Origin of the sequence: Erythrobacter sp. EC-HK427 (assembly GCF_902498745.1) — a bacterium.
In the GTDB taxonomy this organism is placed as follows: domain Bacteria; phylum Pseudomonadota; class Alphaproteobacteria; order Sphingomonadales; family Sphingomonadaceae; genus Alteraurantiacibacter.
Genome location: NZ_LR701479.1, coordinates 566,111 through 623,781, shown reverse-complemented (window position 1 = coordinate 623,781; position 57,671 = coordinate 566,111). Strand labels below are relative to the sequence as shown.

Sequence of the window (57,671 nt, the reverse complement as noted above, 5' to 3'; positions counted from 1 at the left end):
CCACGCGCGGGCGGATGGCGCGCGACGCGCTGAGGGTCAGCTGCTGGAAGCTGGGATCGAGACAAAGTGTGGGCTCGTCACAGCGCAAGATCCTGACATCCTGTCCTTGCGTGCCATCGAGCAGCGCGGTGACCAGGGTCGAGGACGCATCGCCCGCGAAGGGAACGAGGCTGCCCGGATCATTATCGCTGGGCGGGACATAGATCACGGTGCCGATCAGGGTCATGGCATATTCGGCAAGGTCGCGGTCAAATGTTCCGCCGGGATTGAAAAACGCGCTCTCCTTCAGGACGTGCCAGGTGTAGTTGCGCGGCAGCCCGGGATTGATGTCCTCGAAGTCCTCGCCGCCGGCCGCAGTAGTGCTTTCGCGCTGTCCGCGGGTGCCGCACCCGTGTTTGGCCGCAGCATAGTCGGTGAAGATCCCCGTCGCGTTCCCGATGGCTTCGCAGATCGCCTTGTCGGCGAGATCGCCCTGCGGCCAGATGCCGCCAACAAGTCCTTGCGCCATCTCGCAGGAGTTGATCGACAGCTCGTTCATGAGCTGCGCTTTCTGCGAGAACTCCTGCATGATCTTGTTGCATTCGGGACAGATCGTGTCGATCGCGAGGCTGAAGGCAAACCCCACTGCGTTGTTGGCAACCGCCTTCAGCAGTGCCACCATTTCGCTGGCATTGATGAACGAAAAAGATCCGGCAAAAATGTCGATACCGCCACAGCCTGCCCGCGCTCGCGGGAGCTGCAGATTGGCGATGCTGGTGGTCTTCTGCGGAAAACGGGTCCAGACATTGCCCATGCTGTAATAGCCCGCCGCCTGGCCTTCGAAGGCGGTTGGTCCGGTGACATTGGCTGCTGCGCCCATGTCGTCCATGAAGCGGTCCATGCTGTCCCCCACATCCTGCGCCGATGCGGCAATCGGCGTTCCGGTCATGGCGAGCGCGCCCAATGCGAGTGCAAGTGTTCCAATCCTAGTAGTCATCGCCGGCTTCCTTGGTGGTGAGGAGATAGATGCGGTCTTGCAGCTCGTCGGCCGAGAGCACGCCATATCCGATCGGGATCGCCCGGCGGGTCTCGCTGTCCCACAGCACGACTGCTGGCGTAATGCCGGGCTCGAGCCCCATGCGGGGCCGCTGGCCGTTCTCGATCGTGTAATTGGGGAAGTCGCGCGACGGACCGCCATCGGTCGAGATCGCCCGCACCGTTATGCGCCAGCGGGTCGCGACCGATTTGACGATCGGGCTCATAACCTCGCACGCGCCGCAGCTCTGGGCAAAGAAATAGAAGAGCCCGTAGCGGCGCGACAAGCGGGACATGACCGCGTCGCGCTCGGCCGCGCGCGCATCCTGCCATTGGCGTTTGGCGAGCGCGCCCACCGGGCGTTCGAGCGTGTAATCGAGATCCGGATCCTGCCACAGCGCGCGCTGCCAGACATCGGAAAACAGCGAGGCCCGGTCGAGCTGTTCGCGCTGGAAGCGGATATAGGCGGTGACGTTTTCCGGCGTGGGATCGAGTATGGCCTGCGCTTTCAGTTCGCGTAGCGCGCCGGTGATTGCGTCCAGTTGTGCAGCGGCAGTGGGTGCAGCTTCTGCAGTCGTCTCGGCCTCGCGCGCGGCCGGTTCCGGCTCTGCGCAGTAGAACCAGTATCCCAGCTGCCGCTCCTCGCAATAGAGCTGTTGCGTGGCGTCGGTTCCTGTCGCGAGATCCTGCGCGATTGCCGGGTTTGCACCGGCAATCGCCGTTGCCGCGAAAAGTGCAGCGTAGCGGATCATGGATTGCTCCTTGCGTAGAAATCCTCGATTTTCTGCTGGATCAGCGTGCTCGCCTCGAGCTCATCGGGAAGCCGGGCTGCTGCTGTGAACTCGGCAAAGACTTCGGAGAAATCCATGCGGCTGAGATCAAGCCGGGCGAATTCTTCAAGCGTGAAGCCCGCGCAGTCCTCGTCCTGTGCCGTCTTCCAAGGTTTGGGCAGCTGCTTGCGCCCCTCCTCTTGGAGAATGCGCGACAGCTTCGATTCAAAACAGCAATAGGTCTTGCGCTTGGTGGTGCAGACACCGAGGATTTTCTCGGTGCAATAGGTGCCCACAAAGGCGCACAGGCCTTGTGCGTCGCGCTCGTGGAGCAGAACCTCCTCACGGTCACAGCCGAGCGTGACCAGCAGGCCGATGCCGGGGATCAGCGGAAAGCCCTTGCCCTTGCAGCAGTTCAGCACCCCGAAGACCTTGGACGAGCAGGTATTGCGCGTGCCGGTAAACAGCGAAAGCGTATCGGCGGAAAATTCACCGCGCGCCTGATCCATGGCGTTGAGAGCGACAACCGCATCTTTGAATTCGTCATTGGCGGTGCGGGCGATCGTCTCGCACGAGCCGTCGATGCAATAAATGTCCCCGTCGCAGATATACTGCATGGCAGGGTCCTGTGTGGGCGGAAGCGGACACTCGAAAATGCGTTCAGCGGTCGCGCACGGGATGTCACCGGTCAGGCATTCCTCCCGCACGAACCGGCAGCCCTTCTGGCGATCGAGCGCTGCGCAGTCGCTCGCCTCGGTCCGCTCCGAACAGCTGTAGCTGCGCTCCCATTCCCAACAGGAGCGTGTCACAGCGACGCCGGCTATTGTCCGGGTTGAAGGTTCATCGTCCACGCAGATCTCGCCGCTTGGCGAGCAGGCAGGGTCCTGCGCGGCGGCGCGGCAAAGGCTTTCATCCCTTTGCGTATCGACCTGCGTCGTGTCGGTTATGGCATAGGCACTTTGCCCGGACTGCGGGGCATCACAGGTGATCTCGGCAATGGGGTCACCGGGCTCGGCGCAGAACGGTGCTCCCCCGAGACTCGCCCAGCGCAGGCATGGCCCTTCGCGGTATCCCGTCACCCGGCATTGGGCGGCATCGAAAACAGAACATTGCGGGTAGCTTGCAGCCATAGCGCCCTCGCGGCAGAGATAATGCCATTGCCGGACCCCGCTCACCTCAGCGATCAGGGGGATGCGGCACTGTGCAGACGTCTCGCTGACGCTGACGCCGGTATTGCAGGTTGCGGTGTAATACCCTGCAGAGGCAGAGCCTGGAGGCAGGGGAACGCAGTTTCCTTCGCTCCCTGCAATCGCCATGCCGCTGGTAAAGTTTCCGGGCGCCGCGTTGATGGCGAAGCTGCGCGCCACAACCGCTTCCAGATCGTCCTTCTCGAAGCGGGCGCGGACAGCAAGACTGTCCTCGATCGTCTGGTACCCCTCGTGTCTTCGGGCCTCCGCGGTAGCGTCGGACGCGATCCGGTCGGGATTGCCGGCAAGATCCTCGAGGCGCTGCGCCCCTTCGCGGTTGTACCCCGGAAGCCGGTCCGCATCGACCGGCCGCGCGGCCGCATCGCGCGCGGTATCGAGCAGATCGCGCGCCGTCTCTTTGCCATCGGCACGCGCCGCATCGGTGGATTGGGCCATGCCCGGCATCGGGCATGCCAGAGCAAGCAGGCAGGCAAGAGCAAGGGCCTGTTTCATGGCCGTGTTCCTTTCAGCTGGTGGAGGTGATGACGGGCAGCGGCAGCCCCTGGGCCGTCGCCGCCTGCGAATGTTTCGAGCACGTAGGTAACGCTGACATTGCCCGCGACACGGTCGTGCGGTGGAAGCACACTGGTGCAGTCGAACCCGTCGCAAGGGGAAAAGTCGCTGCCGAGCATGACGAAACTGGGGGCAGACTGGATGCCAAAGGCGCGAAACAGGCGTGGATCGATGCCGAGCGCGCCCGTTTCGTCGCCGTCGCTCCAGATCGCGGCCAGCCGCTGCTTGAACCTCCGGGCATCCCCGTCTGGGAAGCCGCGCAGCACGGTAACACCACCCGCGCGACCCATGTCTCTGACAAGGGCCTTGAGCGCGGCTTCGGGCATCGAGAGCGAGGCGAAAGCGATAAAGCGCGGAGCGGTCCCGAATGCGCTGCGCTCGGCCACAGCGTGCTCGCGCACCATCGCATCGAAATCGAGCACATCCCCCGTTGCCTGCGTATCGACACTGGCGACATATCCGGCGCGGTTGTCTTCGGCGGCGCGTTGCACGTCGCGCACATCCTCGACGAGCGTCTGGGCGCGCCCGCGGACAGTGTCGGCAAGAGCCTCGGCATCCTGGGTGAATTCTCCGGCGCGGGCGCGGATGGCCTCGATATCGAGATCGGGATCGGTGTCGGGGTCGCGCTCCTGTGCTGCGACCGCGGCAAAGCCGGCAGCCGTGACAAGAGAGACGAAGACCAGCAGATGAAAGGTGTTTTTCATAGCGCGCAGCAATTCCTCTTGCGCCAGACGAGGTAACCCATGTCCTCGCCAATGGCGGGAATGACCTGTCCGGGTTCCTGAAGCGTGGTGGACGTTCCGATCGGCGGACAGGCATAGCGCCCGCTCGTCGCTGGGTTCGGATTGGTGGCCTGGAAACGGTATTGCTGCTTGCGCATCACCGGCATGAGATATTTGCCGCATTGCCCGGCTTCGCCCATCGTTCCCCACGCCACGAGCTGGCGATGAAGCTTGTAGGCAAAGCGCGAGAGCACGAGCCGCGATGCCTGGACATGGCCGATCGAAGCAGAGACGTTCCCGTTCATCGGATACATCGATCCCTGGCAGCCCGCGCACCAGAACAGCTCGTCAATCGGCAGGTCAGCCGTCGCAGCAGCGCAGTCAGCCGCGCAGGCCGCGAGCGCCAGCGGATTGGCAAAGAGGACCGCTTCGGGATTGATGATCGCGGTGAGTTCGGAATCCTGCCACAGCGGATCGACCTCGGAGATGTAGAGAATATCCACCGAGCCGGGCTCGAGGCACAGGAAATCGGCGACGATCTCCATCCAGTAGATTAGCGGATAGGCATACCAGTGGACATGCCAGCTCGAGTAATACTGGCTTGCCCCGCCAATCGCCGAGGGCCCCGAGATCGAGCGGAAGCCAATATCGAAGCCGGGGTCGATCTTGGCCCCGCCCAGATTGACGAAGCACCACGGCTTCATGCTGACGTCGGCAAGGCGGACCGGCTCCCAGAACCCCATGGAAATCCCCGGGCGTACGCCGCACAGGCACAGCGGCAGATCGGGATTGTCCGGATCGGGCCGGTTCGAGGGCCAGATGTCGAGCGCACCGATGGAGATCGGGAACAGGCAGGACCAGCAGATATCGGTGATCGGATTGACGAAGCTGCCGGTGCATTTTCCAGGTTCGTCTGCAGCGAGGGCCGGCGTCGCCGCGCTGAGGGCGATCGCCGCCCATGCAGCAGCCAGATATTCGCGCAGGGCGGTCATTGTCCGGACTCCGCACGAACCGGGAGCACAATCTCGCTTACCTCGAGCCGGCGCCCCTGCTGGCGCACGCGCGCGGGCACGGCTCTGATGCCGAAATAGGACGTCAGCGTCCCTTGCTGGTCGAAATAGAAGCGACGCTGGCGCGCGCGCATCAGGGCCAGCGGTGCCCCGTTGACGAGCACCAGTTTGGGACGCCCTTGCTGGCCCAAGGCCCATGCGACTTGCTGGGCATCATCGCCGTCCAGAAACAGCAAATCGCTGCGCAGCGCGACACTGTCGAGCGGATTGACCCGCGTGCCTGCGGCATGGATGAGTTCGCCCCGCGCGCCGCGGATATCCTGTTGTAAGACGATGGTCGGATCAAACAGCCATGAGCGGTCGGCGCGCGCATGCACGATTCCCGCCACCGCAGCCGGGCGCTCGACCCTTGCGAGCGTGCGCGCTTTGAGCTGTTCGTTCAGCCGTGCGGTTTCCCCTGAGCGTTCCATCGCCACGAGCCGCGACTGGATCTGTGCAAGGAGGTCGCGTTCGACCACCGGGAAGACCGCTCCGTGCTGCCCGTAATCGCGGGCCCCGGCACTTGCCGGGAGCAGCAGAATGGGGAGGAGCGAGAGAAGCAGGCGACGCATCACAGAATTGCCTTTCCGCTGCCGAGGATCCGGCCCCGGCAGACTAAGCCGATCGCGCCGTAGCGGCTGTCGAGGCCGCGCGGATGGTCGGTTCCGACATAGAAACAGCTATCGGGGATCGGTCCTTCGGGCCCGCGCGCCAAGGCAATCCCGAGGCTCGTTGTTGCGATCCGGGTCGCAACCTTCTTGCCATTGATGAAGACATCCATCCCGGCATGGCTGACGATGTCACCCGGCATGCCGATGACGCGCTTGCCGAAGATCTGCGGCCTTGCTCCGAAATGGCGGCGCACCAGCGCACTTGGCGCAGGTTCGAAAAAGATCAGGCTCCCGCGCGCAATCGGCACCTCGCGATCGAGCCAGAAGGCCCAGTGCGGAAGGCTCGGGCTGGCGTTGAGCAGAAAGGCATGGTTCTTGGCAAAGGCATCGAGCGGGGCCCATGCGAGTGGCAGGGCGACGATCGCGCTCAGCAGCGCCACGCGCTTCCAGTTGATCAGGCCCCTCATGGCTGCGCCTCTGCTGCGAGCTTTGCCGCAATTCGCGCTTCGAGTTCGGGCGTGGCATCCTCAATGGGCCCGCCGAGCACAGCTTCGGCCACAAGGACGAGGCGGCCGTCCTCGCCCATCTCGGCAACGGCGGCTTCGGCCGCCTGCAGATAGGCAAGGCTTGCGGCCTGGACAGTCTCGGGATCAGCGTTGGTTCGCGCGGCCTCGTCGACGAAGCCGCCGATGGTCTCGGCAAGGCGAACGCTGACGATGGGCCGCGGGGTGTCGGTGTAGACTTCGCGGGTAATCCATCCGGCCCATAGGAGAACGCCGGCACCTGCAAGGATGGCAGCGATTTTCAGGCCCAGGCTGGGCCACGCTGTGCGATCAGCCATGGGGGATCTCCCGGTCGAGAGTGATGCAAAGCCGGCGAATAAAGCCCGGCAGGCGCACGAGCGCGAAGCCGCCGGTGAGCAGCAGGAAGGCAAACTGCAGATCCCGCGAAAACACCTGGCGTGCGGGCGCATCGGCGCTGGCATAGTGATCGGCGAGGTTGCCGAGTTGGGCAAACAGCAGGCCAAGGTCCCAACCCGCCAGCAGCAGGAAGACGAACAAGGGCAAGCCCAGCGCGGTCAGCAGTATGCTGGCAGTGAACCGTGCAGCTTCGATCAGCACGAAGCATGTGCCCTGCACGAGCGGCCAGATCGCTATCTCCCGCTCCGGGCCTTGTGTGCGCTCGATCCGGCCGAGCATGGTTTCGACATCAAGGCACATCAGGCGTCTCCCCCGTCAATGCCCGCGACAAGGGCCACGGCCTTGCTGAGCGGTATGCCGCTTTCGACATGGGCATGGATTGCGGCATAGGTGTCGGGATCGGACGAGAAGATCGTCGCCGAGAGCGGATCGAGCACAAGCCGGCCCACCGCCTCGACCTCGGGACCCTTGATGTAGAGCTCGCTGTATTCGCTCCCTGACCGTTTCAGGCTGCGGATAAGCGTCTCGGTGCGGTCATCCATGTCGAGCCGCGCCTCCTTGCGGAAATCGGCAATGGTCTCGGGCTTTTGCTGGAGAACGAGCATCCAGTCGCTGTTCTCGAGCGCCGCGCGCGCGCCGTCGGACTTGTAATAGTCGTTCAAGGACTGGGTGGCGGTCGCAAGCGCGCCGCCATATTTGCGCGCCGTGCGGGCATAGGTCTCGACGAACTCGCCCATCGAGCCGCCTTTAAGCATCGCCCAGGCTTCGTCGATCAGCAGCAGCTTCCGCGTGGCACGCGAGCTTCTCGTCATTGCCTGGCTGGTCATGAACATGATCGCGGAGAGCACCACGCTGCGCAGCTCTTCACGGCTTGCAAGATCGCTCATCTCGAAGACCGTAAAGTCGTCTTCGAAGGCAAAGCTCGCAGCGCCGGTGAAGAACCCGGCATAGCTGCCGCCCTGGCAGAACGGCGCGATCGCAAGCGCGAGATCCCGGCCGGTTTCGGTCTCGCCCATGCGCAGAACAGCCGCGACATCGTCGATGCTGCCCCCGCTGCCCAGATTGGTCCAGACCTCGGCAATTGCCGTGTCGATCAGGCCGCGCTCGGTGTCGGTGGGCACAGCGCTGGGCCGCGCCATTTGTCCTACGATCGCCTTTATCATGGCGATGCAGTCGAGGCGGTAGTCCTCGTCATCGATCGCGCGGGCGTCGTCGATCAGCGAGAACGGGTTCAATGAAAAGCCCGAGCGCAGCGTGAACTCGACAAAGCGCCCGCCTTGCAATTTCACCGAATGCTCGAAACTGCGTCCGTCATCGATCACCACGACTTTGGCACCCGCGCCGCGCAGCGCCGCGCACAGCTCCTGCAGGAGGACCGACTTGCCCGATCCTGACTTGCCGCAGATGGCGATATTGTGGTTTCCGGCACCGTTCTCGAACGGTGACCAGAAAAAGGGCTGGCCGCGCCGCCCGACAAGCAACAGGTGCGGGACGCTGCCACCGAGATATTCGCCTTGCAGCGGTGCGATATTGGCTGCTGTCGTCGACAGCATCGTCTTGAGGCGTTTGAGGCGCACCATGTCGCTGGCCAGCCCGTCGGCAAGGCTCATCGGAAAAGCGGCAATCAGGCCCTGCAATTGCAGGAACCGCTCGTCGGCAAGATCCCATCCCGCGGCCTTGTAGATGGCTTTGACCACCCGCTCGTGCGCATCGCCTTCGCCGAGCGGCGAATAGGTGGTGACCCCATAGAACAGCTTGACCAGCTTTTTGCCCTGCTGGAGCTCGGCCTGGACGTGTTTCCACTCGCCCGACTGCTCGGCGAGCCGCGGCAGGAAGCGCGCACTTTTGGTGTCGGCCAGGCTGGTTGTCCGCATGAACTTGTAGCTCGCCCGCGCGTTTGCGGCCTCCTGATCGGGGTAGACGAGGCACAGCATGGTGGCGGCAGGGCAGGGGAAGCGCAGCTTATCGGTGAACATGTCGCCGATCAGGCGGGCGCATTCCCAGGGTGCCCAGCGGTCGGGGCACGCGCGCACGCCGTAGTGCCGCACATCGAAATGGTCAGGATAGCACGCGCCGACTTCGGGCGTGCCATGCCGGTCGCGGCCGATCTCGCGGAAGCGCTCGGTCCGGAGCAGCAGGCGGTCATCCTCGACTTCGAGTTCTATGTCGCGGCGAATGGCCTGGACATCGAGCGTGTCATGGGGGTTCCAGTCCTGGCCATCTGTCTCGTGCGCGGTGGTCGGCGAGGTCAGCTCGTCAATCAGTGACAGGAGGCGGGGCGGGGCGAGGTCTTGTGCGTGAAGACCAAGCGAATGGAGCATGCCGACAAGCCCGTCGCGGCACTCGGCAAGCTCGGCATCGCTCGCACTGCCAGGCACAGGCACGCCAAGCGAGACCACCAGCCGCGTGTTGCGTGCATGGAAAGGCGCGTAGGCCGAACCCGAGCGCCAGACGAGATCGTAGAGGCGTTTGGTGCGCGCACGTGCAATCGCCTCGTAGATGCCCCCTTGTTCGTAACGCGGGGCAAACCATGGCCCCAGCACGGTGCCGATGCGCGGCGAAGCGAAATTGAGCACTTGCAGGCATGCACCATGCGGCAATCCTTCGGAAAAGAATTGCCCGAGGATTTCGCCTGTCCGCTCGTCAGCCCCGATCAGCGGGGTCACTTCGAGCACGAAGCCCTTTGACCGCGCATTGCGGTAAAGCTTCACATCCTCGTCATACACCCGGTAGGGAAGCCAGTCCGACAGCATGTCGAGGACGAGATGCGCGCGGGGTTTTTCGGCGCGCGCGGTGTCACCCAGCAAGCTCTGTGACAGGGCATTGCGCGCCGCGGCAAGCGAGAAGGTCACTGGCTTTCTCCTTCACTGGGATCAGGGTGGGGGACCGGCGCGCGGGGAGGGGGAAACGCGCTAGGTCCCCCGGGGTCCGGCGCGCTTGCGCCGGGCTCGGCCGGGACCAGCTGCCAGGGGGAATGCAGTAGGCCCGGCGTTTGCTCGGGAGTGTCGGAAAGAGGTGAAACACCGGTCTCGCGGGTTTCGGCGATACTGCTGCCGATGGCCCGGAGGACATCGCCGGTGCGCAGCGGAGCGCGCCAGTCTGCTACCGGATCCTCCGGGAGCGGCACGTGCACCACTCTAGCTTCGTGGATGCGTCCGGCATGGTCCCGGCGCGCTGCCACAACCACCTGCAGTGTGCTTGTGGCTTCGCGTGCCATCGCCGCGGGACCGGATCCTGCGCGTGCCGGCGCGCTGATGCCGGTCGCCGCCGCATCGATCAGCGTGGTGGGCGCGCAGCTGCCTTCGGGCGTCCGGCAGGCAAAATCACCCGAGATATTGCTGCCCAGTGTCGAACAGCCGCCCGTCAGCACGAGAAGCGCAAGAGATGGGAAGCAGCGGAGAGCGGAGCTGCTCACTTGCGCTCTCCTTTCGGGCCCTGCGCAAATGCCCGCAAAGCTGCTGCATCGCGGTATCCGTGCAGCACTGCGCCATCGCTTGCGCGCACGATCACGGGCGTTCCGGAAAAACCATGCGCGCGCGCAAACTTCGCATTGGCGTCGAGACCGCGTGTCTCGGGGCAGGTTTTGCTGTCGGTGGGCAAAGTGCCCTTGTAGGCGAGGTGCAACGCGCTGCGGGGATCTTTGGCGCAGATCACGGCTTCGGCAAGACGGCGGCTGTCGTCGCCGAGGATGGCGAGCGGGCGCTCTTCGATCCAGACCCCCGCCTTGCCGAGCTCGCCTGCAAGCCGGCGGCAGAAGCCGCACTGGAAATCGGAAAAGATGACGAGCTTTGGACCCTTTTTGTTCCCCCAATGAATGGCGCCTTCGGCAGGCAGCGTGGACAGATCCACATTCTGCGGCGTGGTCCCGGCAAGCTTGTCGTCGCTTTCCGGAGCCGCCGCGCGTGCTGCGCCAGCGGCAATGATGTCGGGATTGATCTCGAGCAGGCGTGCCGCTGTCACATCGCGCCGTTCTACCATATCGTAAAGGCGGCCGACCAGCAGGTAACGGGCGCTTTTGTCGATGTAGAAGAGCGTGTCGCCCGAGACGACTTCGCACCATGGGCCAAAGCGATCGCAGACGATCTCGTCGATCGGGGTTTTGGGAAGCCGCAGTTGCAGCGCCTCGGTGACTTCGCCAGCAATGTTCTGGGCTGCAGCAGGGATCGCTGTGACGACGCTGACCCCTACAGTCAGCACTGCCGCTGCACTGCTGGCCGCGATGGCCAGATGCGCGAGGCGCGCTTTGACGCCGGGCTTGGTATCGGAATATTTCATTGGGGTGTGCTCCTGACATGGACGCCGTCGAGAAAAACGATCTCGACCTCGATGCCGGTCGGCATCTCGACGACTGGTTGATATTGTTCGGCGCGCTCGATCAGATAGCGGCTGACCGTGTCGGCGGCCTCGCCCGCGCCCTGGCCGAGCCCGCCTGCAAGAATGTCGGTTGGTGACAGCGCTTCGCGCTGCCCGTCCGCGCGCACCTGGCCGGTGAAGATGCCATTGGCGTTCGCGGTAAAGCCGCGCCCGAACCCGCCGACAATGCCGGCCAGCAGTGCTTGGCTGACAAGGCTGCCTTCGCGGCTCACGACGCGGCCGCGCACGCCGGATTTGCCGGCGAAAGCGACAAAACCTTTGACTTCGCTCACCGCATAGCGCCCGCCGGGCTGGGCGCAGGTCATGCGCACAAGCTGGACATAGACTTTCTCGGCGGAGAGGTCGCCGCGCGCGGCACCGTTGACGAGGCAGCCGGTGATATCGGTCGAGAGCAGCTGGTTGCCGCGCATGACCGAGCGGGCAGGACCGGTAATGCGCAGCACAACCGGCAGGGGATCGGTCTGGCTCGCAACACCTGTCGAGGCGTCGACCCCGACAATAACGCGGGCCGGCGCGTAGGAATTGGGGGGCAGATAATCGCGGCTTGCCTCGAGCATCAATGCCGCGGCGCGCTCGGCGCCTGCGGGACGCGCCTGTGTTGCCGCACGCTCGGTAAAGGTCAATTGATCGAGCCCGCCTACCCGCGCGGGCAGACCGCCCGAACCGGATTCGACGGGCTCGCCACCTTGAACGCCCGTGCCATAGGCGGGGGGAGGCGCGACGGGCGCGGCTGTCTCCGCTTGGCGCACCTGGTCGAGCGCGCCGCGAAGCGCGGCGTTCTCGGTCGAGATCGCATCGATTGCCATCTGGCCGTCGCTGAGCATACGCGCATTTTCCGCGCGCAGGGCTTCGAGTTCCTGCTCGATTTGCGGACGCGGCACCTGGCTGTCCTGCAAGTCCTTGATCGCGCGTCCCTGCGCATCGAGCCGGTTGCCATAGCTGGCGACAAACTCGCGCTGTGACAGGTTGCGGTTGACGAGCCCGCCTGTATCGATTGTTGCCGCTCTGTTCGTGCCGCTTCCGGTTTCCGCGTCGCTGTCGCTGAAGATGAACATGCCGCCGCCGATCAGCGCGACCGCGCCGATCCCGGCAAGCAGCAGCTTCTGACGCTGTGCGATTTGCGCGTTGAGATTGCGGCGACCGGTCTCACGTGCTTGCGCAGAACCGGGCATCGGCTTTGTCTCTCTGGCGTTCGGGCTGTTGTTGCTCTCGGACATCAGTCGATCCCTCCCCGTGCGAAGACAAGGAATGCGCGGGTCGCTTCGCCGGGTGGAAGCACATCGCGGCCATAGGCAAAGGCGAGCGCGCCCGCCGGAGCTTCGCGTTCGGCAGCAAGCAGCAAGTCCTGATCACCAAGATTGCGGATGAGGAAACTCTGGCCGGTCAGCGCAGCGCCGCGGTATTCGGCAACGCGCTGGACTTCGATGCCGCCCGTCCGGCGTGGGGCGGAGATCTCGGCCCGTGCGGTAAAGCCCGGCAGGACGGCATCGCCCGCCATGGCTTCGATCAGACGGATCGCGGTGTCTTCGGGGGCCGTCTCAGCTTCCCATTCGGCAGCCTCGCTCTGGCGCAGCGCCGGATTGGTGATGAAGATCTGCGTCGCATCCTCGCCAGCGAGACGGCACGCGAATTTGTAGACGAAGCCTGCCTGGCTGGTCGCGAAGAAGGTGACCCGGGCGGCCGCGAACTGCGGCGGGACGGAAATATAGATGTCCCCGCGCACCGGCTCGTGCGTCACCTGGAAGTCGTTATAGGGAAAGCCGCTCGCGATCTTCGAGACATTGGCAAAGCCGTCATCGATGAGTGCGATCCGCGAGAGCTCGCCGCGGGCGAGTTCGCAATCGATCGTCGCGCCGTCGCTGGCCTCGATAAACTGGTCGGCCAATGCCGGGCTCGGCATGAAGGCGGCGCCCAGCGCCGCCATGCCGGCAAGTTTGAGCGCTATGTCACGCCGTTGCCCTGCGCCTAGGCCGCACAGAGCGATACCGGTCGCTGCGAGAAGGGCGGTTGTGGAATTGTGCAGCAAACTCATTGGTCCTGCTCCTCGTCTTGTGTGGGAACCTGTTCGAAGCCGGCGAGCGACAGGCTGAGACCGCGCTTCGCCCAATGGAAAATGAACTGGCGCTCCTGGCTGGAGATCACTTGCGCGCCGACGAAAGTCTTTAGCGTGCCGCTGACCCGCGAGGTCAGCGCTTCGGGGTCGACTTGCATCTGTCCGATCACGAAGGCTTGGCTTACATCCGAACCGCGCTGCTCTTCGACGATCTGCACAAGCTCTGCTTTGAGCCGGCCATGTGCGGCGGGATCGGCGAGCTTCAGGATGTTGGTCATCCAGTAGTCGAGGCTCTCGGGCGCACGGTTGAGCAGCATCAGCGCTGTGTCGCGGGTGACAAGCTCGAGATAGGCTGCATCGATCCCGCCGCTCGATACGGTGATCCGCTCGGCGGTGACCGGCACCAGCACGACATGTTCGTCGCGGGTCACTGCAGCGCCAAGGCCGAGCAGCGTGGTCAGCCCGAGAACGCCGGCGAGCAGCGCAAAGCGGTTGCGTTGCCGCAGGTAGCCCTGTGCCAGTTCATGCGCGAATTCTGCTTGCATCGCTCGCCTCCCTCAGCCCGCCAGCAGGCGGCAATGGGAGGGCGGCGTGGCTTTCAGCCCGAGAAAGCTCCCGGGCAGGTACCAGTACGCAGCATGCACCAGTGCCGAACCGGCGCCGCGTGCCTTCGCCTTCCGCAAGGCAAACCAGGCTCCGACAGCCAGGCCGATGCCGATGAAGATGTGCTGCGAGACAATGCCCCACGCAAAGGGAAAGAGAATTCCCGCAAACTCGTCGATGGTCCAGAAGCCAATAAGCTCCGGGTCGTCGAGCCGCTGTGGAACGAGGTACCTGTCGGCCATGCCGCCCTCCTGTCGTAACCGGGTCAGGGGTTCAGATGACCGCGGTCACGACCGAGGTGACGATCGGCACGCCGGTGCCGACGCCAATGCCCACACCTACCGGCACTGCGACCTGGCCGAGTGCAAAGCGGCCCGAGGCAAGGGCAATGAGACCGCCTGCAAGGCTGAGCACGGTGATGATCTTGCCGCCGGAGCCTTCGAGGAAGTCGGTAAATTTCTGCAGTGCGGGATCGAAAGTGGTATCGGCGCCGGCATAGGCCGCACCGGCACAGGCCAGCGCAATGCAGGCAGGAAGGATGTAGTCGCGGCCCGCAATGCGCTTGCGGGGGGACAGAGCAGTCTTGGTCGTCATCATGGGAAACTCCGGGGATTGAACATCAGCCAGCGATGTGTTCGCTGTATGTTCTTTCCTCTCTCCGGATCGGAGCTGTAGGAAACGGAGAAGTGGATTTTTGGGGTAGCGACCAAGCAAAAAGCGACATCGGGTAGCGTGTAGGCCGCAATCTGCGCCGGTTGGTCGCGCAGCGGCGCTACCAGTGCCGGCTTTGGCGCGCGGTGTGCCGCAATCTGCGTGAAAGTGCCCAGAATTTGCGCGAATCACCGAAGGAAACTGATTCGCTCCTTCCTCTATGTTCTTCAAATGTTCTTTTTGTTTTCCTACAGGCTTCCTTTTCGGTTAGCCGGTGAGTCGATCATCTCTTAACGAAAGGACTCGTCGATGACCGACATGGCGCTCTTTGCCGAACAACAGGTTCGCGCCGACCTCGCCCGCTTGCTTCTGGCCGCCGTCGAAGCCAGCGGCCGTGCCCGCTGTGACATCGCGCGCGATGCGCAGATCCATAAGGATGCCTTGCGCCGCGTCCTTGCCGGCGAACGGTCGGCCAGCCTTGGCGAGGCCTTGCGTATTCTTGCCGCCAGCGGTGTTGCGCCGAACGCGCATTTGCTTCTGTTCTTGGTGAGCAGCGGCGATCACGCAATCGCTTGGTTGCAATCGGACCTCGCGCAATTCTTCGAGGACTTTTCCGGCGAGCTGCCGTCAGCGCTTGAACGGGTTCTTGGCAACCAGCTGCATGATGTGAAACCGCGCTGGGCCAAGGGCACCGCACACCGTGTCGCCCGCCTGCTTTCCGACCACATCGAGGAGCTCGAACGCAAGGACGCGCTGCTCGGCGACGTCTTTGCTGGTGCCGAAGGAGGCCATCGTGGGTGAAGAGATCGACAAAGGCGCGACAGAGCCCCGCCATACGACGCGGCTTATTCGCCTGCCCGAAGTGCAGCACCGTGTCGGGCTTGGCCGTTCCACGATCTATCGCTGGATGGCTGAAGGTAAGTTTCCGAAGCCTGTCCAGTTGGGCGGCTATGCGGTCGCATGGGCCGAGGATGAGGTAGATAGTTGGGTAGAATGTCGGCTGCAAAGATGACACTTTTGGACGTGATGCTTGATGCAATCAGGTCGCGACTGCCGAAAGCGTTCCAAAATGACGAAAATTGTTTACGTCCTTAACTATGAACCAGTCACGCGCGATGCCATCTTTCGGGTCCGTTCTCCGGAGGCTGTCACATCAATATCCGATATTGGCGGCAAAAAGGGCAGGATCCGAGCTTTTCGGGGCGCCCCGTCTCAATGCATTTTCTCTGTTCCGACCGAACGAGGCCAGTCTCAGTCGGATCATAGCTGACATTTTCGATCCGCGGGGAACGCATGGTCAAGACATACTCTTTCTGAACGCGTTGCTCCGCAGGCTCGACCTTCCTCGAGTTAATGTCATCGAACCTATCACGGTCCGAAGAGAAATGATGACCCGAGATGGTAGACAGATTGATCTCGTAATCGAAACGCCGCGACTCATCGTGGGTATAGAGAACAAGCCATGGGCGGCGCAGCAACCCGACCAGCTCGTCGACTATCTGTCAGCTTTAAAAGGTTGGAGTCGAGGGCGCAGCCCGGTACTGATTTTTTTGTCCAACAAGGAACCTGAAACTGCAAAGAGCGAGGTGCGCGTTGTCCGATTGCATTCGGACGATGAAACAGCGCTCACGCAAATCCTCGCCGATTGTCGACAGGAAATTCGCGCCGCGCGAACGCAAACGCACATTGCGGAATTGGTCGCATATTTGAAATTCGAATTTGGGGGCGAGCCGATGAAGGCTGATGAGAACGTCGCGTACATCCAAGCTGTAGAATCGGAGTACGAGCGGGGGATCGAGAGCAAGCGCGCTCTAGCAATGGTCATGCTGTCACAAACTAGGCTTCATAAGGCACTGATTGAAGAGATCGCCGAGGAGGTACTGCTGAAGGCCCGCGGTGCGTTCAATGACATTGAGGAAGAATACGACGATTGCTCACTGAGTGAAGCGCTTGGCGACAAGGATAATTGGTGGGGATTTCGTCGTCCATCATGGCCCGAAAATTGTTCCGTTGCGATCTCGCCCGGTCGAACGAATTACGCCGATGTTTATTTCGGGATAAGAGCACCCGATCCACGCAACAAATCCGTAGAAAAGGGCGAGGGCTGCTCTTCTCATCCTGCAATAAGTGAAGCCGTCAGAGAAGTGGAAGGTGGATCGTCAAGCGGCTGGTGGCCATGGTGGAAGTGGGCAGAACCACTATCCTGGAATGCGGAATCGCTAGCGACCTTGGTACTAGAATCTCCGACTGGCTTGGTTGCAGATCACCCACGGATAAAAGACCTCATCGATCGTATGTTAGCACTTGCGCAAGCCATCGACGAAACTTTGAAGAACGAATGAACCTCGCTACAATCATGCAGCGTTCGGCGTCAGCTTCCCGACGGGACGCGTGACCCGAGCGCAGGCGCCTCGGGGGTGGGCTCGCCTTTGCGAGTCAGCTTGAATTTGATGCTCGCTTCCGCGCCCGCCTCGGCGATGAACAATAGCTCGCCCTTGGCGCTCAGGGTCAGGCCGACCTCGATCTCCTCGATCGACCATTCCTTCGAGCGGGCGGCGACGGTTGAGCTCAATTTCATGAGCGTGTCGACGGTGCGGGTCCATTGCTCCTGCACCTCCTCAGCGCCTACCTTGGCGACCCGGCCGAGACCTGGCACCCAATCGCGCATCGAATGATGCTCGACCGATGGATCGCGCGGCACCTGGACTGGCGTATCGCCCTTAGGCACAAAAATCGAAATTTCGAATTCATCCTGCGTGGGTTCAGTCATGAAACGCTCCTCTACAAGTAAGGAAGGACGTCGAGGGCGAGGATTGCCTGCTCAAAATTCTGGGCGAGGCCGCGAAGGTCGGTCGGCGTGCTCGGCGCTTTCATCAAGCCGCCATAGAGGCCGACAGCGTCGCCATTCGCGACCCGAATGAGCGCCCCGGAATCACCTTCGGAGGCCGGTTGGTCGAGGCAGAGGGTGACGCCGACCTCGCGCGTGTTGAGGACTCCACAATTGTTCTGCACCTTGACAACGGTGCGCGAGACCGAACCAGACTGACAGTCGACGACGACCGGCAGTCCCATCGAGGCAAAACTCAAGATCGGAAGTGGCGTCGGTTTGTGGCCCGGTGCCGGCGTCAGAACGAAGGCGGCATCCACCGGCTGGAAGTATGAGCGGCAGAGCGACGCGGTGTTACCCGATGCCATCGGCACAGCGCGGCCGGGCCGATTGCCGTTGACCGCATGGCCTGCGGTGAGCACGCCCCAGAGCGATGTCGTCCTGCACTGTGCCCAGCAGGCGCTGGTAGCACCGATGGGATGCGCTACATGATGTTCGATCTCGGTCTGTCGGATCGCGAAGGGGAAAGCTATATCGCCGAGGAGCGGAAAGCTTAGCCTGTCGATGACTAAAAATTCCGGCCCGTGCCACTGGGGCACGTCGAAGATGAACCCGATCCCGGCCTCTTCTCGCTTCTGGTCGAAGAGGCCGAAGGAGACCTGTTTCGTATTGAAGTCTGTCCAAGACGGCCTGAACCACGGCCCGTCCAGCCAGTAGCGGTCATAGAAACCCTCGGATCGATAGCGCCCGAGGCCCAGTTCGGAGAAGATCGAATAAGTCCAAAAGGTCGACCGCGCGATCAGTTCGCGATCCTCGCCGATGTAGTCTCCCCAGCGCTCGACCTCGTCGCATCACTGAGTCGCCACAGTCGTTGTGCCGAAAAAGCTACCGCGATGTTACTCCAAATAATTGACGCGTAACAGAAAATTTGGACGTGCTCGCTGTTGAGGCTCTCAGCCCGGCCCGCATTAAACACCAAGATGACTTTCTGGACGTCAGGAATTGGGCCGAAAAAGGACTGTCTGCCTTTAGGCTCGCTAATGCCCAAAGCTGCCCTTCAGCAAAAGACTCAGGGTCGGTCGCTCAGAAAGGCAACCCCCAACGTCGCTCTTTGCCGAAAGCGGTCTTTCGCGCTCGTAGAAGCGGACGATAAGGAAGGCACTCAAAAAGAGCTATCGTTAGGCCGTGGCAATGGCGATTTCGTTGTCGCCGTCGGTTAAGTCGCGTTGGCAATTTGGGCTAGTGAACTAAAAGACCCTCTGAATCTCGTCTGAAAGATTGCCGAGTTGATATTCTTCGAATCGGAACATCCGACTATCTGCATCGAGTTCGACAAAATAGCCGAGCCCATAGCCGCACACATGTTCGGGTAGCGCTCGTCCGTCCGCCGACCAGACGTCGTCATACGAAGGTTTGGTTAGCGCTCGCAGCCTAATCCGGTCCTTTTGCTTCTCGCGCTCGGGATGCGATGAACGCTTCATTTCGATAGCGATCAAATTGTCGCGCTCTACGACCCGCCCGCGGCTATGCAGGATGAGGTCACACGTGATCCGTACGACATGCATCGTCTCGTCGAGTATCGTCTTTACCTGTCCGCCCTGCTTGCGGTTATACTCGGTGTCGGCTCGATACTCGTCATAGCCCGCCTCGACCGCGGCCGTCTCAAGTAAGGGCGCCCATCGTGCGCAAAGGTTGCGTTCGCTTGTACCGTGGAGAATGTTTTCTCCCTCGCGCTCGGTGAACTGCTCGAACGAGCGGAAAAACAGTTCTCGAAGATCGTCCATTGCCGCCTCCCCCTGATCCGGTCACAGAGGTCACAATCCGCCACCTCCGTGATCGGCTATTCAATTCAGCGAGCGTGCTGCACGCTCATATCTGCGCCCCACGACCAGCTCTGGACGGTCAAGCTCAGGCGCAATTTTTGATGTCGTGAAGATGATCTGATGTGGGACCTTCGCTGCATCGGACATGGCGACAAGCAGGCGTTGGAAATTCCAAGATCTCTCCTCGACCATCCCCTTGTCCTCGACATTATCGAACAGCATCCAGCGCGGAAGGTTGAAGCGTTCATCAAGGAGCGCGGCATCAAGCATCCCCGCCGCAAAGCTGTTCTTCAGGATCACCATCCCGCTGGCGCTTCCGGCCCGGTTCTTGTCGCCGTTGATGGCGATCCAGTCACCGGAGAATTCGAAAGATACGTTCGCCACCTCGCCAAAATCGCTGTGCTCCTGAAGATCCTGGTCCAGCAAGGCCTTTGTACGGTTCGAAATTAGCGTGAGCGCCTCGCGTTTCCGGTTCCCCTGTGCCCGTGACACCGCCTCGATTTCCGCCCTCAGGCGGGTCAGCCGCGAATTCAGATCCTCCTTGGCATCTGACGCGGCCTTGATCTGCTTCGCTAGTTCCAAGCGTCTCTGGAGGCCTTCCAGTTCACTATCGATGAAGCCGGTCTTGCGGCTCAACTCTGCGATAGCGCTTTCGCGGCCGGTCACGGTTCCAGTTTCGGCCAGCTCGATCGTCGAGGTAGCGCGTCTTAGCCCCTGCCGCGCCACTCGCAACTGTCCGGATTTCCGGGTCCGTTGCGCGTGTCGATCGGTTTGAAGGGCCTCGGATTCCTTCAACTGCATCTGCAAATCGAGACGCACCGCCAGCGTCCTTGAGTCATCGCCTCCCTCGAGTCGGGGCGTATTGCACAACTGGCAATGGTCCTCATGCTTCGGTTCAACCGGCGCGAAGCATGACGGACAATATTCGAAGGCAAGATGCCCTAGGGCAAAGAATGTCACAGAGGAATCGTCGAAGTCCGACAGCGACTGCTTAAGGTGACGTATGAAATCCTCAGCGTCGTCGATTTCGAAATCGAGAACTTCGATTTCGTTAACGAGCCGGGCTACCTGTCGCCTAGCCTTGGTGTAGTCGCTGAGTGCGGAAGCCCTCATCTGCTTTAGCGCATTTTGGTCCTCACTTGACACCGAGTAGTCGACTAAATCTCGGATAGACTTCAATAATTTCGACCGCTCGCTTTCCAGTTTCGCTACCGAGGCCTGGATATGCTCGATGAGAATGTTCTCACCATACCCAGACGCCACGGCGACGAGACTGCGATACGCCGTTGCCGCCGCCTCATATTGCTTCTCGGTCTCGCGTAGTGCGATCTGTTTTTCGTATAGATCGTATCCACCCACACCGGTCAGCAAGTCGCCAACCGCCTGTCGCGTTTGCCAAGTGTCAAAATTCTCGACCCGAAAGATCCGCTGCACCGGTGTGAGCTGGTCGACATACAGGATACGCAGCAGCTGGTGCATCGTGATGTTGCTCGCGCCGTCGCTGATAGACTCGGGGAGTCCGATGGCCCGAAACAGCACTTGGCTAAAGCTGTATCCATGTTCCGGTCGCTTGTAGCTGAACAGCTGCCAACCTTCGTTCGGCGAAGAGAGCGCATTGTCCATTTCGCCAAAATAGATCGACATGGGCCGTAACCCGTCAGTGGATACGTCGCGACGAAGGGTAAGCGTGCCTGCCGGCGTTAGAATTTGTAGATAGACGCGTTCCGCGCGCGAAGCCGATTCTTTCCATTCGCGTAGATCCCCGCCGAGACCGAAATAAATGAAATCCGCCAAGGTGGACTTGCCGGAGCCGTTCGAGCCGTGGATGATGTTCACTCCTGCGTGAAACGGCTCGTCGTAAAGCACGTTTGCCCCTCGAGTGATGAGCATCCGCTCGATGCGAAGAAAGGCACTCATACCACTGGCCCTCGAGCTGGCAGGCCCGCGCGCTTGAAGAGATTGTTTTTCCCCGTCATCGGCAGCGATGCAAGATCAACCACCAGAAAGCGCATCAGCGCTGCGTCGTCGGTATTTCGCTCAGTCGCTTTCGCGAGAATTTCCGCAGGAACCTGTTTAAACTCGAGGCTGGCGTATCGATCTCGCAGGGCATCGCGCTTCAACAGCCCAAGGCCAGTAAGCTGTTTCAGCGCGGTAGCCTGGTAGATTTGTAGATCTTGCCAGACGGACGCGGTGCCAGGCAGCCGGGCAAAGGTCGATTTTTCGGTGTCGCTCCGTAGTTCTCGAAAGCGCGCCTTGATCTCCGACGGAAGCGAAAGTCGCTCCAGCATGACGGGAAACATCAGGAACATATCAAGCACGCGAAGCTGTTCGACTGGCATGGCTTCGCCCTTGGCGCAAAGCAGACGCACCATGCGGAAAACGCAATGATATGGGTCGCGCGATGCGAACCAGACGCGGAACTCAGACATTGTCCCACGCCAGATGGCAATTGCCTGCCAAGTAGTACAAGGCACCGTCGACCAATCCCGCGGTTATTTGCCCTTCACTGGTAGAGTGTGCCAACACGCATGGCTCGACAACATGCTCTTGAACGACCCGGTCGACCGCAGCGATGTCGGCGCCATGGGCGATCTCGCGAACTACATGCCGGTTGAATCGAGACTCTACGTCGGCCATGAGCTTGGCGTACCGCGCCACCGCCGATGGCTGTGCGATATGCCGCTGGAGCGTCATATTGAATCGCTCTTTCTTCCGCTTCGCATCGGCTACCGCGTAGGTTCGCCCCGCGTCGGCCAACTTCTGCTCGAGATCACGGCGATCCACGTCGGCATGTGTCATATAATACTGAAAGTCAGATAAAATTTCAGAATTGAGCTCTGTGGGGGCATCCTCAGAAGCGATGGCGGCTTGCCCCCCGCCGGAGGGTTCTGGTTGGTCGGCGCTGGCGGCTCCAATCTCGGCAGTCGGCGGCGTTATCTTCTTGAGCAACTGGCGGATGAAAGCGGAAATCGACTTAAAGACAGGTGCTGTGCGCGTGGCTGGCTTGCAGATGGTGATATGGTCTGTCTGCACGCCGATCGGCTCACAGCCACTCACCCCCGGGTTGGCCGTAACCTTATCGACAACATGGACGCCATAAGTCTTCTCTGTCTCAAAATAAGCGCGAACCGCTACGCCTTGCCGCGCGACCCATGATCTGAAGGAGTCGTTCAGATCGACTAGATTGTCGTCGCCATACGCGAGCTGCTTCGACTGCTTGCTCAGAAATTGCCGCAAGAGAAAATCGAGGGTCTTGGCTGCCTGGGCGCCCTGATGCGGCGTTGCCAAAAACGCAACACCGGTGACCGAGCGGCCAATTTCAATGAAATCAGGGCTCAAGGACTCTGAGCAGCGACGAAGCATCTGCTTGACGATCAGGCCGCCAAGGCTGTGCGCAACCAGCAGGGTGTGTGGCGCTCGTTCCTCACGGCTTGCCAACCCGTCCGCCATAATGAGTGCAAGATCCTGGATGGATGCGCCATCACCTGAGAGGACGCTAGCGAACTTCGATGAATCATATCCGACTGTGAATATCCGGCATGTGGGAAAATCCGTGGCGAGCCACTGAAGCCAGGATTCCTTCTCTGACGAACGCCAAGTCTCGAATTGATCGCCGCCGAGGCCATGTACGAAGACAATGTCCAGCACCGCAGGGGGCGGCGACGTCAGCCGCGGTCGCGCGAATACTTCTACTGGCCCCTCGTTCGACATTCCCACCCCAAAGCAAATTTCGTCCCTAATTCGTTGCTGTTAACCGCTCCATAGCGGAGCGGCAAATTTCCGTCACAGGAAATCGCACCGGGATCGAGGTTTCTAGCAACACTCCTCTTAGCCATCGGTTGTTCGGACACCCGCTCATTCTTTGTTGTCCCGTCGTGTCCGATGGACAAACGCTGTTTGTCTGCTCCTGACCAGCCCTGCCGCTCGACGCATCGCTTGGGAACGGCAGAAATGTCCCAAAGTCCGTCATTGATCGTGCAGCTCAGAGCCGCACTCACCTACGGCAGGTTTCGGGATTGCGTCGAGGCAGCCTGAACGGCTGACTTGAGGGCGCAAAGGAGACATTGCACTACCTTGTTGTCCACACCCTCTGAGACAATATCCGAGTCCCGATGCGGCCTATGTTTACGGGCCCGGACTTGTTGATCGTGCTGGAAGGCGATCAGCCTCTTGTCCATGCGGCGTCATGCGGATGCCGCAGGCTTGGCGGTTTCGATGCGGAGCGGGTTTGGCTCCCCGCTGGTCCAGGATTTGCGCTTGGGGCTGGCCAGTGGAAAGGCCGGCAAATCTGCCGTCCGACATGGCAGGTCAAACCGCGTCCATTTTTGACGCATTCGACTTTCATGAATTTTCCTATGAGAAATCGAAAAGCGCTTCGCCGCAGAAACAATTACTCCCATGGGCTGCATCAGCCTGCTTCAATTAGCGATGGCGAAGCGATCCGCTTCCGCCTCGCTTGGGCGGATGCGGTCAGCCGCCTTTCGCCCTTGATGCTGAACCGTCATGGCGAAGGGCTCCTCAGTGTTTTCTCGCGCGTGAAGATCGACGACGCCGATCTGCCCGACATTGATGCGGCAGACATCAAACCGTCTGATCGTCCGGCACTGATCAAGGAACTTGCCAGCGCGTGCCGAAACAGGTCTGGGCGTGTTCGCAAATCCGAGCTCGACAGGATCATCGGCTGGCTTGGCGAGCTGCTCGGCCTGGATAGTCTGGATCAAGCGATTGTGTCGCTGTTCGCACGGGTCAATTTGTTCGAAGAATGGCAGGAGCTCCTCGATGTCTTGCCAGGCAATCGGGGTTCCCACCTTACCCCGGCTGCCATTGCGCCCATCGTTGGCGCTACATCAAACGCCGTTGATTGCCGACTGCATATATCGGCACCAATCTGCCGCGGTGGGCTGGTCGAGCGGGACTCTGACGGGGAGTATTCGGCAGCCAACTATCTTCTTCGGATTGCCCGCTCCGGTGCGAGGAGCAAGGCGCAGCTCGTGCGTACCCTGATGCCCCGCTCCTCGCGCTCTTCGCTGCGCTGGACGGATTTCGATCATTTGGGCATTCCCCGGGAAATTGCCGAGAAGCTTGTTTCGAGCGGCGAGCCCGTTTCGATCCTTCTCCATGGGCCACCGGGCACAGGCAAAACAGAATTTGCCCGGCTTCTGGCCTCGCGCGTAGGCGCGCAGGCTCTGTTTGCCGGTGAAGCTGATGAAAGTGGCAGAGAGCCGCACAGACGGGAACGACTGGCACATCTCATGACCTTGCGCGCCATTACGCGGGGGGATCAGAAACATCTTATCGTGATGGACGAGGCTGACGATGTTCTTCTGCTTGATCCCGAAGAGCGCGGGCACCGCTCGAAGCTCTGGCTCAACAATCTCGTTGAAGGTGCCGAACGCCCGACGATCTGGATCATCAACGAGCCGCGCCGGCTGGAGGAATCACTGGTCAGACGAATGGATCTCGCCATCGAGTTTCCAAAGCCGTCGCAAGCGGTGCGCGAAGGTATCGTTCGCAGACACATTCGCAAAGAACGGCTCAAGCTGACCGACGATACGGTCGCGCGGCTCGCAAGCTTGCCAGCAGCTCCGGCCATCCTTGCCTCGGCCATCAGGGGCGCCAGGCGGGCTGGCGGTGCGGACTGCGAGGTCCTCGCTATAGGGAATGAGCTCGTCTCGGCGGTCTCGGGCCAGCGGCCATCGGCCTTTCGAACCAGCTCCGTCTATGACCCGGCGCTTTCGGTTGCCGATGCCGACCTTGCCCAACTCGGATCTCGATTGCGTCAGGCTGGTAGCCCTGCCTGGAGCCTGCTCCTGTCTGGTCCGTCGGGCACCGGCAAAAGTGCTTATGCACGGCATCTTGCAAATCTGCTGGGGATGGAGGCCATCGAAAAGCGAGGCTCTGATCTCCTCAATCCCTTTGTTGGGGGAACGGAGCAGCTTATGGCCGAAGCATTTCATGAGGCTGCACGGTCCGGCGCAATGTTGCTGATCGATGAGGCAGACGACTTTCTTGCCAAGCGGGCAGAAGCCGTCAGGGGCTGGGAGCGCAGCATGGTCAACGAGATGCTTCGGCAGATGGAAGGGCTGAGGTTTCCCTTTGTCGCGACCACCAATCACGCCGAAATGCTCGATCCTGCGGCGCAGCGCAGGTTTACTATCCGCGTGACATTCCAAACTCTTGATCCGCGGCGCGCTCACGCGCTTTTTGAGCGCTATTTCTCCGTTATGTGTCCGCCGCAACAGGCATCGCTCATTGATCTGACGCCAGGCGACTTTGCTGTGGTTGCTGCCCGGGCCCGTTTGCTAGCCGTCAGGGAACCGACCGTATTGGCGAAGTGGCTCCGCGAAGAGGCGGAAGCGCGCGGTGCGACCGGGCGACCGATCGGTTTCTGACAATGCGCCTGGCTAAGCATGCAAGATGATGTGGTCTGCATCAAGCTGAACACCAGTTTTTCCATTGATGATCAGGTAATAAGCTTACTATGTCCGTTTCTGTCGGGGATTGGTCTCAGAGATCGCTCTAGGCGCACAAATGGGAGCGAGGGTACATGAAGAGAGTGCAAATTCGCTGGATCGAATCGCAGCACACAGGCGATGATTACGAGCAAATCAAGCAGGCCATGGAAATTGGTGACGATGAAGGTCCGATCATTTTGCTACCGGTTCGCCAGCGACGCGGCGGCACCACCAAGGCCAGCGCGCGTTATCCCGCCCAGCTGTTTGAAAACCCGCTTTGGCTTATTGCCCATCTGGTGGAACACGGGGACGACTTGAATTGCGAATTCTGGCTCGGGATCTACGAAAATCCTGCAGATGACGAAACTCGTGCTGCAACGTCAGGTGCATGGTATTTCAAGGAACTCCTGAACGATGTTGGCGGGATGAACCGTCGCTCGCGCCTCCCAGCACGGGCCAGGGAGGAAGCCGAGACGTTCGCCAGCATGACCTATGGTGCGATATCAGAGCCGCCGCTGACGAGCATCGATATCATCATCGAAAATGCCGGTGAGGCGTTCGAGGAGGTCAGTAACGCCTTTGGAAATTTACCGCACACCATCCTGATTTCCCGCGCCTGATGACCAAGGCTTCATCCCAGCGATCAAGCTACGGGCTCTCGAAGTCGCGGATCAGTGCCTTCGAGCAGTGTCCGCGCCGCTTGTGGCAACAGGTCCATGCGCACGAGCGCTCTAAGGTCGATGCGTCGACGCAAATGAGTTTCGCAGCAGGGCATGCGGTGGGTGACCTCGCCTGCGCGCAAGTCGAACATGGCATCATGGTCGAGGCTGAGCCTGATCTGCAAGCTGCACTCGCCCGCACGGCCGAACTCGTCGCAGTTGCCGACCGGCCAATTTTCGAAGCCACCTTCGAGCATGAAGGCGTGCTTGTGCGGGTCGATATTCTGGTTCCCGAGCACGCGCCGACCGGGGTGACGTGGCACATCTATGAAGTGAAAAGCTCAGGCAGTGCGAAGGCGTATCACATTGGCGATCTTGCGACGCAATACTGGGTGATCGCCAATTGCGGTGTCGCCATTGCCAGCGCTGCAATCCGCCATATCGATACCAGTTTTGTGCTTGAGTCGCCTGGCGCTTACACAGGCATCTTCAATGATGCCTCCCTGCTGAGCGATATCTCTGGGATCGCTGCCACGCGGGAAGCCATGGTCAAAGAAATCCGGCAGATGCTCGCGGGTGACGAACCCGTTTGCGCAACCGGCCCGCATTGCCGTGCGCCGTTCGCGTGTGAATTCTCGGCGTACTGCTCGGGCCTCGAACCCGCTGGCCCAGAATGGCCAATTAGCGAGCTGCCCAATACCGGCGCACGGCTTGCCGAGAAATGGGCTGACGATGACATTTTCGAGATCGCCGAGCTTCCCGAGGATGCCGGGCTCAATCCTCTTCACGCCAGGATTAAAGAGGCAGTCCGCACCGGCGAAGTCTATCTCAATACCGAAGGAGTGAGAAAGGCGACCGCCGACTGGGCTTACCCGCGCATCTGGCTCGACTTCGAAACCATTGCCTTCGCCATCCCGCGCTGGGTGGGCACCTCGCCCTATGGCCAAGTCCCGTTTCAGTTTTCCGCACATGTTGAGCAGGCAGATGGCAATCTCGACCATATCGAGGCTCTCGAGCTTTCCGGGCAGGATCCCCGCGATACCATTGCCGAAGCGCTCGCAGGTCTTCCGGATAGCGGCGCTGTCATTGCCTGGAACGCAGGATTTGAGCGCCGCTGTTTGCGCTTGTTGGCGCAAGACGTTCCCCGACACCGCGATGCGCTTCTGTCGCTCGCAGAGCGAACGGTCGATCTGCTCCCTGTAGCCAAGAACAATTACTACCACCGCGACCAGCGGGGGAGCTTTTCGATCAAAGCAGTGCTTCCCACGCTTCTGCCGGAGTTGGACTATGGCGATCTGCAGGTTGCCGATGGCGGGGATGCGCAACTTGCCTATATCGAAGCAACCGATCCTGATTGCCCGGAAGGGCGGCGCGCCGAACTGGCGGCTGATCTGATCGCCTATTGCGAGCGGGATACGCTCGCAATGGTCGAGATCTACCGCAAACTGGCCGGGGGCTAGAAGCAATGGCCGAACGCCGCAAAGCGCCGCTTGACCGGGTCCTTACCTTGGTGAGGGCCCTGGCCGACAGTGTTGAGGGATTGACGCTGGACGAAATGGCAGAAGTTCTTGGACAGCAACGCAGGTCGGCCGAGCGGACGCGCGACACGATCGCCTTGCATTTTGACCTCGATGAAATCGAAGATGGCAGGCGCAAGCGCTTTCTGATCCGGGATTCGCTTCGCCGCCATTACGTTCGTCCGAACGCTGCCGAACTGGCGGCACTGCAGGCCGAAGTGCTTGCCGCCACAAAGGCGCGATCTCCCCGGGCAGAATTGCTCGATGCGCTTTTGGTGAAGCTTCGCGCCAGCTTCGACGGCATGGAAAAGCGGCGCGTCGATCGCGACTTTGCCGAACTCGCGCGTTTGCAAAGGACGCTGGTTGGCCCAGGCGCCGTTGCCTCAGTGGCACCCGAGACCTTGGCGGCAGCGTCTCAGGCGATCTTTGCCGGCCAATGTCTTGAGTTTGACTACCGGCGTGAAGGTGAGGATGAGTCGGTTTGGCGCAGAGTCATCCCACACGGCATTTTGCACGGCACCGTCAGTTATCTCGTCGCGGCTTTTCCGAAAGGCGGATACGGCCTGGTGACCTATAGACTGGATCGGGTTCAGAACGCGGTGGTTTCGGACACTGTGGGCGCTGCGCCGGAAGATTTCGATCTCGATGAATGGCTGGCAGGCAGTTTCGGCATGTTTCGCGAGCAACCGTATGAGGTGTGCCTACGCATCCTGCCAGAGGCGGCGCAGCGGGCACGTGAGTGGAGGTTCCATCCGAAGCAGGAGTTGAAGGAGCTTGCCGACGGATCCGTTCGGGTAACATTTACCTCGGGCGGTCTGCTCGAACTCGCGAACCATCTCTTTGCCTGGGCCGGCGGCCTGGTCATCGAAAGTCCCGATGAGCTGAAGGCTGTCATGGCCAAGCAGCTCTACGCGGCACGAACGGCAATCTCCAGTTCGCACCAAGGTACGGCCGAAACTGACGCGGCAGGTGAATAGAATATCCTCATGCCAAGGAAGACATTAACCGCGCCAAGTCCGCAGCCCATTTTGCCAAACTGCAATACCGGCAACCAGAGCAGTTTTATGCGAGTTGCGACGACGCCGTCACGGTTTATAGCGGTGAGGCAGTTAAATTGATGCCTGCGAACTGGGCGGCGTTGAGAAAAAGGCGCAATCATTGGCGACGTTGATTTTCCGCAGGAAATTTCGGCGAGCAGGAAAGAATATCCATGATTTCGATTGGAGCAGATAAGGCGCTTGGCGACCGGCTGAAGCGGTTCTTCGGCGACGCTGGCCCATATTTGCATGAGTTAAAAAGGGCGCCAGTTGGCGAGGCGCTGGTGGATGCCGACCGGCTATCGCGCTTTATTGATGCGCTTCGACTTCCGCTGCAACAGGCCGAGGAGCGAGCGTGTGCCAACCCTTGGACGACTTCCAGCCTGCGTCACGATGAGGTGCGAAATTGCGCGGTACTGGCGGACCTATGGGATCGTAGAAAGTACGGACTCGAAGCGCAGGCTTTCCTAGCTCGCTTCTTCGCTAAGGCAGGAAGCCATCTACCGGACAACGACGAGCTGGCGTGCGGATATGTAGTCCAAACAGAACACTGTCTGAATGGGGCAACTACGGATCGCGTGGATATCACCATTGAAACCCGATCATCTGTCGTTGGCATAGAAGTAAAGATATTCGCATCGGAACGCGATAACCAGCTTTCGGATTACCGAGCCGCGATTGCGGCGCGGGCAAACCTAATGGGACGCGAAAAACACGAAGTGGTTTTCCTTTCGCCCTACCGCTCAAGAGACGACACTATTTCGGTTCCGCACATAACTTGGCGAAAGCTTGGGGATATCGCGGAGCAAGCCAATTCATCCACTCACTCTGGCTGGCTGATAAGTCAGTTCGGCCAGCATTGCCGTACGCTGGGGATATAAAAATGGAACAGAACGACCTCGATGCGCTAATCGCAGAAAATGTTAGCGACCTTGAACTAGCACTCACGCGCGTTGAAGAGGTGATCGACCCGCGTGTGAATGAAGCGGCGTGGAATGCGCTGAAGCAGGCGCTTGCGGATGCCGACTATCATTTCGAAGACGATGATGATCTTAACGTGGCCTGGTTCGCACCGCGTACTTGGCTCGACAAGGACAAGGACAGCGATCCTTGGTTCCGGCTGACTGCGGATGACTCCCACCATAGGACATGGCTCGCCAGCTACATTGCCCCAAGGACGGATCGGGAGGCGATCGGCATCCAGTGGTATCACGACAACCTATACGTGAAAGATTACAAGCAGATTCTTGAGGCGCATGCGAGCGATCTGCGTGATATTGAGCGCTCCGGATTTCGCCGTGATGGCAATCGAATTTATCTTCCCATTGAATTCGATGCCCAGAAAATTGCAGAGGGACTTAGTAACGATGATCTAGCCGAGGCGATGGAGCCTGTAGTCCGTGCTGCTGACGCTTTGCTGGTTGCGAGCGAAGCGTTTCAGCGCCTCAGGGATGCAATGGTAGCCAAGTCCAACTCTTGAAGAGCCTTCGTTAGCAATCAACGCAAGCCGTCAACGTGGCTCGCCGCCTAAACATCAAACCGAGACGAGGCCGGCAATCCGCTGCTTCTCGCCGCGAGTTATGCGAAATGTTCTTACGACGGACAGCGAGGAAGGCGAGCGACTGGCAATGCAAAACGACATTTCGATCCGGAAGGTTCACGTGCCGTTGCTCCGACCGGAGGACGCAATCCATCATCTCGGTTCGCCGACCCATTGGCAGCCCGGAAGGTCAGCCAAATCTGTGGTCGACCTCTGGTTTGCTGCGAACGCGTTGCCGTCGTCCGTACAGGCTGCGTTGAGCAACGATGCCGTGCTTCGCGATTGCACATTGCTGGATGCCTTCCTTGAGCGTTCTGTCGATCTTGGTGACGGTCAACGGCCAAGCCAGACAGACCTCATGGCTATCGTTCGTCACGAGAGCGGGCTTGGCGTTCTTGCCATCGAAGCGAAAGTCGACGAGACCTTTGGTCCAACCGTCGGAGAGTGGCTGGCTGACCCAAAGGGTGATCTTCCTACCAGGACGGCTCGACTTGATCGGCTGTGCGGTATGCTTGGTATCGATCCTTCGGCAACCGCTTCGTTGCGGTATCAGCTCATTCACCGGGCAGCCTCGGCAATCATCGAAGCAAAGCGCTACCACGCACATGACGCGGTCATGTTGGTGCAAAGCTTCTGCCCGTGCCGTTCGTGGTTTGATGATTTTAGCGCATTCGCAACTGCCTTAGGCTTCCCTCCTCCTCAGGTGGGAACGGTTAGCGCGCCGAAAGTTCGTGACGACGTTGCGCTTCGTGTTGGATGGGTCGCGGAGCCAAACGACGGTCCGCACACCAGGCTCGGTACGGCCAGGACAGTCCCCAAGCTGACAGATCTGGGTCGGGTCCAGTTGTCGAAGTCCTTCTTCATGCGGGACATGCTCTATTCCGAGGTCGCAATGATCCACGGCCTTAACAATGCGCCAGATGATCCAGACCTGGCGATCAAGGCGGGCAAACGCCTATGCGAGGAATTGCTCGAACCCCTTCAAGACCATTGGGGCAGGATTGCGATCCGGTCTGCGTATCGCTCGTGTGAGGTCAATGGCTTCTGCAATGCGATGCAGCGCAAGAAGAAAGCCGGCTACACCTGTGCTTCGAACGAGAACAATTTCGCAGGGCACATCTGGGATCGCCTCGACGAAAACGGTCAAATGGGGGCGATGGCTTGCGTGGTCGTGCCTGGTTTCTGGGCCAAGCGCCAAGAGCAAGGCGATTGGCGGATCCTCGCTCGATGGATTCATGAGCACCTGCCTTACTCGACGCTCTATTTCTTTCCGACCTATTGGGCATTCAACATCGGCTGGCATGAATGCCCCGAAAAGAGCATCAAGAGCTACGCCGAGCCTGCCGGTACATTCACTCCCTGACGGAGAAAAAAATCAAATTTCGAGTCCCGTCACGGCAACCCATCATTTTTGCTGGTCTGAATCATTATCCGAAAGACGGAGCTCAACTGTTTTCCATCAGCAGCATGGGCAAAGATTTGAACTCGAAAATTTTCGATTGTTTTGATCTCAACGTAGTCACGAGGGAGTGAAAATGAGACCAGACTCTCGGGCCAACCGCAGGCATCGGTCTAGCCATTCGCGGCGGATACTCGCTGGACAACGCGACGACGCTTTTCCGCCGAAGACAAGATCACGACGGGCCTAGAATGCCTGCGTTGGAAACATTCAACATATAACACAAGCCCTGGGCGTTTTCAGGTTGGCTAGCAGTGCTCGGCGCCCAGCCTATCCATTGAAGTTTTTGTCGTCATCCTGGCCAAAGAGCTTCAGATGCTCAAAGTGCGTTTCTAATCCCTCTCGAGTGAAAAGTTGCCGTTTCTCGTCGATTTGCCTTTGAAGCCAACTTTCGAAGACTGAGATCCTGGCCTCTCGATCTGGCGTAGCCTCTCCAACCATGCGTGACAGGAGCTGTTCAAGCTGATTGGTGCGCTGCTGTGCGAGGAGCAAACTCGTTAGCTCTGCCTGGCGTCGGTCTTCAATATACCGGCTTCTCGCTGCAGCCTCTTGCGCCGCTCTTTCCTTTTCGCGCTCGCGCGCTTGTTTCTCCTCTTCCTCATCCCGTTCGGTTTTCGCGGCTGCGACGACTGCAATGCCGATCGCAATCTTGTCCACCAGATCTTCGAGGCGCTGGCGCTTGCCGTCGTTGAACGAACGGCGCGGTGTGGGCTGGCGATAGTACCAGACAGGCTCGAGCGAGATCGAGAGCCGCCCCGTCGAATGGTAGTCCCAGTCAGCGAAGATTGGGTAAGGGTCGCCATGTACATAGCGCCAAGCACGCCTCTCACTCCGCTTGTCCCAGGCGGCCTGCTCGGCCTTCTCTTTGCGGGTAAGCTCGTGCTTCTCCCTTGTGTACGCTTCCGTGATCTCGAATTTGACTGTCTGTGCGCCGTCCGAAAAGCGACTGGGCTCATCGTCATGGGTTAGCTTGAAGCCCTGTACCTCTGCCGCAGCTTCCAACTTGGGCAGGAGTTCAGCGATGCGGCCTATCGATTGCTTGGCTACGCTGCAGGGTACTAGTCCTGCATCGCGAACACAGATCAGCCCTTGCTCATTTTCCTTACCGCGTCGCAAGGCTGCCAGCGTGTTCCGTACAATGACGCTACCGCGTTTCGGCATTGCAGCGGTTGGCCTTGACGCAGACCTTGCCTTCTTTTCGGCCAGTTCGATCGCTTGAGTTTGCCAGTCTGCTGCCGGCGCATTGCGGATGATAATCGCGTCGGGTCTGTCGCTGTCAAATTCAGGTAAAGGGATCTGCTTGATGGCCTTTCCCGCAGCCTTCTTGGCCCACCAGCCGAGCGGAGGGTTGGGGATGTTGTGCTTGCGGCAGATTTTGTGGAGCGCGACGTCTGAGACACCGAATTCTTTGGCGAGGTGGATCATGGGTTTGGACCAGACGAGGTCGTAGAACTCGCGGCGCGTGAAGGTCTGGCTCATGCTACTCTTTCGGAAGTTTGATTTTCTGGGTTTGTCAGATTTTGCCACTTCTTTGACCCGAGTGGGCCTGTGCCACATTTTCCAGTTTTGCGCATTTCCGGGGAGAATCAGATCAATTCTCGATCATTAAACGTTCGCCGGAAGGCTCGCTTTATTGGTTGCCACTAGGCAATGGCGGGCATTCCAGAACCAATCCTGAAATCGGACTCGGAAGATGGTTTGATACCGAAGTTCGTGATTGGCGAGTACGGTTGTTCGCTACCCCCCGATGAAATGGAAGGGCTTGCTCATGGTTGGCTTTAACAGCAGTCTGCTCGGCAAGGAGAATCACGATGGGCATATTTGATCGTAATGGAAACGACCGCACAAAGGATGGGCCTAAGGTGAAGACTGGTCCGAGCTCTGGTCTCACACGGTCCAAGAATGCTGATGGCCGCTGGCGCGAAAAGCGTGATGATGCTGGTAAGAAGCGGAGCTGAACCGGCTGTGTTCTCAGCCTGACGAAGAGAGAAGTATGGCGCGCGACATGATCGAGCCCGATGCGACGATCGGGAGTATTGCGGATAAGCTCGACAACGCGGAGAAGTTTGCCCGCGCTGTGCTGGGGACGATGCACCCATGTCTTAAGGAACACGGCAATGCGCATGTCCGCATCGGCATCACCGGTGAGGGGAAGGCCCCCTACCACAAGGTCGTCTACGATGATGTCGACGGTTGCGAGCAGTTATATGGCTCGTTCGCCGGGAAGGTGATGGATGAGAAGTATCTGGTTCATGAGGATACTTGGAGCGCCAAGCGCATGTCCTATGGGGATGTGCAGGCGCTGATCGGAGCGCTTACCGGATACTCGCAATAGATGACCTATGCTGTAGTTGTTGACTGGTATGGCCCTTACGGCAGCGTGAAGGAGTCAAGGACCGCGATCCGCGATTGGGGCTTCGGAGAAGTTCTCTACATGGCTGCCGGGACTGTCGGGCGACAGTCTGTGCCCAAGCTTCAATATGTCGGCATCACCAGCGGCTTCGAAAACCGGCTAAACACCCGGCACAAGATACGGACCACCGTCGAGGATGAGGGGTTATCAATCTATATAGGAGAGGTGTCGTCTCAGGCGGTGGCTGGCCGAAAGGCAAGCCACCACCACAAGAACTTCACGGTGCCGACTTACCTGGCGGAGTCGGCGATCGCCTTCTTCCTGCAACTCCCGCTCAACTCGGACAAGCGATGTTCCCGCCCCAAGGACTCTGTAGTTCTGCTCAACCGCTGGTGGAAGACCGACATCGAAACAAGGAGCCGCAGGCGTCCGCATCGGGACTGGCCTGACTTCATCGAATATGATGCGCACTCAGACACCGGTTCGGTCGTCTGGCATGGAAGACGGCGGAAGCACTTTAGCTCGGACTTGATCGACGAAACCTGCGACCGAGCCCGCAAGGAACTGCAATCCGCCCGAAAAAGAAACAAAGGCTGAGCGTTTGGTCTGGTAGAGACAGATCCAGCCGTCCTGCATCGCTAATCTGCGAGATCAACATCTTGCCGGTGTCCACGATGGGCCGACGGTCGTGTGCAATCTCTTCGTTCTGGGGGTGATCGGTTTAAATGCTCTGAAATATAATGAGAAAAACAGCAAATTCCGAGGACTCACGTTAGTTCTCTAACCTAATGCCTCGGCTCGTCCCTGTTTATCCCGGCCTGAAATTTTTACGGGCCTTTTCGTCGGCTTCTTTAGACGCCACATTTCGAGGCTCGCAACTGCTCTCTTCTGCGGCCCATTTTTAAGTGTCGACTCAATCGTATCCCGCCTGAATGAGGCTTGTCGCGCGTCGAGTGACACCTGACAAAGCGAGGTATGATGGTTGGTTTGACCTCATGTAAATGGACTCCATTGGGCACAAAGGCCTGCGCCGCTACTTCGAAACCGAGAGCGTCAAATAAGTGGCCGGTTGCAGCCTAACAGCGATTGAGCGCCAGATCGCGCGAAGCGGGCATCAGTTGCTTTCAAAGTAGATGGCAATCGAACTTCCAAACCGAGTGGGCTAACGTTCTGTCTCTGAACCTCGACCAATATCAAATGGCTGGGATAGAGAGGATGGGCAAGACGGCTGTATGGTCAGCGGCGATTTCTACAAGAGCGGCTGGCGCTACGAGGCCAATAATCAGCGCTACCAACCAGAACCAAATCGGCGACGCGGTAGCGTCGCTCGATATCACCCTGACCGACGAGGAGCTTAAATCGTTCGGGGGGCGTGCCGCACACAGTTGTCGGGATGTTCGATATGCCTGGGCTGAAGCTCCAGGTGACGATATTGGGACCAAGGGGGCCTGCCTACTTTCGTCCCAACTTGCTCCAGCTACGGTATACTTCGGTTTCACCACAACCCGTTCCCGCGAGACTCCACGGAGTTTCACCCGCTTCAATCGGATCGTGAGCGTAAACCGCCGTACCATCAATGTACAACTCATACGCAGGGAATCCATCATGGCTCCCCTTAAGGGCGTAGTAAAGTTCCCCGTCATAATCCTTGAGATACACGTCGATACAGGCGGAAATCGTTGGAACGAAGATATCAGGGACGCCATCTTGAGCAATGGGGTTCGCCCCTTCCATCTTGAGATGCAACACGGCTGAACTCGGTAGAAGTTGAGGAATTCCCGACCCCAGTGGTGTCTTCAGCCTTGAATAGGCAGCGTCTGCAAAAAGATTGTCATCGGTCTCAGCCAGTTTTTCACTCCGCTTAGGGACAGACCCCGAATCTAGACTCAAATACCAACTTGGCTTGCCCGCTACCTCGCTAGCATCGCTCGACGCATATTCAGTGGTTTGCCCCCAATGGCGTTTGGTCACCAATTGGGGCTCGTTCCAATTATAGCCATAGGCAACATCACAGACCAGTTCGCCACGATGCTTCCCATTGTCGTCAAGCATGAAAGAGCGACCGTCGCCACCATGCGGGTCATCCAGTTCGATACCCATCAGTTTGACCCTGACAGCCTCGGAGGGGATAAACGCCCTGAAGATTATATTCACAACTCGCGAAGGTGTGCCGAGTCCCGAAGTGCCTATACTTTGTTGTAAATTCTCCTGAATTTCAGCGAACGGACTCACGCCGACTACATCCAATCGCGGTCCACCGTTCTCATCTGAGCTAGGAATACTCGCCAACCCGGGAGTACTAATCGCGTTTTGTTGCGCAATCAGATCGTCGAGTGCCCTTAGTTGCGGGTCGTCGGAAAGGTTCCGCACGTTGGAAGATCTTGCCTTCGCTAACAAGTCCGCATCCAGCCCAGCCTTCTCTGCCTTCCTGATTCGGCTCTCGACCTGATCGAAATCCTTGACCTTCTGCTGCCGCTCCATCCCTCGCGCCAGTGCGACCTTTACGGCATCTTGCCGTGCCGCATCGGCGCTTGAGGCGTTCTTGAGATAGGTCTGCAGCGCCGCATTCTGCGTCGCCGATAGGCCCGTCATGTCACGGAAGATGTCCGGATTGGACAAGGCACTGACCAGCGCATCACTTCCGGAGAATTCAGGCGCCTGCGGTGCGTTTTGGAGCGCGATGATCGGCTGCTGGAAATCCTTTGCAGTCAGGTCGGCCGGCTCGGCTCGGCGACTTTCCGTGCTGACCGGATTGATCTCGGTCGCCCCACCTTCACACGGCTCACCCCAGTTGACATTGAGCGCATAGTCGATTTCCTCGCGCAGCTCGCACTTACCCATCGTCGCCTTGGTATAGATCGCCCCGGTAGGCAGAGTTACCCGCACCGCCTCGACCGGCTTCTTCGGCTTGTAAAGCGACAGTAGGTCTAGATCTGCGCCTGCCGGCAGATCCCCAAGCAGTTGACGGTTCATCCGCTCGCTCGAGAAGGAATAGCCGGGCGCAACAAAGAATGCCACGCAGCCGTCGAATGCGCCGATATAATCTCCCGACACGGTGCGAATGCTCAACGCGTCGCTCTCTTCGTCGGGACCGATGTCGTCGCCCAGCTCGATGTCACTGTCTGGATCGAGGTCAACGGTTGGAGCGCTCCCAGTGCCGGGCACCATGACCCGATCAAGGATCATTCGCATCTGTGACGGCATTTCCAGCGCCATGTAATCGAATACACGCTCGTGATAGGCGATGGTGTTGCTGTTGAGCTCTGCCATCAGGCGGTTGGCAATCTGCCGGTCGGCCTTGTGCGGGTCCGACTTTTCTGCGGTGGTCAACGGTGTCGGCACGAGCACCGCGTCGGTCCCGGTGAGATCGTTGTGAATCGATCTGCTGTTGAACAGGGTGCCGGATGCGAAGTCTGTCTCGTAGCCCATCTGTCCAGCCTGCACGATCAGGCGCGAACCGGCCGGAAGCAGGGTCGACACATCCTCTACCACTGCGCCGGTATCGTCGACCAGCTTGAAGACAAGGTAGCGGATCGCGCTGCGGGCAATCGGCGGCGTGTTCGGCTGCGAACGAAAGGCGACGGTGATCTGGCCCCGATTGTTTAGCCGCGTCGCAGCGGTGGCATCCAGCTTCAGGTCGACCTCGCCCCCGCCTGCCAGTCTCGCGAACACGCGGATCTGACCTGCGATTTCTTTAGCAATGCCAGGCGCAATCTTCTCGCGCCAATATTGGGCGCGGTTCTCTTGCAGCTTGCCCCAGACGCCGAACAGCATGCCATGGTAATGGGCGTTTGTGCGCATCCACCATGGTGCGTCCCCCAACGCGCTCTGCAGATTGAATTGATCGATGGAGGGCTCACGGAAATCGCATTCGACTGTCAGCATGCCATCGAAAAACGTTATGTCTGCATCACCATAGCGCCCAGTCGGAAGATCGCTGTCGCGGTAGTTGTCAAGTATCCGGCGGATTGCGTCGAACCCGCCGAGCAGGCTGCGATCATCAAGTCTGTTGCGCAGCGCCTTTTCCCAACGGAGCGCCTTGGCTTCGGTCCAGCCCGTTATGTTCAGCGGAATGGCGAAAGCTTCACGCACGGCCATGACCCGCTGGCGAATGTCGAAGCACGAAAGGATGCTGTAGCTGGTCAGCTCGAGCGAGCGGGTCTGGTTGTGATTGCGCACCGTTTCGGTGCTCGCCGTGACCGATTCCTCCTGCGAAACAGAATGAACCACGGTCACGGTCTGCGACCGGATCGACTCAGCCGCTTGGGTTGTGCTGTCGAGCAGTCGCTGCGAACTTTCAGTCGCAAGATTGCGGCTTGAGTTCTGGAACGAACTGGCGTTGCTCTGGCTGTACCCGCCCGAAACGCCGATCATTGCCCCAGAAAGCGGAATCGAGACACTGGCACCGGCACCCCACGTGCTGGACTTCGAGCCCCCGCGCGTAACCTCAAGGGCTGTGGCCTTCTGCAGCTCGCCAATGTCACGCGCACGGCTGAGTGAATTGCTGAGCCGGTCGATCGCGACCACATCTTCGCTGCGTGAATTGGATTCGTCGCGGCGAAAAGTGACAGTGGCAATCTTCTTTTCCTGGCAAGGCAGGAGCGTGGTCGACCCGACAATTCCGCCTTCCATGTAACCCGCGTGCACGATTTCCTGCACAAAGGTGATGACATGGAGCAAATATGGCTGACATGCCTGCGCGATCTCGTACGATAGGTCCCAGTCGAGCGGCTTGTCGCAATCGAGGACATAGCGCGCCGGAATGCTGTCGGTGGCTGATGCCATGATCTGCCCAACCTCGGCGACGTAAGCATACTCTGCCTCGGAAATGGCAATGTCAGCAAGGTGGGCGTGGGCAACGGCCGTCAAACCCGGGCGCGCTAATGCCGACGCTGGTGAAGCCGCGCCGTCCGCTATCTGTCCGGTCGGTCGCGCCCCTCGGCCAGATGATTGCGCGTCGACAGGACCCCGTAGGCCGGCTTCATGCTGGGGAACGTCCCTGACTGGTCCAAATCTGAAAGAGACGGGAGACGCTGCGACCACTCCTGCTTTCTCAACCGCATATCCCGTTGAAGATGCCGCGGCGCTCGCCGCAGCCTCTTTTGCAGCGGCTTGGAACTTATGTTCAAGAGAGTTAATCCCTGCCTGCTGCGCTGTTGTTAGTGTGAGTGGCGGATTTACAAGGAATTTCTTGACCTTGGGCTGTTCGACGATGATGATTTGATTGTAGAGTTGCTGCTTTATGGCTTCATGGCTCTTGAGTGCAAAACCGCAATCGTGATCGCGCCCGTGAACCGCCGCATCTCCATGGACTTCGCCGTCTGTCACCTTTGGCATGAGCAGAATGACGTTCGGGGGAATGCTGCCTGTAGGATCCAGCGCAACGGGGACTGTCTGGGATGGGTCACCATTCAATTGCGCCCATACTTCTTGATAGGGGCCTGATTGCACCTCGACAATAAAGATGCCCGTGTCGTTGGTTTGGCCTGATGCAAGCACGATCGATATGGCCTCACGACCGCTCCCCATTTCAGCCTGCCGTCCAAAGACCGTAACAGACCGCAAAGCAACATCGTCACCAAATTCACTGATCAACTCGAATGTATGGGCCATCGTCCCCCCTGATCCTGCAATATCGATCGCTCTAATCATGGTACTAGATGAGCTTTTATCGTCTTCAGCCTGACACGATTTTCAAGAAATGCAATTTTATAAGCCTAAAAATTGGGTAGTCATGGGCCGGTTCCCGAAGGGTGGCTTTCGGATGGGCAGAGCGAAAATGCAGTCGTTTATCAGAGAGGCCTGCCCAACACTTGGTGATGAAATTCAGATAAGCTCTTCCCAAGCGGATAAAGTCCTCCGTTTCCCGAAGCAGAAGCGCTTCCAGCCATCGCCTCCACAACCGACAGTAACGGAGCAACTCATTGGCGAACGACAGAAATTGAGGTGCAAAGTGTTGGTTTATCAATGCCTCGGTAAAAGTGTGTCGCAGTCTGCCGGTTCGCTAGTCACTCCACCTTAGAACTCGTCTAGTGCGTGCACCAGGCCAGGCAGGCGCTTCTCGATTGCTGCCGCAATGCTTGAGTGGACTGGCTCCGCAAAGCCCGGAGGCATTTTGTCTAGCGTCTTGGCCGGAGCGTCGGCAGCTGAATCGAGCACTTCCGAGATCGCATTGCGCATGAAACTGGTGCCGAGCCCGGCTGCCTTTCCGGACTGCACAAAATGCCGCCCGGTGATTTCCGATATCCGGTAATGCCGGTTAGTGCCGGCCGACATTGCCATCCGGAATCTGTTTGGTGCGATCTGCCCTTTGTCGGCGGCAGGCTGAGCTGACAGTACGTCGTAGAAGGGTGTCAGGCTGAAGCGCCCCCCAGGATTCAGGAAGATGCTGAAGTTCTTGGCATGCCCGTCGGTCGCGCCAATCAACCAGAACAGGATCTGGCTCTTGAAGAACATGGCCTGGTCGCGCTGTGGAGCGTCCGTCCCGCGCAGGAGTTCGAGAATGTCGTGCATTCTCGGGCCGCCGTCACTCTGGTACTTGAGCGTTGGCGGAATGCCGAGGGCCTGGCAGCAATCCTCCTGCGGGAGCCGTAAGATGGAAGCATCGCTACGCCAGAGCCGGTCAAATCGTTCGACCACGAGCACGCGGCGCTTACCAAAGGTCTCGATCTGCGTGCGAGCAACCTCAAGGCCAAAGGTCCGCATGAGTTCCAGGCAGTAGTGTTCGTTGTCGACGCTGTCGGACATGTCGATCAGGCGCTCGGCGCTTGGGATCTGGCCAAGTTGGGGTTTGAGAATATGGGTGGTCGGTGTTGGTCCGATCGGCCTGAGCCACTGGCCCTTCGTTCTCAACAGCGCTGTCTTCTCCTGTGCTCCGGCAACCGAGATCCTGAATTCCTGTTCGCGATCCACGCCCAGCGGTGCTCTAGCCAGGTCAGCGAGCATCGCGTCAATATCGTCATCGCTGAGGGGCAGGCCGTCTGCATGCTGAAGTTCTGTCTTGTTAGCACCTTCGGGCAGGAACTGCATCGCGCCGACGCAGTCACGTCCGATTGCTTCGAGCAGGCTGTAAAAATCCGTCCCCGGCGCCCCCATGCGTTCGGCCAGGCGGCGGCGCACCGCATCGCGGTCTGGGAGCAAGTTATCAAATACGGCCGCCACCATGTTGCCGCGATATGCATTAGGTGTGAGTGGTAGTGAGAGGGAGATGGCGAAACGGTGCTCCCAGCCCAACCATTCATCGGCATAGCGAAAGCTTGTCGCTCCGCTTGCTGCCTTCTCAAGGTGCCCGACCAGGCGGCCATTGATCAGGACATCGAGCGGGACGTGGGTCTTCTTGCGAGCCACCCTAGAAGATGTCCTCTATCGACGTGTTGTCCGTATGGCGCGGTACGACTTGCAGGTCGAGGCCGAGTATCGCAATCACGCCAAGCAGAGTGCCGAGCTTGGTTCCTTCGTTGCCGTTTTCGATGGCAGAGATGGTCTTCTGCTGTGTGCCTGCCAGGTCTGCCAGCTCGGCCTGGGTCAGGCCTTTGGCGCGGCGCTGGCTCTGGATGATTGCGCCCAGTTGGCGTGATTGGCGAACGATTTGACGCATGCAGGCCTCCATGCTTTGCGCTATACCTTATAGGGTATTGTATCGCAATATACCTCCTGAGGTATTAAGCTGTTTTATGCCTCATGGGGGATGGTCGATAGCGTACCTTCGCCCGTCGAGGTACTTTTCAAAATCCGGAAATCTGATATCAGTGTGGCATGAAAATAAATTAATATCAGTAATTTGTGTGACATGGCGGACCTCTTTGCGGGCCTCCTCCAAAGAGCGTGAGAAATCTGTCAACAAGTTCAACGCCTTACGTCGGCAGGACGAGTCCTCTTCTGGCACCATTTTTCTGATCAAAGTATCACTCAACTTTCAAATTTCTCGCCATTTGAAAGGCGTTGCACGGCCCTTGCCTACCTTTTGCGGGTGCCTTGATTCTAGGCTGAAATGCGCCAAACCAGTGGTGATGAATCTTCGCTGGAATTTCGGTGAGACCGTCGGATAACCACGCTGAGCGGCCACTAGGCTTGGCACGGCTTGATCGCGTCATCGCAAATGTGGTCGCAAACCTGGCACCACTTGGATTGAGCCCACGATACAGGATAGAGAGGGCTCCGCCCGCTGGCGGGAACTTGAAGGTGAAGACAATGCCCGGAATTGATGAGAGCCTGCCCTTCTATCCACTCGGGATCGCGGTGCTGACGATTTCGGACACGCGCACTTTGGGAACCGACACGTCGGGCGCGCTTTTGGTCGAGCGGCTGCAATCCGCGGGCCACACGCTGGTGGACCGCACTATTGTGCCGGACGAGATCGAGGACATCCGCAGGCGCCTCAACCTGTGGTTGGCCAACCCGGCCATCGAGATCATTCTGACCACCGGCGGCACCGGATTTTCCCCGCGCGACACCACGCCCGAAGCGGTCAAGCCCTTGCTCAAGCGGGAAATGGACGGATTTGCGGTCGCGTTCCACCAGAAGAGCCTGCACAGCGTTGGCGTCGCCACGATGCAGTCGCGCGCGTTTGCGGGGCAGGCGGGGGATGCCTTTATCTTCTGCATTCCGGGATCGACCGGCGCGTGCCGCGACGCTTGGGACGGCTTGCTCGAATTGGAGTTCGATAGTCGCCACAAGCCCTGCTCGATTGCCGGGGCACTCCCGCGCCTCAGGGATGTGTGCGCTTGATTTCCTTCGATCAGGCAATGGCCTTGCTGGAGGGCGCGGTTACGCCGCTGCCGGGCGAGGATGTACCGCTGGCCGAGGCCGCGGGGCGCGTGCTGGCCGAGCCTGTGATTGCCCGCCTGCCATCCCCGCGCACAGCGGTCTCGGCGATGGATGGCTATGCAGTGCATGATGGCTCGACCACGGCGGGCACGCCATTGGTGGTCGTAGGCGAGAGCCGCGCGGGCGCGGGCTTCGGCGGGGCGGTTCACCCGGGAGAGGCGGTGCGCATCTTTACCGGCGCTCCCTTGCCCGAAGGCGCGGACCGCGTCATCATGCAGGAATACGCCGTGCGAGACGGCGACACGGTGCGCTTTGCCGAGGGGTACGGGCCAGCCTGGCACGTGCGCGCGGCGGGCAGCGATTTTGCTGCGGGGGACCTGTTGCTCGATGCCGGAACCCGGCTCGGCCCGCGCGCCATCGTCGCTGCTGCAGCGGCGGATCAGGCAATGCTAACCGTCAGCGTGCGGCTCACTATGGCCATTATCGGCACGGGTGACGAGCTTGCGCCGCCGGGCGAGGCACATCTGCGCGCCGATGCCGTACCGGAGAGCGTGACGTTGGGCATCGCAGGCATGGCCGAGGAATCCGGTGCGCAGGTGATGGCGCGGGTGATCGGAGAGGACGATCTGCCTGCACTCGAAAAGCTGGCGGGAGAGATGCTGGCGCGGGCGGATGTCGTGATCGTCACCGGCGGGGCATCGGTGGGGGCGCGCGACTTTGCCAAGACGATGTTCGAAGCGCACGGCCTCGACCTGCTGTTTTCCAAAGTCGCGATGAAGCCGGGAAGGCCTGTCTGGCTTGGCCGCGCGCAAGGGAGATGGGTGCTGGGCCTGCCCGGCAATCCGACCTCGGCCATGGTCACCGCGCGGCTGTTCCTGCGCGCGCTGTTGGCGGCACTACAAGGACAGCCGACTAGCGCGGTTCTGCCATGGCGGGTGCTGTCGCTTGCTGGCCCAATTCCTGCGACTGGCGAACGGGAAACCTTCGTCAGGGCAAAGTGGGAAGCCGATGGCCTGCGCCCGCTCGGCAATCAGGACAGCGGGGTTCAGCTTGGCTTAGCGCAAGCCGACTGGCTGATCCGTTGCGCGCCCCTTACTCCCGCGCGTGATACTGGCGAGATGGTCACCGCGCTGGAGTTTTGACCCCAGCGCGAATGCGACGGCACCTGCGCGTGCCAAATTCATGCACTCCATTCGCCAAGCGAACGCATTGAACTAGTCTTGTGTCAGTCCCTCGGTCGCAGCGACAAAGCGCTGCGCGAGTTCTTGCGCGGCAAGCATGGCCGCATCGCGATCCGTTTCGTCGCCAACCTCGTATGTGTAGGCGGGGATGTTGTATTGCGCGAAAAACCAGTTCTTGGAAGTGCCTGATCCGGGGTTGGCATTGCGCCGTTCAATCGTGAAGGGGTAGCCGGTGATGGCTTGCTCTTGCCCTGCCAGCCATTGCGACAGGAAGCGTTCCTGCACGGCGTTGGTCTCGCCATCCCCCTGCACATAAAACAGATTTTGCCGGGTCGAATGGAAATCGAGCATCACCAGCGGCGCGACATTCGCCGGTAACGCATCGAGCCATTGCTTGACCGCGCGCGTCTCCGGCTGGGTAAAGCTGCCCCAGTCGCGGTTGAGATCGATCCCGCCTGTATTGGCCCGCCAGTGCCCGCGCACCACGCCGTCGGGATTGAGCAGCGGAACCGCAAGGATCTGGAACCGCGCGCCGTCAAGCCGACCATCGGCCATCGCATCGGCAAGTTGCAGCAGAAAGCCCTCCATCGCCACTGCGCCGCTGACTTCGGGGGGATGCGCACGTCCGAGCAGGATCACCAGATGCGGCGCATTCGGGCTGCCCATCGTCAGCGCCTCGATCGGCCTGCCTTCGCGCGAATAGCCGAGCGTCAGACGCGTGTTTCCTTCGCGCGCGGCCAACCGGGCCAGTAAGGCAGCATGGCGGTCGACGCCGAACAGTTCCTGCGCGCTGACCGTGGCGCTGCCTGCGGTGACAACAAAACTTGCCTCCAAGCCATCGGGCGAAAGCGAGACTTCGGGCATCCGCAATTCGCTCCCGGCGCGCCATTCGGGCGGATAGCGATGCTCCGCGCCTTCGTAGCGCAAGGTAATGCTGACACCGTCATCCGGGCTATCGGGGCCGCCGGGTGCCGCGACATAGCGGAAGGCATACCACGGGCTGGGATTGATCGGCGGAGCGTGTTCGGGACTGACCACGATGGTGAAAGCCCGTTCGCCATCCGCCGAGCAGCGCGATTGCGAAGCGCCTTCGAAGTCGAAAGCAATCACCACGCTGCTGCTGGCACAACCTGCCGCCTGCGCCTGCGAAGTGGCCGGGGGCGGAGGCGTGGTGGAACACGCCCCCGCCGCCAGCACCGATATCGCCAGCAGGATACGTATCGGCGACACCGGCATCTCGCCTAGAACCGCTTGCGCAGTTCTACGGTCACTTGCCGTCCGCGCGCCGAGTGCAGTTCGCTGAAAAAGCCGTAGCTCTCGTCTGCCAGCGGCGGATCTTCGTCAAAGATGTTGGTCACCGCGAGGCGAACTCGGGTGCGGTCGAGGATGCCGTCATTGTCGAAGGTGTAGGCAATCGAGAAGTTGGCCGTGAAGACATCGTCGACGCGGAAGAAATTGGCGTTGACGTCATCCGACACGATCAGCTCGTCGCGAGTGACGCTGGTATCCCACACTTCGCCAACATAGCTGCCGAACAGACCGATATCGACCGGGCCGCTTTCCCAGTTGATCGAGGTGCTGAAGCGCCATTTGGGCCGCCCTTCAATCTCCAGCAATTCGCCCAGACCGCCCACGGTGACATCGGTGGGCAGTATTCCCGCCGCGATGGCATCGACCAGTTCCTGTCCGTCCGGTCCGGCCGACTGGACGAAGCTGTTCAGCCGCGCCGCGTTGAAGCGCAGGCGGAAATCGCCGAGGCCGAAATTGGGCACGTTATAGAACAGGCCGAAGTCCCAGCCTCGCGAGATGCGGCTGTCGAGGTTCAGATAGGGGTCCAGCACCTGGATGATCCGGCCGGCCGGCGCCAGACTGGTGCCGGTGAACAGCGCGATGTCATCGGCCGTGGGCGCTTCGCGGATCACATTGGGGTTGGTGCTGCCGTTGAGGCGGCGCAGCAGGTCAAGCGCAATGGCGTTATCGTCCCCGAAGGTGCCGACAAGGCCGCGCTGTTCCACTTCCCAATAGTCCGCCGTCAATGTGAGGCCGGGGAGGAAGCCGGGTTCCAGCACCACACCCAGATTGATGCTCTCGCTGTCCTCCGGCTCCAGATCGCGCGCACCCGAGCGGAAGCTGATCACGCCCGCGCCGGGACAGACGCCAAGGTTGGCGATCTGGCCCCGCTCCACCTGCGCCTGACACACAACGAAATCGTCGCGGGTGTTGGAGCGGGTGGTGCCTTCGTCGTTCACCTGCACAAGGTTCGGCGCACGGAAGCCCTGCGACCAGGCACCGCGGAAGGTGATACCCGAGAACGGCGTCCACGACGCCGCCACACGCGGGACGATGGCGGTCTGCTCGATATCGGTGAAATGCTCCATCCGGCCTGCCAGCTGGAGGTTCAGCTCCTCGATCAGCGGAATGTCCATATCGGGGCCGATCAGCGGCACGAAGAGCTCGGCAAAGGCCGAATAGACTTCGCGCGTGCCGTTGGTGTCGGGTGAAGGGCTGGTGCCCGCCACATCGCTGCCGTTGAACACGCCGGTCACGCTGTCAGTAAAAGTGATGGTGCCATCAAGCCGCGGATCGCGATCGTCAAAGAAGGTCTCGCGCCGCCACTCGACGCCCACGGCAACCCCCAGATCGCCGCCGGGCAGGGTGAACAAATCGTCGCGGCTGATCTTGAAATCGGCGAGGGCGAGGCTGGTGCCGCCGCGACGGAATACGTCGATGCGGAACGGGTCGATCGAAGAGGCCGGATTGGGCGTGCAATCGCCCTGGCCCGGATCGCCGGTTACACAGCCGCCGTTAAACGGATTATAGGCATCGGGCGTGGTCAGGTTGATCTGCTGCTGCATCAACGTCAGCGACACACGGTTCCGCGCCAGGTCGAGCGATTCGGCTTCGGAATAGACAAAGCCAGTGTCAAAATCCCACTCGCCGAAATTGCCGCGCAAGCCTGCCACGAGGCGATAGGTGTCCTTGTCCACCGAGACATCGCGGTTGCCGACATCGACGAAGCGATAGCGTTCCATGATCACGTCAGCGCCGGAGGAAGCGATGGTGGTGCCGGGGAGGCGGTTGGGGCTGCCCGTCGGTCCGAAGGGGTTCCAGTAGGCATTGCGCGAGATTCCCACCGGAACCGCACTAAGGATGGCCGAGGCTTCGATGTTGCGGCGGTTTTCCGAACGGTAGAAACTGCCTTCGAAATAGGCCTCCACATTGTCGCTCAATTCGTAGCTGAGCAACGCCATTAGATTGTAGCGGTCTTTCTCGCTGATCAGGTGATTGCCGAAATTGGTGTTGTAGCGGACATCCGTGGTCGGCGTGGTGCCCGCGCGAGCGCACACGCCGCCACCAAAGTCCAAACTGCAGTTGGGGAAGGTGTTCGGCTGCAGATAGAAGTCGTCATCACCGATCGGCGTCCGGCTGCTCGGCGCCTGGATGTCGAACTGGCCGAACGGGCCGAAGGTGTTGCGGTTGTTGAACGAAGCATCGTCTTCGAAATCGGTGCCGGCAACCAGCGGCCGACGATCTTCGTCAGCTGCATAATCGCGCTCGGATGCCAGCAGGCCGTTTTCGCGGAAGTAGCTGCCGTAAACCGTCAGATTGCCGCGCCCGCCGCCAAAGTCAAAGCCCAGTCCGCCGCTGATGCTGTAATTGTACAGGTCGGTGCCGTCCGATGCGCGATAGTCGGCTTCGATAAAACCGCCGGTCATGCCGCCGCGCAGGATGGTATTGACTACGCCTGCCACCGCGTCCGCGCCGTAGACGGCAGAGGCGCCGTCGCGCAGCACTTCGATCCGGCGCACGCTGCCCGGAGAGATTTCATTGGTGTCGGAGCTAACCACGGGCACCAACAGTTCGGTCTGGAAGCCGGGATGCAGCGTCATGCGGCGGCCGTTGATCAGCAGCAGCGTGTTGCCCGTGCCCAGATCGCGCAGGTTGATCGATCCGACATCGCCGCGCGCGCTGTTCTGGGTCGTCGCATTCTGTTCGTTAAACGCCACCGTGCCCGCCTGCGGGATCGAGCGGAACAGTTCGTCACCCGATGCAGCGCCGGTGTTTTCGATGATCTGTTCGTCGATCACGGTCACCGGCAGCACATCGTTGATTTGCGCGCCCTGGATCTGCGAGCCGATCACCACGATCCGGTTCTCGTCAACCGCTTCGGGCTGGTCCGCCGGTACGCTGGGCGGGTTGGCATCCTGCGCCCGGGCGGCGCTGGTCGCGGCAACAAGACTGCAAGTGCTGAGCAGCACCAGCTTGCCAAGGGATGTGAATTTCATGGTCGTATCCTCCACTTTTATTATTGTTATGTCCCGAAACTCCGCCGGGTGATCCACGCTTCAAACATATCCGGCCATTGGCTGAGGATCTGGTCGCTCGTGCCGAGCCCCCAGCCGTGGCCCCCATCCTCGAATATATGCAATTCCGCCGCTGCCCCCTCGCGCCAAAGCGCCTGCGCTAGCATGATGCCGTGGGCGGGCGGAGTCGTGGCGTCATCGGCCGAAGCGAAGATGATTGTCGGCGGCGCATCGCGCTGCGCGTAGGTGTCGAGCGACCAGGCGTCCTCGGCGGCGCGGGTGGGATTGCGGCCCACGATCTCGCGCCGGGTGCGGGTGGTGTCGTAGGGCGCGCGCAGCGTCACCACGGGGAACAGTAGCACGGTGAAATCGGGCCGCGCGCTGACGGCTTCATAGCGGTCTTGCCCGGCGTAGAGTTCGCGCGCCGGCTGGAGCGCGGTGAAGCCGGCGAGGTGGCCGCCGGCGGAAAAGCCCATAATGCCGATCCGGTCTGGCCGGATGGCGAATTCGTCGGCGCGGGTGCGGATGATCTTCATCGCCCGCTGCGCGTCGGCAAACGGCGCACTGGGCTCCCAGCCGTCTCCCGGCAGGCGGAACAGCAGTTCGAAAACGGTGTAGCCGCGCGCCTGCAGCCAGCGTGCCGCGGGGGTGCTTTCCTTCCACAGCTGGATGCGGAAGTAACCGCCGCCGCCGCACACCAGCACCGCGCGGCCATTGGGCTGGTCGGGGCGGTAGACGCGCATACGCGGGGTCGAGATGTTCGACACCGCGCCATAGCCTGCGCCTTCGCCGCCGATCTGTTCAGGCCCGCTCGGTCGGCCACGCCCCGGCGCATCGCCCGGCCACAGCAGAATTTCCTCCGGATCCGCCTCTTGCGCCAGCACCGTGCGATTGACCAGCGGCAGCGAGCTGCTCGCGGCCACCACGGCAGCAAGGCCAAACAGATCGCGGCGGGCGATCATGCCGGGTCTCCTGCGGCATTGGTAAGGCCTTCGCTGTACGGCCCGGTGCGCTCGTGCCGTTCGGTGTCTTCCTCGGGCAGTGGCATGGGGGTGCCTGCCATGGCCGCCGCCAGCCGGTCGGCATCGAGCGCGCCTTCCCACTTGGCCACCACCACGGTTGCCACCGCATTGCCGATGAAATTGGTGAGCGCGCGGCATTCGGACATGAAGCGGTCGATGCCCAGAATAAGCGCCATTCCAGCGACCGGCACTGTGGGGACAACCGACAGCGTGGCGGCAAGGATCACGAAGCCCGCGCCGGTCACACCCGCTGCGCCCTTCGAGCTGACCATGGCAACAAGAACCAGCGTAATCTGCTCACCCCATGACAGCTCGACGCCAACGGCCTGCGCGATGAACAGCGCGGCCAAGGTCATGTAGATATTCGTTCCGTCGAGATTGAAAGAATAGCCCGTGGGTACCACCAGCCCGACCACCGTCTTGCGGCAGCCCGCTATCTCCATCTTCTCCATCAAACTCGGCAAAGCCGCTTCGGAAGACGACGTGCCAAGCACCAGCAGCAATTCCTCACGCAGGTATTTGATGAGGGCGAACAGCGAGAAGCCGGTAAACCAGGCAACCATGCCAAGCACGCCGACGACGAAGAGCAGCGAGGTCAGGTAGAAGGTGGCAATCAAGGCAGCGAGATTGGCGAGCGAGGAAATTCCGAACTCGCCAATGGTAAATGCTATTGCGCCGAAGGCACCGATCGGGGCCAGCTTCATCAGCATATGGACCAGCTTGAAAACCGCCTCGCCCAGCGATGCAATCAGATCGATGACAAGATCGCTGTGCGGCCGCGTTGCCGAAAGCGCTACTCCGGTCAGAATGGCAACCAGCAACACCTGCAAGATGTTGCCATCGGTCATGGCGCTGAATAGCGTTGTGGGGATGATGTTCAGAACGAAGGCCCACAGCGTGTGTTCTTCCGCTGTCTGGGCATAGGTTTCCACCGCACTGGCATCCAGCGTAGCCGGGTCGATGTTCAGGCCGGCACCCGGCTGCACAACGTTCCCCACGACCAGACCGATAATCAGGGCGAGCGTCGAAAAGAACAGGAAATAGATCATCGCCTTGCCGGCAACGCTGCCGACAGACGACATATCGCGCATCGCCGCGATGCCGCCCGCGACGGTGAGGAAAATGACCGGCGCGATAATCATTTTGACCAGCTTGATGAAACCATCGCCAAGCGGCTTCAACGAAGTGCCGATGTCCGGATAAAAATGGCCGAGCAGCGCGCCGAATACGATCGCCGCAAGCACCTGAACATACAACTGGCGATAGAATGGGCGGCGTTCAGCCTTCACTCCATCAGCAACAGACCCGGATGTGGTCCCCATCGATTTCCCCTCCAAGCTCGGCAATTACCGTTGCTTTGCGGTCGATCATAAGGCTGGGCCAATAGCGCGCAATAAGAATTGCATGAAAGCGAAAGTGTCTAGTTTTTAGCAGCTTGTATTAAATCGGCTGATCAAAATTCGGAGATTTCGCACAAATTTGTTGACGGAATTGCGAGATTCCGCACAGTGATCCCATGAACGCTCCCAGCTCGACAGCGCGTGACCGCATGACGCTGGTCACCATTATCGGGGCAGTAACCCTTGTCATCGCGCTTTTGGGTTATCTCGCGCTGGAACGAGGTTTACGGAACTCTGCGCTGGCTGAAGCGCAGGTAGCGGCAGCCGGGGATGCGGCGATTTTGGCTGAGGGATTGCAAAGCGAACTTGAGAAGTTCTCCCTCGTCCCGCTGGTTCTTGCAGAGGACCCGCAAGTGCAGGGCTTGCTCGCGGGCGACGCTGGCGGCGAAACCGTCCTTAATCGGAGGTTGGAAGAGCTGGCGGTGCAAACTGGCGCGGCAGCAATCTACGTGACCGATGCCAGCGGCACTACGCTGGCGGCGAGCAACTGGCGGCTGCCGACCAGTTTCGTCGGTTCGAACTATGCCTTCCGGCGGTATTTTCGCACCGCGATGGACAGCGGCAACGCCACCCAGTTTGCGCTCGGCACGGTCAGCCGCCGCCCCGGTCTCTACATCGCACAAAGAGTGGTCAGCGGATCGCGGACATTGGGTATTGTGGCGGTAAAGGTAGAGTTCGATGCGCTCGAAGCGAGCTGGCTCGAAGGCACCGAAGGCGTCTTTGTTACCGACGCTGATGGCGTCGTTTTGGTGACCAGCAATCCCGATTGGCGGTTCAATACATTGCGGCCGGAAGCGGCATCACAGCGCGACCGGAGCGCGGACGAGCTGCAATTCGGCTTGGCGGATTTGCCGCCCATGCCGGATATTGCCGCCGGATCGACGCTCGTCGAAACCGCCCGGATCGAGACAGAGAATACGATTTCGCCAGATGATTGGGCTCTGCATCTGCTGTTTGATCCTGCACCGCGCCTGTCTGCGGCGCGCACCAATGCCCAACTGGCGCTGCTGCTTGCCCTTTTCGCCGCCGCGCTGTTTGGCGGCGCAGTGTTCATCGTAGCAATCAGACGTAAGGCGCAGGCAGAGATGCAGGCACAAGAACGCGCGGCCAAGCTGCGCGACCAGATGCAGCAGGCAAACCGTTTGGCCACGCTCGGTCAGGTTACTGCCGGAATTGGCCACGAGATCCGTCAGCCGGTCAGCGCGATGCGCCTCTATGCCGAGAATGGTAGCAAGATGCTTGCCTTGGGCGATACAGCATCTGCGAAGGAGAATTTCGGCAAGATCGTCTCGCTGTCTGACCGGATCGGCAAAATTACCGATGAACTCCGCCGGTTCAGCCGCAAAAACACCTCGCGACCACGCGATGTCTCGCTCGGTGAAGTGATCGAAGGGGCACAATTGTTGCTGGGTGATCGCATTGCGACGTTTCAAATCGCGTTCAAAACACCGGGAGCCGATGACATGGCGATCAAGGTCAGGGGCGAGCATGTCGGCCTTGAACAGGTGCTCGTCAATTTGCTCCAGAATGCGATTGATGCCGGAGGGGTCGGCGGCACAATAGAGATCAGCGTTGAGCGCAAAGGTGACGAATGCGCCCTCACCGTATCCGATAACGGGCCGGGTCTGTCGGACGCCCAGCGTGACACCCTGTTCCAGCCCTTTGCCACCACGAAGCCCGACGGGCTCGGCCTGGGCCTTGTTATTTCGCAGGAGATCATGCGCAATCTGGGCGGGAACCTTACTGCAGATGCCAACGGTCCCGGCGCGCGCTTTACCATGGTCGTCCCGCTGGCATGACGGCGGCGCCAACAATCAAGGTTGTCGTTGTCGAAGACGACCCGGCGCTCGGCGAGGCCTTGGCCCAGGCCCTGCGTCTCGAAGGAATGGATGTCGCCCTGTACAGCGATGCGCGCATTGTCATGCGTTCGATCGGGCCAAGCTTCGACGGTGTCATCGTCAGCGATGTGCGCCTGCCCGGCATTGACGGGATTGAATTCTTTGAACTGGTCAGGAAGCAGGATCCGGACATTCCGGTGATTTTCACCACGGGCCACGGCGATGTGGCCATGGCCGTGGATATGCTGAAGAACGGCGCCGCCGATTTCTTCACAAAGCCCTATTCCATCTCCGAGATATTGCGGGCGATCCAGACGGCGGCGGAAAAGCGCAACCTCGTGCTGGAAAACCGGCGGCTCCGCTCGGCCCTGAGCAATCGCGGGAAGGTGGGTGTCATCGGCACGTCCCAAGCGGCAGAGACGTTGCGCAACGTCCTCACAGCGGTGGCCGAAGCGGACATTGACGCCGTGCTGGTGGGTGAGACGGGTACCGGCAAAACATATGCCGCACGCCTGCTCCACGATCTAAGCCCGCGCGCCAGCCGTCCCTTTATCACGATAGATCCCGGATTGGTGGCACACCGTGATGCAGAGCTTGTACTGTTCGGCCGCGAGCCGGGAACCGGACTTTCGCGAACCGGCCTGATCGAGCGTGCCAATGGTGGAACCCTGTTTCTCGACGATGTCGGCGCGATGGAAGGCGCTATCCGGTCCCGGCTGCTATCGACTTTGGAAACCCGTACCCTATTGCCGCTGGGCGCAGAAAGAGAGCGCAAGCTCGACTTCCGGGTTATTGTCGCGGCGAGAGAGAGTTCTGCGGCCGGGGACTCCATGCTCACGCCAAGTTTCGAAAGCCGACTCGGAGCAGTGCGCATATCGCTTCCACCGCTCAGTGAACGGCGTGACGACATTGCCGATTTTTTCCGCCGCTTCGTCGCGGACCTGGAGGTTTCGACAAACAAGACCGCAGAGCCGATTGGCGCGGCGGAGTGGCGGCATATGCAAACCCACGACTGGCCGGGCAATTTGCATGAGCTGCGCGGATATGCCCACGCCTTCATTCTGGGAATTTCCGCGACCGGCACGGTTGCTAATGCCGGCGCCGGCATTGGGTCTTTGCAAACCGTTGTGGCAGATTTCGAGAAGTCCGTGCTCGAAGAGGCACTGCGTATGAGTGATGGCAATGTCAGTATCGTAGCGGATCGAATGCAGATCCCGCGTAAAACGCTCTACGACAAGCTCTCGCGCTACGAATTGCGCCCGCGCGATTTCCGCAGGGATTTGCCATCCTGATTTGTCTTATTTGACACACGTTCAGGGGACATGACATTGGGAAGCTAGCCGCCAGCTGCCTTTTCCGCTCCGGGCCAGCGGCCTCACATGGCTATCGCTGCTGGGAAATGCACTTCGGCGCGCAAGCCTCCTTGGGGCCGGTTGGACAGCCGGATTTGCGCGCCGTGTGTATGCGCGATGGCGCGGGCTATGCCGAGGCCGAGGCCGGTGCCGCCGGTTGCCGCATTGCGCGACCCCTCGCCGCGGAAAAACGGCTCGAACACACGGTCGATCTGGGTTTCGGGGATGCCCGGGCCGTTATCTTCAACCGCCACCGCCAGCCCTTCCGCGTCCCGTGCGATGGAAAGACCGATCCATCCCCCGCCATACGCCCTCGCATTTGCGAACAGGTTCTCGAACATCCGGGTTATCGCCAGACGGCTCCCGGCGATGGTGAAGGGGTCTTTCGCGCTGTCGTGGGTTATCTCGATGCTTTGCGGTGCGCGCTCGGCCAGCGCGGCCACGAACGAGCGCAGCTCGATCAATTCATGCTCTGCGAGGGGGTTTTCGGCGCGGGCATAGGCCATCATGTCCGATAGCAGGCGCTCCATTTGCACAAGATCGGGCTCGATTTCGGCGACAGGCACAGCATCCTTGCTGTCTGTCCTCAGTCGCAGTTTGGTGAGCCCTGTGCGAATATCATGCGCGATTGCGACCATGATCTGTTCGCGCTCTCGGATGAGTCCGTCGAGCCGTAACCGCATCCGGTTGAGCGCCCGCGCCAGTTGGCGCAGCTCGCGGGGGCCGGTTTCCGAAACCGGCATGGCGGTTTCGGCAAGCCCCACACGCTCGGCATCATGCTCAAGCGCACGGATCGGTCGCATAATTACGCGGTGGAGCGCAAACCCCAGCAGCACGGTGATCACCAGCACCAGTCCCAACAGGAAATAGGGTGCATATTGCGGCTCGGTAAAAATGATCGAAGGGGCCAGCCAGATGTTCAACACCCTGCCATCTTCAAGCCCGATGGCGATGTGCAGCGTACTCGCCGAATTGTAGAACAAATTCGGATTGCTGCCGCTTCTCCGGGCCAGTTCGAGCGCGCCGACCGCATCAAAGCGGATGTCCCGCGCCCGCAGCCGCTCGGACACCGCAGTGGCGTCTTCTGTGAGCAGCGCATGGCGCGATCGATCAGGGGCAAGTCCGTTGGCAAATCGCTCCTCTACCCAGGCAATCCGTGAACGGCTCGCATAGGTCGACAAGATGGCCCCCTCTGCCTCTGGCGGCGAGGTTTCGATGAGCCAGACCAGTTCGGCAATGCTGTTGGCGCTTTCGCCAATCGCGCGGTCGAAGACGCGGCCCGATACGGGCGTCTGCATGATGGCGATCAGCACGCCAAGCGTAAGGACAAGCAGCGCGAAGGTTAGCGCCAGCACCCGCGCCAGGATCGAGTTGAACAGCCCGCCCATGTGCCGCTTCACCCGCCTTCGCGCGTCACCGGAGCCGAAAAGGCATAGCCCAGATGGCGCACGGTCTTGATGAATTGCGGTTGCCGGGGGTCGGGTTCGATCTTGCGGCGGATACGGCTGATCTGCGAGTCCACGCTGCGGTCAAAGGGGTTGGTGTTCACCCCGCGCGACAGATCGAGCAACATTTCGCGCGAGAGCACGCGCGGAGCCCGCTCGACCAGCGCAAGGAGCAAGGCAAACTCGCCCGAGGTGAGCACGATATCCGCGCCGCTGGCATCTCATAACGCCAATTGGTCGGGCAATAGCACGAAATTGCCGAAGCGCAGCGCGCGCGGTGTAGTGGCAGCGGGGGTGACGTCAGCGTCACGGCGGCGCAAAACGGCCTTGATCCGGGCGACCAGTTCGCGCGGATTGAAGGGCTTGCCGAGGTAGTCATCGGCACCGATTTCCAGCCCGATGATCCGGTCGATATCCTCGGCCATAGCGGTCAGCATGATGATCGGGAGATTGGAAGTCGCCCTGATCCGGCGGCAGAAGCTCAAGCCATCTTCTCCCGGCATCATCAGGTCGAGCACGACAAGATCGGGCCGCGCCTGCGCGATGGGCACCTCGGCCTCGGCTGCGGATTGCGCGGTGATCGTGTGCATACCGCTGCGTTCCAGCACCCCGGAAACAAGGGCCAAAAGCTCGGGATCGTCATCGACAAGCAGGATGGTCGGGCCTTGCAGCATTGCACAACAATAGGCGCGTGCGGGGCTTCGCTCCAGCGGCGATTTGTGACCGTTTGTGACCACTGCCGCATCCGGCGGCAACATTTCGTCACATTTCGTGTTGCGCCGGGCAAACCGGGGCAACGCGGCGCGGCCATTCTCCATGCATCACAAACGATGGAGATATCCGATGACCAAGAATTTCAAGTTCATGCCCGCCCTTCTCGCCGGCATCATTTCCGGCCCCGCGCTGTTCCTCGCTGTCCCGGCGAGCGCGCAATCGAGTGACCAGATGCAGCAGCTTCTGGCGCGTGCCGATAGCAATGGCGATGGCGCAATTACCCGTGCCGAGTTCGACCGCGCCCGCGCCGATACCTTCGCAAGGATGGACCGCAATGAAGACGGTTATGTCGACCGCCGCGACCGTCCGCAAATGTTCGGCGACCGCTTCGATCAGGGATACCGCGCGCTCGCTCCGCTCGACACCAATGGCGACCAGCGCATCTCGCGCTCCGAGCTCCGGAATGGCGGAGCACCCACCTTTGTGGCTGCCGACACCAACCGTGACCAAGTGCTCAGCCGCGCCGAAATCGCCGCGCTCCGGTCAAACCGCTGAGTGCGCCAAGCCCACCAAACCCCGATAAATAGGAAACTGTCATGCTGACCGATCAACCCCCTGTCGCTTTTGTCCTTGTCGTCATCCTGTTCGGACTGGCCGAGTTTGCCTGGCGCAGACGATCTGGCCGAGGCTACGATCTCGGCTCACTGGGCGCCAATCTCGGCGTGATGGTGGGCCAGTTCATCTCCAAGCTCATCACCGGAGGCGTGGTGACCGCTGCGATGTTCGCGGTGTTTGCCTTTGCTCCGGTGCAATGGGCGATGGATGACTGGCGCACCTGGGTGGTTGGCTTCATCGTGCTGGAGTTCTTCTACTATTGGCAGCACCGTTTCAGCCACACGATCCGCTGGCTGTGGACCAGCCATGCGGTGCACCATTCGCCCAATGAATTCACTTTGCCTGCCGCCTTCCGGCTTGGCTGGAGCAGCACAATTTCCGGCGCGTGGGTGGTGTTCCTGCCGATGGCTTTGATGGGCTTTCATCCCTTGGTCATCGCCACCTTGCTGGCGGTCAATCTGCGCTACCAGTACTTCCTGCACACCGAAGCGGTGGGCAAGCTCGGCCCGCTCGAATGTGTGTTCAACACACCCTCGCACCACCGGGTGCATCATGGTTCGAACGCGGACTATCTCGACACCAATTTCGGCGGCGTGCTGATCGTGTTCGACCGCCTCTTCGGCACTTTCGTGGAAGAACGTGACGATGAGCCGGTGCGTTATGGCCCGACCAAGCCCGTCACCAGCAACAATCCCTTCGTGATCGCCTTTCACGAATGGGCGAACCTGTGGCGCGACCTGAAGCAGGTGCGCTCGGTGCGGAGCGCATGGCGGGTTCTCTTCGGTCGCCCATCCGAGCTTGAGCCTAGCGATCCGTCAGGCCCTGCAACCCGTGCGG

The 57,671-nt window shown here is 60.4% G+C and carries 52 protein-coding genes (2 of these 52 running past the window's edge); 18 read left to right on the top strand and 34 right to left on the bottom strand.

Features of this window, described 5'->3' with window-relative positions; genetic code table 11:
* The 17 genes in view from GC121_RS03085 to GC121_RS03005 are tightly spaced (at most 44 nt apart) and all read right to left on the bottom strand, a layout consistent with a single transcriptional unit that may run on beyond the window.
* On the bottom strand, positions 1–928 hold the 5' portion of the coding sequence (locus tag GC121_RS03085; RefSeq protein ID WP_370513764.1) for a conjugal transfer protein TraH. Its footprint begins 470 nt before the window's first position; only the first 928 of its 1,398 coding nucleotides appear in the window; it begins with the start codon at positions 926–928; the stop codon falls past the left edge of the window.
* A 37-nt stretch (positions 929–965) separates the two neighbouring features.
* A complete protein-coding gene (locus GC121_RS03080; RefSeq protein ID WP_151972708.1) occupies positions 966–1,766 on the bottom strand; it encodes a conjugal transfer protein TraF in 801 nt (266 codons plus the stop codon).
* Positions 1,763–3,436 (bottom strand): conjugal transfer protein TraN, encoded by a 1,674-nt coding sequence (locus tag GC121_RS03075; protein WP_370513763.1) that lies wholly within the window; start codon positions 3,434–3,436, stop codon positions 1,763–1,765. The genes GC121_RS03080 and GC121_RS03075 overlap by 4 nt, the downstream gene beginning before the upstream one ends.
* A 44-nt stretch (positions 3,437–3,480) precedes the next feature.
* Entirely contained in the window at positions 3,481–4,248 is a 768-nt protein-coding gene (gene trbC, locus GC121_RS03070) for a type-F conjugative transfer system pilin assembly protein TrbC (protein WP_151972706.1), read from the bottom strand.
* Entirely contained in the window at positions 4,245–5,258 is a 1,014-nt protein-coding gene (gene traU, locus GC121_RS03065; protein WP_151972705.1) for a conjugal transfer pilus assembly protein TraU, read from the bottom strand. Before traU ends, trbC begins: the two co-directional genes overlap by 4 nt.
* Positions 5,255–5,887, bottom strand: coding sequence for a type-F conjugative transfer system protein TraW (traW, locus tag GC121_RS03060; protein ID WP_151972704.1), 633 nt, complete (start codon positions 5,885–5,887; stop codon positions 5,255–5,257). Before traW ends, traU begins: the two co-directional genes overlap by 4 nt.
* Positions 5,887–6,393 carry a S26 family signal peptidase gene (locus tag GC121_RS03055; protein ID WP_151972703.1) on the bottom strand — a complete coding sequence of 169 codons (507 nt, stop codon included), beginning with the start codon at positions 6,391–6,393 and terminating at the stop codon, positions 5,887–5,889. Before GC121_RS03055 ends, traW begins: the two co-directional genes overlap by 1 nt.
* A complete protein-coding gene (locus GC121_RS03050) occupies positions 6,390–6,767 on the bottom strand; it encodes a TrbI F-type domain-containing protein (RefSeq protein WP_151972702.1) in 378 nt (125 codons plus the stop codon). Before GC121_RS03050 ends, GC121_RS03055 begins: the two co-directional genes overlap by 4 nt.
* Positions 6,760–7,146, bottom strand: coding sequence for a hypothetical protein (locus GC121_RS03045; protein WP_151972701.1), 387 nt, complete (start codon positions 7,144–7,146; stop codon positions 6,760–6,762). The genes GC121_RS03050 and GC121_RS03045 overlap by 8 nt, the downstream gene beginning before the upstream one ends.
* A complete protein-coding gene (gene traC, locus GC121_RS03040) occupies positions 7,146–9,698 on the bottom strand; it encodes a type IV secretion system protein TraC (RefSeq protein WP_151972700.1) in 2,553 nt (850 codons plus the stop codon). Before traC ends, GC121_RS03045 begins: the two co-directional genes overlap by 1 nt.
* Entirely contained in the window at positions 9,695–10,261 is a 567-nt protein-coding gene (locus GC121_RS03035) for a hypothetical protein (protein ID WP_151972699.1), read from the bottom strand. The genes traC and GC121_RS03035 overlap by 4 nt, the downstream gene beginning before the upstream one ends.
* Complete coding sequence (locus tag GC121_RS03030; RefSeq protein ID WP_151972698.1) at positions 10,258–11,121, bottom strand: DsbC family protein; 864 nt, start codon at positions 11,119–11,121, stop codon at positions 10,258–10,260. Before GC121_RS03030 ends, GC121_RS03035 begins: the two co-directional genes overlap by 4 nt.
* Positions 11,118–12,392, bottom strand: coding sequence for a TraB/VirB10 family protein (locus GC121_RS03025; protein ID WP_199857911.1), 1,275 nt, complete (start codon positions 12,390–12,392; stop codon positions 11,118–11,120). The genes GC121_RS03030 and GC121_RS03025 overlap by 4 nt, the downstream gene beginning before the upstream one ends.
* 44 nt (positions 12,393–12,436) lie before the next feature.
* Entirely contained in the window at positions 12,437–13,252 is an 816-nt protein-coding gene (locus tag GC121_RS03020; protein ID WP_151972696.1) for a type-F conjugative transfer system secretin TraK, read from the bottom strand.
* Complete coding sequence (locus tag GC121_RS03015) at positions 13,249–13,818, bottom strand: type IV conjugative transfer system protein TraE (protein ID WP_151972695.1); 570 nt, start codon at positions 13,816–13,818, stop codon at positions 13,249–13,251. Before GC121_RS03015 ends, GC121_RS03020 begins: the two co-directional genes overlap by 4 nt.
* A gap of 12 nt (positions 13,819–13,830) precedes the next feature.
* Positions 13,831–14,118 carry a type IV conjugative transfer system protein TraL gene (gene traL / locus GC121_RS03010; RefSeq protein ID WP_151972694.1) on the bottom strand — a complete coding sequence of 96 codons (288 nt, stop codon included), beginning with the start codon at positions 14,116–14,118 and terminating at the stop codon, positions 13,831–13,833.
* A 31-nt stretch (positions 14,119–14,149) separates the two neighbouring features.
* Positions 14,150–14,470, bottom strand: a complete 321-nt coding sequence (locus GC121_RS03005) for a hypothetical protein (RefSeq protein ID WP_151975559.1) — start codon at positions 14,468–14,470, stop codon at positions 14,150–14,152.
* 366 nt (positions 14,471–14,836) lie between these two features.
* Here GC121_RS03005 and GC121_RS03000 point away from each other — a divergent pair, with 366 nt between their 5' ends.
* The 3 genes from GC121_RS03000 to GC121_RS02990 all read left to right on the top strand — a co-directional run bounded on the left by GC121_RS03000 (position 14,837) and on the right by GC121_RS02990 (position 16,869).
* Entirely contained in the window at positions 14,837–15,328 is a 492-nt protein-coding gene (locus GC121_RS03000) for a hypothetical protein (protein ID WP_151972693.1), read from the top strand.
* On the top strand, positions 15,321–15,539 hold the full coding sequence (locus tag GC121_RS02995) for an AlpA family transcriptional regulator (protein WP_151972692.1): 219 nt from the start codon (positions 15,321–15,323) through the stop codon (positions 15,537–15,539). The genes GC121_RS03000 and GC121_RS02995 overlap by 8 nt, the downstream gene beginning before the upstream one ends.
* An 85-nt stretch (positions 15,540–15,624) precedes the next feature.
* Positions 15,625–16,869: a PD-(D/E)XK nuclease family protein gene (locus GC121_RS02990; protein WP_151972691.1), complete on the top strand. Its 1,245-nt coding sequence runs from the start codon at positions 15,625–15,627 to the stop codon at positions 16,867–16,869.
* A gap of 29 nt (positions 16,870–16,898) precedes the next feature.
* On the opposite strand, the gene GC121_RS02985 is transcribed toward GC121_RS02990, so the two are convergent.
* From GC121_RS02985 to GC121_RS02960, 6 genes are all read right to left on the bottom strand, one after another.
* The gene (locus GC121_RS02985) at positions 16,899–17,297 is read right to left on the bottom strand and encodes a hypothetical protein (protein ID WP_151972690.1); all 399 of its coding nucleotides are present in this window, start codon (positions 17,295–17,297) and stop codon (positions 16,899–16,901) included.
* Between the two features lie 11 nt (positions 17,298–17,308).
* Positions 17,309–17,953 (bottom strand): hypothetical protein, encoded by a 645-nt coding sequence (locus GC121_RS02980; RefSeq protein ID WP_151972689.1) that lies wholly within the window; start codon positions 17,951–17,953, stop codon positions 17,309–17,311.
* Positions 17,954–18,601: 648 nt separating this feature from the next.
* Positions 18,602–19,138 carry a hypothetical protein gene (locus GC121_RS02975; RefSeq protein WP_151972688.1) on the bottom strand — a complete coding sequence of 179 codons (537 nt, stop codon included), beginning with the start codon at positions 19,136–19,138 and terminating at the stop codon, positions 18,602–18,604.
* Positions 19,139–19,198: 60 nt separating this feature from the next.
* Positions 19,199–21,094, bottom strand: coding sequence for an AAA family ATPase (locus GC121_RS02970; RefSeq protein ID WP_151972687.1), 1,896 nt, complete (start codon positions 21,092–21,094; stop codon positions 19,199–19,201).
* A complete protein-coding gene (locus GC121_RS02965; protein ID WP_151972686.1) occupies positions 21,091–21,606 on the bottom strand; it encodes an ABC-three component system middle component 5 in 516 nt (171 codons plus the stop codon). Before GC121_RS02965 ends, GC121_RS02970 begins: the two co-directional genes overlap by 4 nt.
* Positions 21,599–22,825, bottom strand: a complete 1,227-nt coding sequence (locus tag GC121_RS02960) for an ABC-three component system protein (protein ID WP_199857719.1) — start codon at positions 22,823–22,825, stop codon at positions 21,599–21,601. Before GC121_RS02960 ends, GC121_RS02965 begins: the two co-directional genes overlap by 8 nt.
* 695 nt (positions 22,826–23,520) lie before the next feature.
* On the opposite strand from GC121_RS02960, the gene GC121_RS02955 reads away from it, so the two are divergent.
* From GC121_RS02955 to GC121_RS15635, 7 genes are all read left to right on the top strand, one after another.
* The gene (locus GC121_RS02955) at positions 23,521–25,569 is read left to right on the top strand and encodes an ATP-binding protein (RefSeq protein ID WP_199857718.1); all 2,049 of its coding nucleotides are present in this window, start codon (positions 23,521–23,523) and stop codon (positions 25,567–25,569) included.
* 155 nt (positions 25,570–25,724) lie between these two features.
* The gene (locus GC121_RS02950; protein WP_151972683.1) at positions 25,725–26,252 is read left to right on the top strand and encodes a hypothetical protein; all 528 of its coding nucleotides are present in this window, start codon (positions 25,725–25,727) and stop codon (positions 26,250–26,252) included.
* Between the two features lie 134 nt (positions 26,253–26,386).
* A complete protein-coding gene (locus tag GC121_RS02945; RefSeq protein ID WP_234421090.1) occupies positions 26,387–27,751 on the top strand; it encodes a DUF2779 domain-containing protein in 1,365 nt (454 codons plus the stop codon).
* A gap of 5 nt (positions 27,752–27,756) precedes the next feature.
* Positions 27,757–28,785 (top strand): YafY family protein, encoded by a 1,029-nt coding sequence (locus tag GC121_RS02940; protein WP_151972681.1) that lies wholly within the window; start codon positions 27,757–27,759, stop codon positions 28,783–28,785.
* Between the two features lie 233 nt (positions 28,786–29,018).
* A complete protein-coding gene (locus GC121_RS02935; RefSeq protein ID WP_151972680.1) occupies positions 29,019–29,726 on the top strand; it encodes a PD-(D/E)XK nuclease family protein in 708 nt (235 codons plus the stop codon).
* A gap of 2 nt (positions 29,727–29,728) precedes the next feature.
* Entirely contained in the window at positions 29,729–30,325 is a 597-nt protein-coding gene (locus GC121_RS02930) for a hypothetical protein (protein ID WP_151972679.1), read from the top strand.
* Between the two features lie 148 nt (positions 30,326–30,473).
* Positions 30,474–31,748, top strand: a complete 1,275-nt coding sequence (locus tag GC121_RS15635) for a hypothetical protein (protein WP_234421089.1) — start codon at positions 30,474–30,476, stop codon at positions 31,746–31,748.
* A 366-nt stretch (positions 31,749–32,114) separates the two neighbouring features.
* On the opposite strand, the gene GC121_RS02920 is transcribed toward GC121_RS15635, so the two are convergent.
* Positions 32,115–33,323 (bottom strand): hypothetical protein, encoded by a 1,209-nt coding sequence (locus GC121_RS02920; RefSeq protein ID WP_151972678.1) that lies wholly within the window; start codon positions 33,321–33,323, stop codon positions 32,115–32,117.
* 526 nt (positions 33,324–33,849) lie between these two features.
* Between GC121_RS02920 and GC121_RS02915 the strand changes: the two genes are divergently transcribed.
* Complete coding sequence (locus GC121_RS02915) at positions 33,850–34,179, top strand: hypothetical protein (RefSeq protein ID WP_151972677.1); 330 nt, start codon at positions 33,850–33,852, stop codon at positions 34,177–34,179.
* On the top strand, positions 34,180–34,794 hold the full coding sequence (locus GC121_RS02910) for a hypothetical protein (RefSeq protein WP_151972676.1): 615 nt from the start codon (positions 34,180–34,182) through the stop codon (positions 34,792–34,794). It begins immediately after the preceding gene.
* A gap of 855 nt (positions 34,795–35,649) precedes the next feature.
* On the opposite strand, the gene GC121_RS02905 is transcribed toward GC121_RS02910, so the two are convergent.
* From GC121_RS02905 to GC121_RS02895, 3 genes are all read right to left on the bottom strand, one after another.
* Positions 35,650–39,810, bottom strand: a complete 4,161-nt coding sequence (locus GC121_RS02905; RefSeq protein ID WP_151972675.1) for a hypothetical protein — start codon at positions 39,808–39,810, stop codon at positions 35,650–35,652.
* A gap of 405 nt (positions 39,811–40,215) precedes the next feature.
* Positions 40,216–41,544: a type II toxin-antitoxin system HipA family toxin gene (locus GC121_RS02900; RefSeq protein ID WP_151972674.1), complete on the bottom strand. Its 1,329-nt coding sequence runs from the start codon at positions 41,542–41,544 to the stop codon at positions 40,216–40,218.
* Between the two features lies 1 nt (position 41,545).
* On the bottom strand, positions 41,546–41,794 hold the full coding sequence (locus tag GC121_RS02895; RefSeq protein ID WP_151972673.1) for a helix-turn-helix domain-containing protein: 249 nt from the start codon (positions 41,792–41,794) through the stop codon (positions 41,546–41,548).
* Positions 41,795–42,387: 593 nt separating this feature from the next.
* Here GC121_RS02895 and GC121_RS02890 point away from each other — a divergent pair.
* Together GC121_RS02890 and GC121_RS02885 are read left to right on the top strand one after the other, a co-directional pair.
* On the top strand, positions 42,388–42,924 hold the full coding sequence (locus GC121_RS02890) for a molybdopterin-binding protein (RefSeq protein WP_151972672.1): 537 nt from the start codon (positions 42,388–42,390) through the stop codon (positions 42,922–42,924).
* Positions 42,921–44,105, top strand: a complete 1,185-nt coding sequence (locus GC121_RS02885) for a molybdopterin molybdotransferase MoeA (RefSeq protein WP_151972671.1) — start codon at positions 42,921–42,923, stop codon at positions 44,103–44,105. Before GC121_RS02890 ends, GC121_RS02885 begins: the two co-directional genes overlap by 4 nt.
* A gap of 72 nt (positions 44,106–44,177) precedes the next feature.
* Here the strand turns inward: GC121_RS02885 and GC121_RS02880 are convergent, their stop codons facing one another.
* Genes GC121_RS02880 through GC121_RS02865 form a run of 4 tightly spaced genes read right to left on the bottom strand, consistent with a single transcriptional unit; the run spans position 44,178 to position 50,792 of the window.
* Entirely contained in the window at positions 44,178–45,374 is a 1,197-nt protein-coding gene (locus GC121_RS02880) for a M14 family metallopeptidase (protein ID WP_199857716.1), read from the bottom strand.
* Between the two features lie 11 nt (positions 45,375–45,385).
* Positions 45,386–48,430 carry a TonB-dependent receptor domain-containing protein gene (locus GC121_RS02875; RefSeq protein WP_151972669.1) on the bottom strand — a complete coding sequence of 1,015 codons (3,045 nt, stop codon included), beginning with the start codon at positions 48,428–48,430 and terminating at the stop codon, positions 45,386–45,388.
* Between the two features lie 26 nt (positions 48,431–48,456).
* Positions 48,457–49,410, bottom strand: coding sequence for an alpha/beta hydrolase (locus GC121_RS02870; RefSeq protein ID WP_151972668.1), 954 nt, complete (start codon positions 49,408–49,410; stop codon positions 48,457–48,459).
* The gene (locus GC121_RS02865; protein WP_151972667.1) at positions 49,407–50,792 is read right to left on the bottom strand and encodes a dicarboxylate/amino acid:cation symporter; all 1,386 of its coding nucleotides are present in this window, start codon (positions 50,790–50,792) and stop codon (positions 49,407–49,409) included. Before GC121_RS02865 ends, GC121_RS02870 begins: the two co-directional genes overlap by 4 nt.
* A gap of 194 nt (positions 50,793–50,986) precedes the next feature.
* Here GC121_RS02865 and GC121_RS02860 point away from each other — a divergent pair, with 194 nt between their 5' ends.
* Together GC121_RS02860 and GC121_RS02855 are read left to right on the top strand one after the other, a co-directional pair.
* On the top strand, positions 50,987–52,669 hold the full coding sequence (locus GC121_RS02860; RefSeq protein WP_151972666.1) for an ATP-binding protein: 1,683 nt from the start codon (positions 50,987–50,989) through the stop codon (positions 52,667–52,669).
* A complete protein-coding gene (locus GC121_RS02855) occupies positions 52,666–54,000 on the top strand; it encodes a sigma-54 dependent transcriptional regulator (protein WP_151972665.1) in 1,335 nt (444 codons plus the stop codon). Before GC121_RS02860 ends, GC121_RS02855 begins: the two co-directional genes overlap by 4 nt.
* 83 nt (positions 54,001–54,083) lie before the next feature.
* On the opposite strand, the gene GC121_RS02850 is transcribed toward GC121_RS02855, so the two are convergent.
* The 3 genes from GC121_RS02850 to GC121_RS15625 are packed head-to-tail and all read right to left on the bottom strand — an operon-like array spanning position 54,084 to position 56,179.
* A complete protein-coding gene (locus GC121_RS02850; RefSeq protein WP_199857715.1) occupies positions 54,084–55,460 on the bottom strand; it encodes an ATP-binding protein in 1,377 nt (458 codons plus the stop codon).
* Positions 55,457–55,705, bottom strand: coding sequence for a helix-turn-helix domain-containing protein (locus GC121_RS15630; protein WP_234421088.1), 249 nt, complete (start codon positions 55,703–55,705; stop codon positions 55,457–55,459). Before GC121_RS15630 ends, GC121_RS02850 begins: the two co-directional genes overlap by 4 nt.
* Positions 55,706–55,726: 21 nt before the next feature.
* Entirely contained in the window at positions 55,727–56,179 is a 453-nt protein-coding gene (locus GC121_RS15625) for a response regulator (protein ID WP_234421087.1), read from the bottom strand.
* Positions 56,180–56,348: 169 nt separating this feature from the next.
* On the opposite strand from GC121_RS15625, the gene GC121_RS02840 reads away from it, so the two are divergent.
* Together GC121_RS02840 and GC121_RS02835 are read left to right on the top strand one after the other, a co-directional pair.
* Positions 56,349–56,774 carry an EF-hand domain-containing protein gene (locus tag GC121_RS02840; protein ID WP_199857714.1) on the top strand — a complete coding sequence of 142 codons (426 nt, stop codon included), beginning with the start codon at positions 56,349–56,351 and terminating at the stop codon, positions 56,772–56,774.
* A gap of 41 nt (positions 56,775–56,815) precedes the next feature.
* Positions 56,816–57,671: the 5' portion of a sterol desaturase family protein gene (locus tag GC121_RS02835; RefSeq protein WP_151972662.1), read on the top strand. Its footprint extends 17 nt past the window's final position; 856 of the gene's 873 nt are visible here — the first part of the coding sequence; the start codon lies at positions 56,816–56,818; its stop codon lies off the right edge, out of view.

Bases quoted from the DNA above. Each gene is read 5' to 3' on its own strand.
- GC121_RS03080 (WP_151972708.1), bottom strand. From the start codon at position 1,766: ATGATCCGCTACGCTGCACTTTTCGCGGCAACGGCGATTGCCGGTGCA.
- GC121_RS03075 (WP_370513763.1), bottom strand. From the start codon at position 3,436: ATGCCGGGCATGGCCCAATCCACCGATGCGGCGCGTGCCGATGGCAAA.
- trbC (WP_151972706.1), bottom strand. From the start codon at position 4,248: ATGAAAAACACCTTTCATCTGCTGGTCTTCGTCTCTCTTGTCACGGCT.
- traU (WP_151972705.1), bottom strand. From the start codon at position 5,258: ATGACCGCCCTGCGCGAATATCTGGCTGCTGCATGGGCGGCGATCGCC.
- traW (WP_151972704.1), bottom strand. From the start codon at position 5,887: ATGCGTCGCCTGCTTCTCTCGCTCCTCCCCATTCTGCTGCTCCCGGCA.
- GC121_RS03055 (WP_151972703.1), bottom strand. From the start codon at position 6,393: ATGAGGGGCCTGATCAACTGGAAGCGCGTGGCGCTGCTGAGCGCGATC.
- GC121_RS03050 (WP_151972702.1), bottom strand. From the start codon at position 6,767: ATGGCTGATCGCACAGCGTGGCCCAGCCTGGGCCTGAAAATCGCTGCC.
- GC121_RS03045 (WP_151972701.1), bottom strand. From the start codon at position 7,146: ATGTGCCTTGATGTCGAAACCATGCTCGGCCGGATCGAGCGCACACAA.
- GC121_RS03030 (WP_151972698.1), bottom strand. From the start codon at position 11,121: ATGAAATATTCCGATACCAAGCCCGGCGTCAAAGCGCGCCTCGCGCAT.
- GC121_RS03025 (WP_199857911.1), bottom strand. From the start codon at position 12,392: ATGCCCGGTTCTGCGCAAGCACGTGAGACCGGTCGCCGCAATCTCAAC.
- GC121_RS03020 (WP_151972696.1), bottom strand. From the start codon at position 13,252: ATGAGTTTGCTGCACAATTCCACAACCGCCCTTCTCGCAGCGACCGGT.
- GC121_RS03015 (WP_151972695.1), bottom strand. From the start codon at position 13,818: ATGCAAGCAGAATTCGCGCATGAACTGGCACAGGGCTACCTGCGGCAA.
- traL (WP_151972694.1), bottom strand. From the start codon at position 14,118: ATGGCCGACAGGTACCTCGTTCCACAGCGGCTCGACGACCCGGAGCTT.
- GC121_RS03005 (WP_151975559.1), bottom strand. From the start codon at position 14,470: ATGACGACCAAGACTGCTCTGTCCCCCCGCAAGCGCATTGCGGGCCGC.
- GC121_RS03000 (WP_151972693.1), top strand. From the start codon at position 14,837: ATGACCGACATGGCGCTCTTTGCCGAACAACAGGTTCGCGCCGACCTC.
- GC121_RS02990 (WP_151972691.1), top strand. From the start codon at position 15,625: ATGAACCAGTCACGCGCGATGCCATCTTTCGGGTCCGTTCTCCGGAGG.
- GC121_RS02985 (WP_151972690.1), bottom strand. From the start codon at position 17,297: ATGACTGAACCCACGCAGGATGAATTCGAAATTTCGATTTTTGTGCCT.
- GC121_RS02975 (WP_151972688.1), bottom strand. From the start codon at position 19,138: ATGGACGATCTTCGAGAACTGTTTTTCCGCTCGTTCGAGCAGTTCACC.
- GC121_RS02970 (WP_151972687.1), bottom strand. From the start codon at position 21,094: ATGAGTGCCTTTCTTCGCATCGAGCGGATGCTCATCACTCGAGGGGCA.
- GC121_RS02965 (WP_151972686.1), bottom strand. From the start codon at position 21,606: ATGTCTGAGTTCCGCGTCTGGTTCGCATCGCGCGACCCATATCATTGC.
- GC121_RS02955 (WP_199857718.1), top strand. From the start codon at position 23,521: ATGAATTTTCCTATGAGAAATCGAAAAGCGCTTCGCCGCAGAAACAAT.
- GC121_RS02950 (WP_151972683.1), top strand. From the start codon at position 25,725: ATGAAGAGAGTGCAAATTCGCTGGATCGAATCGCAGCACACAGGCGAT.
- GC121_RS02945 (WP_234421090.1), top strand. From the start codon at position 26,387: ATGAGTTTCGCAGCAGGGCATGCGGTGGGTGACCTCGCCTGCGCGCAA.
- GC121_RS02940 (WP_151972681.1), top strand. From the start codon at position 27,757: ATGGCCGAACGCCGCAAAGCGCCGCTTGACCGGGTCCTTACCTTGGTG.
- GC121_RS02935 (WP_151972680.1), top strand. From the start codon at position 29,019: ATGATTTCGATTGGAGCAGATAAGGCGCTTGGCGACCGGCTGAAGCGG.
- GC121_RS02930 (WP_151972679.1), top strand. From the start codon at position 29,729: ATGGAACAGAACGACCTCGATGCGCTAATCGCAGAAAATGTTAGCGAC.
- GC121_RS15635 (WP_234421089.1), top strand. From the start codon at position 30,474: ATGCAAAACGACATTTCGATCCGGAAGGTTCACGTGCCGTTGCTCCGA.
- GC121_RS02920 (WP_151972678.1), bottom strand. From the start codon at position 33,323: ATGAGCCAGACCTTCACGCGCCGCGAGTTCTACGACCTCGTCTGGTCC.
- GC121_RS02915 (WP_151972677.1), top strand. From the start codon at position 33,850: ATGATCGAGCCCGATGCGACGATCGGGAGTATTGCGGATAAGCTCGAC.
- GC121_RS02910 (WP_151972676.1), top strand. From the start codon at position 34,180: ATGACCTATGCTGTAGTTGTTGACTGGTATGGCCCTTACGGCAGCGTG.
- GC121_RS02905 (WP_151972675.1), bottom strand. From the start codon at position 39,810: ATGGCCCATACATTCGAGTTGATCAGTGAATTTGGTGACGATGTTGCT.
- GC121_RS02895 (WP_151972673.1), bottom strand. From the start codon at position 41,794: ATGCGTCAAATCGTTCGCCAATCACGCCAACTGGGCGCAATCATCCAG.
- GC121_RS02890 (WP_151972672.1), top strand. From the start codon at position 42,388: ATGCCCGGAATTGATGAGAGCCTGCCCTTCTATCCACTCGGGATCGCG.
- GC121_RS02875 (WP_151972669.1), bottom strand. From the start codon at position 48,430: ATGAAATTCACATCCCTTGGCAAGCTGGTGCTGCTCAGCACTTGCAGT.
- GC121_RS02870 (WP_151972668.1), bottom strand. From the start codon at position 49,410: ATGATCGCCCGCCGCGATCTGTTTGGCCTTGCTGCCGTGGTGGCCGCG.
- GC121_RS02865 (WP_151972667.1), bottom strand. From the start codon at position 50,792: ATGGGGACCACATCCGGGTCTGTTGCTGATGGAGTGAAGGCTGAACGC.
- GC121_RS02860 (WP_151972666.1), top strand. From the start codon at position 50,987: ATGAACGCTCCCAGCTCGACAGCGCGTGACCGCATGACGCTGGTCACC.
- GC121_RS02855 (WP_151972665.1), top strand. From the start codon at position 52,666: ATGACGGCGGCGCCAACAATCAAGGTTGTCGTTGTCGAAGACGACCCG.
- GC121_RS15625 (WP_234421087.1), bottom strand. From the start codon at position 56,179: ATGCTGCAAGGCCCGACCATCCTGCTTGTCGATGACGATCCCGAGCTT.
- GC121_RS02840 (WP_199857714.1), top strand. From the start codon at position 56,349: ATGACCAAGAATTTCAAGTTCATGCCCGCCCTTCTCGCCGGCATCATT.